Source organism: Vibrio sp. 1CM7H (assembly GCF_023161645.1).
Taxonomy (GTDB): Bacteria; Pseudomonadota; Gammaproteobacteria; order Enterobacterales; family Vibrionaceae; genus Vibrio; species Vibrio diabolicus.
In genome coordinates this window covers 1,451,113-1,507,404 of the sequence record NZ_JALNTV010000001.1, presented here as the reverse complement: position 1 = coordinate 1,507,404, position 56,292 = coordinate 1,451,113, and the positions used below count along the sequence as shown (strand labels likewise).

The window sequence follows — 56,292 nt, the reverse complement described above, 5'->3', positions numbered from 1 at the left end:
TGAGATAGCGTTGAATTAGCTCTCGAACCTGTTGTTTATGGTGGCGGCAATACGTTGCGATCTCGCCGCTGTCGTCACTGAATTCGGCGGACGTGTTGATGAAGAAACAGCCGCGAAACTCGCCCAATTTTTCCTCAGAACCATGAAACCAGCCGTTAAGCGCGGTAAACAACTGGTCGATCACGTCTGTGCTCGATTGTGCTGGTGATAGTTTCTCCTCTAGCCACGCCATGAAGATTTGGTGGCGTTGTTCTAGTGCGGCGAGGATGAGCGCTTCTTTGCTTTCAAAATGGCTGTACAGCGTGCGTTTAGCCACGCCAGATACTTTAAGGACTTCATTGATGCCAATGGAGTTGATGCCCTGTTTGTAAAACAGCGACAACGCGGTATCGATCAATAACTGTTTCTTTTTGTTCATAACTACGTCCTCAAAAAGTTCTACAAACACATATTGACAAAGGTAGACAGATTTGTCTATTTTAATTTGTAGACAATTCGGTCTACTTTGAGGTGTTTATGAATAATTTAATTTTATCGTTGGTCGCGGGGCTTGGTGCGACATTGGCTATTGGTGTGTTGTCTTACGCCGAGGTGTCTCTTACTGAGGTTGTACTTCTCATGGCGCCATTTGGTGCTACGGCGGTGTTGGTGTTTGGGGTGCCTAGCAGCCCTCTCGCTCAACCAAAAAATGTGATCATTGGTCACTTCATTACGGCATCTATCGGTATTGCGTTTAGCCAATATGTTGAGGTCACGCCAATCACCCTCGCGATTGCGACTGGGTTAGGAGTGTCAGCAATGCTGATTACGAAGACAACGCATCCACCTGCGGGCGCAAATCCAATCTTGATCATGGCATCTGGGCAGGGGTGGAGTTTTCTGTTCACGCCCGTATTGATTGGCGCGGTGGTGATTGTGCTGGTTGGTAAGGCGTTGCAGTTGCTACAGAGTCAGTACTTAAACCCTCGTTTGAACGGTCAAAAGACCTAATAGGGTTGCAAGTAAGGCCGCATTAGGGGATGACCTCTTTTGCGGCTTTTTCTTTGCGTGGATGCTTAAAAATAAAATCTGATTCTCTCTTGGTATTCAGTCGTATACATAAAGGTGTTAGTTAAATTGGTATACCACTATGAATAAAATTCATCCCAAGAAGCTATTGCACAGCAAATGGACGGCGACGTCACCTAAAAATAAAGAGAAGCACTTTGTCGTAACAGAAATGGAGCTGGATGAAGAAGGCAATGTTGTGAAATGTGTTATTGAAGCCGTTATGAGTAAACGTGAGCAAGAGATGAACTGGCAAGATCTGAAAGACCCAGAGCTATGGCGGCAGGGCTGGAAGTAATGCACTTTGTTGAATTTTTCCTAGGTTTGAAATCGAAAGATGGTACTTAGCTGATAGGCAACGGTCTGTGTATCTGCTACGTTGAGTTTGTTCGCTATCAACTAAAAAGGAATGACTATGATCGATTTCGACAATTCATCAGTGTTTAAGCTTAAACCCATTGAGGTATCAAAAGTTAGGGAAGATTTTCACAAGTTTCTTATTGATGGCGAGTCGGTATTTGCGGGCTTTAAAACGGTTCGCGACCAAGTGGTGTTTACCAACAAGCGAGTGATTGCGGCGAATGTGCAAGGGATTACGGGCTCAAAAGTGGATTACACGTCGCTGCCTTATAGCAAGATCAATGCATTTTCTATCGAGACGTCTGGTACCTTTGACTTAGACTGTGAAATTGAGTTCTTCATGAGTGAGGTGGGAAGAGTACGTTTTGAAATTAAAGGCTCGTTTGATTTGATTTCTTTCAACCGTATGGTTAGTGAGTATGTACTAGCGTAAGGGAATAGAAATGAGAGCTTCACTGAGAGACAAAATAATAGAGGTCTGTGACAAAAAGATCGAAAGCAAAGGTGAGCAGGTTGGGCTCTCATTTTATGCGTTTTTCGCCAACAAAAATGATGATCCTGAACAGTTGATGGAGGCGGCTACGTGGTGGATTCAGACCCATCGGCTCGACCACTTCGAAAAAGCATTAAAAATCAAATCAATGGTGGAGTCTGGTATCTAAATTAAAAAAAAGAAATAAAGAAAGCAGACGAATGCCAACAACGTCGCGGATAAAACAGGGTAGATAATATAAGAGTCCTGTTTATTGGTTCTTTGAAAGCACAGAGAAACGAGTAAGACGTTGTAGACGACGAGCAGCATACTGATCATGGTCCCATTGTTAAGCGTTAAACTGGACAGCTGAGTTAAGAAAAACGCCAATAAAAGGTAGTCGAAGACAATTAACCATAAAAAGGCTTTCTTCAACAGATCGCGTTTTTTGTTTTCGGAAGGTGTTATGTGCATATAGAACTCAACTAAAAAGTCACAGTAACAGAGGTTTCAGTTAGAAAGGTCACCATCAGGCGAGGTGACCTTTTGAGGTTATAATTGTTGAATATTTACTTCGTTGGTGGCCGTATCACCCGAGTAATTGATGACTTCTTGTCGAATGACTGGTTGGTTAAATTCGGCTTTATCTTTCGCTTTTTGCAGTTCACTTTCTTGGTGGTTACCAAAAAGAGTTTCGAGTACTTTGGCTGCTGGCGTCGTTAAAATGAACAGCTCGATACGGCGGTTTTCGCTTGAATCTGGTTCATCAGGGTTAAGCAGTGCTCTATCCGACATGCCTGTGACCTGCATGACTCGATCATCCGGCATGCCACCTTCAACCAGCGTATTTCTTGCGACATCAGCTCGAGATGCAGATAGCGCCCAGTTTGATTGACGACCAAAGCGTTTTTTAAATGGAATCGCATCCGTATGTCCGCTGATGATCAGTGGGTTGTTCACACGCTGAAATACAGGCGCAAGTGCAAGTAATAAGTCTTCGAAGAAAGGGGTCAGCTCTGCGCCTCCACGACTGAACATATGCTGTTTGTAATCATCTTGAAGGACGATACGTAGGCCTTGTGGGGTCACGGTGACGTTGACATTTCCTTGTGCGTTAATCTGAGCGGTCATTCGTTCAATGACTTTCGCCAGCGCTGCAAGTTGCTCCTGAGTATCGAAGTTACCAGGAATCAACGAGTCGATTTCTGGCCCATCGCCGTCACCTCGAAAGTATGAGCTTACCACGTGGTTGGAATTGTGTTTACTTGGCACAGAAGAGTCCTGTGCCAAGTCAATAGGAGAGATACTTTGTGAAGTATCAAATGGATTACCGTAACTCTTGTCGAATACGCTTGAGCTATGTAAGTGGGCGACAATTGCTTTACGCTCTTCTTTGTCTACCACCTGCATAACCCAAAGCACAAGAAACAGCGCCATTAGGGCGATCATGAAGTCAGCAAACGCGACTTTCCACGCGCCGCCATGAGGTTCATCATGGCTGTGTGCTTTGGCACGTTTGAACACTACATGCTCTTGTTTTTGCATTATCCCTCCTGTTCAGCTAACCACTTCTCCATTTGGTTGAATGTTGGTTTGATGTCTAGCTGAATATGTTTACGACCAGCGTCGATGGCGAGCAATGTCGGCTTCTTCGCTACGTAGGCAACCAAGGTTGCGCGTACGCATTCAAAAGCAGTCATATTACGTTTTACTCGCTGAGCCATGGCGTTACTTAGTGGGTCTAAACCACAGTAACAACCGAAAATACCAATGAATGTACCTACGAGAGCTGCTGCAACGTGATAACCAATCATAGCGATTGAGCCATCAATGGCCTGCATGGTGATAATGATGCCACCAACTGCTGCAAGAATACCGAAGCCAGGTAGTGCTTCTGCTGTACGCTGTAGTGAGCGTGAAGGCAAAAGCATTTCGTTTTGGATAGCTTCAATTTCTTGCTCTAGCAGTCCCTCTAATTCATGAGGCGACATTTGTCCCATTGCCATTAAACGTAAATTATCAGTAATGAAAGAAATTAGGCGATGATCCTCTGCAATCGTCGGGTAAGCGAGAAACATAGAGCTCTGTTCTGGCGACTCAATGTGAGAGTCGAGGAACTTATAACCACGGTTGCGCGCTGTCTCGAGCAAGTTATTGAGCAGCGCCATTAATTCCATGTAGTACTCATGCTCTTCTGTCGGGCCTTTGATGGTCGCAGGCACTTGGCGACGCATTTCTTTCAGTACGTGAGGTGGGTTACCGATGATCAAAGAACCAGCAGCAGCGCCAATGATGATAAGGAATTCGGCTGGTTGCCAGATAGCGCCTAAGTTACCGCCGGCCCACATGTATCCACCGAAGACGCACACCAGGATAGTGAGGACTCCAAAAAACTTTTGCATCTTGTGACTCCTAAGAGGACATTAATTGGTTGAGTTGTTTCAGCGCTTGTTTGTGAAGCTGACATATACGAGGTGGTGTCAGATCCAATACCAGAGCTATTTCGTGTAAGTTGAGTTCATGTTGATAGAACAGAGTAAGCAGCAATTGATCACGCTTCGGCAATTTGCCTAAAGCGCTATCTAAACTGCGACGAATATGCTCATGTTCCATGCCATCATATTGCCCGCCAATATAGCTATCACCACTGCTTTCCATCAGTTGGTCAAGGCTTTGCATCTCTCCCGCAAGGGCGGCATTTTGGCGATTGTAATAGTCCTGCTCATTCGTCCCCAAGGCTTGGATGATTTCTGCATCCGTAGGCATCCGACCTAAAGAGCGTGTGAGATCTCGAGTCACGTCGTTGAGTTCGTGAGCCTGTTGGCGAGTTTTACGTGAGCGCCAATCTAACCGGCGTAATTCGTCTAAAATTGCACCTCGAACGCGACACACGGCAAAGGCAGGGAAATGAGGATCGTCAACATCGCCGTATCGGCGTCCAGCTTCAACTAGAGCGATAAGGCCAATTTGCTGCATATCTTCAATACTACAGTGAGAAGTGGCATGAACACGTAGCTGGTTAACGACGCGTTTCACCATAACTTGATGACGTTGCAGCAGTGCATTTTCGTCAATTGGGCGTGATGGCGTCGTCACTTCCTCTTCTGTGGTATAGGTGTCTTGTATATTCATGTCTAACATGGTTGTGCTCCGTTATTGCACAACATATTTAGTCAACAAAACATCGTCGATTTCGCGAACGATGTCTGTCTTAGCAAAAGCCAGTAAAAGCGTTTGTTTTACTTCGTTTTGCAGAATATCGATGGCACCCGCTTGCTGTAACTCATCAAATGTTTTGTCGCTAAACAATTTTAATAATGAGTTTTGTACCATTGGCATGTACTCATCAATGTCTTTGATACGCTCAGGACGGCGTGTTTCAATTGCTAGTTCTAGCATGACAAAGTGAGTCTGTTTTTTACCTTTCACGGTTAAAACGACTTTGTCTAAAGGATGGAAGCTAGGACCTTTGCTTGTCGGTTCTTCTGTGACTAAAAATGACAATGGAGAATCATCGATCAAGGAACCAGAGTCAGGTGACTCTTGAGCGTGTTTGTTTAAGTACCAGATTCCGCCCATAATCGTGGCGGCCGAAACGAGGGCGCTGGTGATGATCATGGCGATAAACAGGGCGATCATTTGTTGTTTGGTCATAACCTTTTTCCTCGAGGATTAACTAGGCTTGAGTGTTCAGCCAGTGTTCTGAATAGTTTGTTGTTGTGGTTTGGAATGCACCAGATTCTCGTGCTGCGAAAATAGTGGCGTCTTCTTCATTTGTATGTTGGTCATTGCGACTCTGGCTTTGATCAGAGCCCACGTTGACATCGACATGGACGAAGTTCTGCTCTTGCAGTTCTGTGCGCAGACGCTCAGACACTTGCATTAAAGCTTCTCGTGTTGCGGCTGTATTGGCATTGATGTGCACGCTTAGTCGGTCGCCTTCAACACGTACAAGTAAATCCAGCTTACCTAAATCCGGTGGGTCGAGGCGGATTTTGGCTTCTTGTACATTTTGTTGCGCTTGAAGAGTCACACGGTCATGCAGAACTTGCATCATTTGCTCTCCCCATTTTCCAGCACTGGTGTCAACGCGCACAGCCGCCCACTCAGAGCCTTGAGTTTGAATATGACTCGTGGCAACGGCGGTGTTCGGGGCTTGTGGCGTTGGTGTTTGTCCTTGGAGTGGTGAGGCCGTTGGTTGCCCTTGAGCTGGTTGACTCAATAGGGTCTGAAAGTCGGCACTGGAGATTGATAGACGCGAGTTCGATGACATCGGTTGGCTTTGTTGCACCTCTTGTTGCTTTGGAGAGGTGTTTAGTAAGGCGTTATTTGAGTCTTGTGTTGCAGACTTAACGTCGTTAGCTACCGCTAAAGGCGGAGTTTTTCCGAACTGACCCGGCTGCTTTTCGGCCATAGTGAGCATACTCTGGGTTAGAGCCTGAGCTTGCATAGCAAGATCAGGTGATTCTGTTGAACCCAGTGTACTTGTCAGGTGAGCATCTGCTTTAGAAGCCGAGTGTTCGTCAGTATCCGAACCACGATCATACGCCTTTTCTTCGCTGTCCAAAGCTGGAGCGGTAAGATGAAAACTCGGCACGGTTGAAGCTGAGGCGAAACCTTGGCCGTCATACTGGCTATGCTCAGACATAGGATTATGAGAAAAACCGTGTACAGCTCTTGCTTGTTTTATGTTGCCTTCATGGCCAGGTGATGAATTGCCGGATATTTGAGTTGAAGGAGATACGATCATTGAGTTAGCTCCATGGTCATCGCTAATTGATAGGCCATAGCGCGCTCTTGATGGTCATTGACCATATTCATCTCTTTTTCTAACTCGTTCTTCGACTTTTCTAATCTAGCGAATGCATCTGCATGAACGGTTTTGGCACGTTGAATTTCAGGTGCAAGCTTAGGATCCTTCAAAAAAGGTTTGTGACTGATCAATAGCTCTCGCAACTGCAAGTCATAGCGCTTAAGCGCATGCCAATCTGCTGTTTTTGTAGCGAATTGGATGAGCTGAGATAAATGACGAAATCGCTCTGGCGACACTTTATGCTTGTTGTCCAAAATTCATCCAACCTTCACGAATGTTACCCATTACACGCTCGACATTAACCAAGCGATTCGCATCGTTCTGCACGCTGGCGTAATAAAGCTCAACTTGGCAGAAGTCATACAGCTGGCGTAAGTTTTCAGCAATTTCGCCACCATTCTCATCATCTAGAGCGCTTGTGAGCCCAATCAAGATGTTCATGCATTTGTTGATTCCGTTACCTTTCTCAGCCAAGCGATTCGCAGCCAAATGGCCACGAATACGTTCAACTTCATCAAGTAAGCCATCGATCAACATAATGACTAATTGGTGTGGGTTTGCTGCTGCCGCTTGCGCGTTGAGGTCTACTTGCTGGTACGAGTCATAGCCAGAGTCCATAAGCATGAGTTTTTTCTCCTAAAGGCTTAGCCAAACATCGACATGGTTTGGTTCATTTGGGTCATTAACGCGTTCATTTGTGTGAACTGTTTGATGTAGCGTTTGTACGACATATCGTATTTACGCTCTAATGTAGATTGTTTATCTTCTATGCGATCCAAGTTAGCTTGAAGCGCATTTTTACGGGATTTGAATGCGCCTGATGAAAACTTCAGAAATGGATCAATCATCGCGTCCATTGAGTCAAGTAAGGCATCGTCGCCATTAAACATTGCTTCCAAGCCCACGCTGTTATTCTTTTGAACTTCGGCGAATTTTTCGTGGTCGACTTTCATTTTCCCATCACGATCCAAGCTCACTCCGATTTCACTCAGACGCATACCACCGTGTTCCCCTCGAACCAAATTAGTTAATTGGCTCTCAATGGAGCGAAGTGTTGGATCACTTGCTAACACTCCACGTTTTTTGTCTTCACTACCTATTTGGGTGTGCTGGTTCATTGCGCCAATAAGAGTGTTATATGCGTCAACAAACTTATCCAATTGCTCTTTAGTTGCTTCGCTGTCAGAGCCTATATCAAGGCCAACAGGTGTTTCACCAGAAGCTTGAGCTTTGGTTAGAGTAATATCTACACCGTCGATTACACCTTCAAATGTATTGCTTGCGTTCGTCAGTTTGAGACCAGAGTCTTTAGCTCCCAACCACATTACAGCATCTTGCGGGGCGCTAATTTGGTTTAGATTTGTGAATGCATCTTCAAACCAGGCTTGGCCAGTACCAGACGCCGATACGTTGATTTGGTTAGCAACACCAGTTTCAGTGCTTGATAACATAAAGTGAGTTTGACCATTTGAGCGAACTAAGGTGGCGTTTACTCCAGGGTTATCGCTGTTGTTGTTGATTGCTTTTGCTAAGTCACTGACTGTTGCTGTGCCATCACCGTCTGAATCAACAGTCGATAGATCTAGCGTCATTGTTTCGCCATTGATCGTGAACTCGAGAGAGCCAGTTGTTGGGACTTCAGTTGTTGCTTCTAGATCAGCAGGCATCCCTGTAGAGACTTGATGAGACGTGGCAACTTGCTCAACAAAAATTTGGTAGTTGCCTGTGAGGGCCTTAGCATCTGCACTGGCTGTAAAGTAACCTTCCTGAGATAGGGTTGCACTGTTCTTAATGATGGTGTTTGTGCTGCTGTTCATTTCGTTTAACGAATTACGAAAGTCTCGTAATGCCGTTTCAACTTTACCTAGAGCGGAAAGTTGCGCTTGATATTTGCTGGCTTGTAGCTGATAGCGCTGTTGAAACGGTTGAACGTCAAAAGTGGCAAATTTAGTAGCCATTGTAATTGGATCTAATGAACTCATGAGGTTACTCCCTCTCTCATATATACGGCTTAAATAGCTTATCTGCTATGCCTTGGTTTAACAGTTCATCGCAAGATGTGTGCCGTATATAAATGGCTATATATAACAATGCTTTGCGATGTATTATTTCATAGAGAGGAAGCTGTGGTTCCACCTTTTGTGTTCCGCTTTCCTCTAGAAAACAAGTAGCGTTTTCCTATAAGACAAGGCGACTCAAGACTCGTAAATGTTTAATAGAATTTCTAAGTGGAGTTGAAAGGGAGGAAGGGACTCAGAACAGATATTTCGGTGTTTACTTCTAATGAATTAAGATAATTCTTACATCGTATTTATATGCTTCCTGTTATCTTTTCATCAAATTGGAGTATCGGAAAGAAAAACAACAATTATGAACGAATTTGCCTTACGACTAATGAAGTGTGCTCGCGAATATGAGCGCTTTATTCACGCTAAATTACTTAGCAAGCAGAGTCTTAATTCTGACGAGTTGGCAAGTATCCAAAAAGAGGCTATATCAAAATTTCCTGAGTTAAAACGCTATCAGTTCGATAATAGTCCTGAGCCAGTGGAACTAGAGTTATTTAACAAAGTGTTAAGGAATATTATGCTGAAAGTAGGTTTTAGATTGCCAGACTCTCATTGGGATAATAATAGTTCTATTTACATCAGGCGATAAAAAAGCCTCAATGATGAGGCTTTCTAGAGCTAATAGCGTTCACTCAACGCTTTTATGTTAGGCGCAATTTCATACCTTAGAATATCTGCAAGTGCAGTGAAGTCATGAACTTCTCGGGCGGTATTTATTCGCGAAAGTATTTCGAGAACAGACGTGCGCTCTGACTGAACGGTGAATAATTTTGTTAGGAGATTTAGACATCTCCCTAACATTAAGTCGCCTGTCAAGTGGTCACCGTATGAGTAAACCTCTGAAGTTTTAATAAAAGTGTCATAAACAGAGTTAATCTCGGTTGCCATATAGTTCCTCCACATTGAAATATTCAGCACCAATAATTTTTGCACCAATACGGCTCCAATTGTAAAACTTGGTCTGTGGTGATGCTGCTATTAGGTTCTCAACACCGCTTCCAAACATGCGGTAGGCTGGTGAGGTTTTGATCATCTCACCATAACCATTCTCTACTCGTGCTGTCATCGTCGCGTTCGGGTCGTCTGGTCTGTTTTCGCGTCCTGAATGGATGATATCTCCAGGGAAACCAAAATCGCATCCGATTAGTGATACTTGGGTAGCACCTTGTAAAAGGGTGAAGTGGATTAGAGGATGGATTACCGAACCAAACGAGTAAGGGCGATATTTAACCGGTAGTTTGCTTGCAAATCTGTCGTATGTGAAGTCACCCAAGTGTAAGTAATACTTCTCGCCATGCCAGTTTTGGAAAATACGGCTAGGCATATGGCTACCAAACACCAAAATAGTATTTTTGGCGATCTCATATGGAATATGTTCGTCACCTAAATTCAAATCTACAGCAAATACGACATCTGGTTTGATGTTATTTTCAATTAAGCACTTGCATGCAGTTGATGCAGCAATAAGCTTGGGACGATTTGGTCGGTTATAGACTGCTTTTAACTCTTCAATATGATGCTGGAGTGATGGGCCAGCACCAATACAAATAGCGTCGTCTACTTGATACATAAGATAATGATCAGAAGAGTTTAGGCGTTTTAAAAGAGGTTCGTTTTCTTTCTCTCTTGTGAGCAGTTCTTCATCGCTATGTCTATAGCTAGCGTTTGCATAGCCGATCAAAACACGGTTTTCTAAGCGGAAATAAAGCCATTGATGAGTATGACGCGAAATGGCTCTGTCGGCATTTAGAATGATACAATCATCCCAAGTCAGGCTCGCGAGTTTTCTACCTATATCGCTTTGGTCTTCTGAGACGATGATCAACGAAACACGAGGATCGGATATCCATTGTTGTGGAACGAGAGAAAGCACCAATTTTGCTAACGGTAGGTTATAAAGATAAACACGAATTGATCGAGCATTTTTATCTTGTGTTAACAGGGATGGGACATTGCCCATACCGATGCCCCAAATATGATAATCGTCGCTAGACGTTAGGCTTCGGTACTGGAAGGCTTCTTCGACCGGGTCATAAGCACTGCTAAGTTGAACTCCGTTGACTTTTAGAGTCATCGCTGCTTTTTCAACTACTTCAAAGTGTAAGTCGCTAAAGTCTGCACTGTCTAAGGCTTTTGCTACGTCAGGCCAACGAGAGCGAATGATATCAATATGTTGAGAATAAACTGGTGTCATAATATTCAGATAGTAAAAAACCCCACCGGATGGGTGGGGTTATAAGCTTCAATGATTAGCGTAGTAGAGACATTGCCATGCCAGGAAGCTGGTTAGTCTTAGAAAGAACTGTTGTACCTGCTTGCATAAGCATTTGGTTCTTAGTCATGTTTGAAGACTCTGTAGCGAAGTCTGCATCAGTGATACGGCCTTTTGCTGCAGAAGTGTTTTCAGTCATGTTACCAAGGTTAGTCATTGTGTGCTCTAGACGGTTGATGTTAGCACCAAACTGAGCACGTGCTGTACCTAGATCTGCTAGCATACCGCCAGAGCTTGAAAGGTTTGCAAGAGCTGTTGAAGCTGCAGCAGCAGTGCTGATGCTTGTCAGGCCAGCAATTGCTGTCGAGATGTCGTTTAGCTGTGTTTTTGCATTTACAGCTAGTTTCTCTGCACCAGTCGCACCAATTTGGTAAGTAACGCTGCTTGCACCAAAACCGCCGCCTTCAGCTAGAAGTTTTTGACCACCAAATGAAGTGTTTTCCATGATGTTGCCTAGCTCAGATGCTAGCTGTTTGAACTCTGCATCCAAAGCTGCACGGTCTTCTTGACTGTTTGAGCCGTTCAAAGATTGTGTTGCTAGGTCGTTCATGCGGTATGTGATGTTTGTCATCTCATCCATTGCACCTTCAGCAGTCTGCATCATAGAGATGCCGTCCTGTGCGTTACGCATCGCTACATTCATACCACGAGTCTGAGCTTCCAGACGAGTTGCAATTTGTAGACCCGCAGCGTCGTCTGCTGCTGAGTTGATGCGGTAACCCGTGCTTAGACGCTCCATCGCAGTGTTTAGAAGACCGCTTGTGTTGTTCAGAGTGTTTTGAGTTACAAGCGATGCGTAGTTAGTGTGCATTGATAAAGCCATCTTAGTCTCCTTAGTTAGTCACTATATCTTTCAGGCCTCGGGATATTCCCTAGTCACTAACTAGAGGCGGTCGGTCAGCTTTAATGATTAATTTGAAAATTAAAAAATTCCTAAAAAAGATCAAAATTGATGATTTTTAGTGACTTGTATTCCATGAAAATACAGATATAACATCAAATAACCTGAATAAGCCTGACTTAATCAGGGAAGCAGTCATCTATCAATATTGTCGTTCTTCGTTATAAATAAAAAAACAGCGCGAATAATTCGCGCTGTTTTATAAAGATTAATAGTTAGGATTCTGTCATTCCTCACCAAAAGATTGAAAAGAGAGGGAGGTCGGGATGTCACTGAAATAACCAAAGTAATAATTGGCCCCTAACAAGCGATAGCGGTTTAGCTCTGTTTGGCTCGCTACCCGCCCGGCTACCCAAGGGTATTTGTGCTTTCTTAAGAACTTAGCAATCGGTAGGAAAGCATGTCTTTCTTCTTTATCCTCTAATGTGACTGATAGTTTGATCATATCGGGACTAAAGTCAGCGACTCGTTCGAAGTTCACTTGTGATGTCGCGACTTCAAACCAAAGTGAGTAGGCGTTTTCTCTTAACTTCTCTATCAGCGCTGAGACTTTATCATAGGCGCATAGCGTTTTGTCTGCTTGAAGAGAAGGAATCACATGTTGAAAAGCGGAAGAGTGAAACTGAATCATCTGTTCGAGAAAGTATATGCCTGGTTCCCATAGTAATGCGTCAATTCTTATCGGCACGACGACGTTACTGATTAAGTCGGGGTGAAAGGCTTCTAGCTGAAACTGTGTTTGTCGCAATGCGAGATAAAGGCTGAACAAATCTAGGCAGTACTGCATTTGTTCAGAGAGTTCGAATTGATAGACGCTTTGTTCGCCACGCGTGCCAAATCTCAACGTCAGGTGTTGGAATTCTACCTCTCCTGATTGAGTCTCGCGAATGGCTTGGCACGCGTGTTGAATGTCATTGTGCTTTAAAGCATCAAATACTAATTGATCGTCATCCGTGACGATATGTTGTACTGCGAGACCAACCAAATGTTCGTACATCGCATGTGTTGAAATAAGATTAACCAAGGTTTCCTACCACATTGATTTGTTTGTTTTCTGGAATTTCGTTGTAAGACAATACTGCCAGTCCTTGCGTAAATGTGCGTGCGTAACGAGCCAGAAGTGGACGTAACTGAGGCATAACGAGAAGAATCGGAGGTAATCCCTGTTGTTTGAGCTGTTGTCTTATCAGTGGCAAGTTTTGTTGGAACTGACCAAGAATATTTGGCTCAATTGGGAAGCTGTCTAACATTACTGTACCAGAAGATTGTGCTTGTTGTAGCGAAGTCAGTAGCATTTGTTCTAGTTCATCAGAGAGAGCATAGACATTTAATTCGTTTTTCTGTCCCGCAATCAGGTTTACGAGCGTGCGTTTTAGTGCGCAACGCACATCAGATGCCAGTAAAATTGGGTCTTTAGTGTTTTCCGCGGATTCCAACATCGTGTTAGCAATCGTACGAATATCTTTTAGTGGCACTTGGTCTAGTAACAACTGGCGATATACTTTGAGTTGCTGCGCAGGGTTAAGTGCTGCGGCTAAGGCTTCGGCTAACTTCGGTGCTTGCTGTGTCAAACGTTGCGTCATGGCTTCAACATCGTCGTGCGTAAACAACTCAGCAAGGTTTGTTTTCATTATCTTGCTAATATGAGTCGCGATGACCGTGCCATCATCGACCACTTGATAACCCATGTTCAGCGCTTTCGCTTTGTCTTGATGTTCAATCCATACTGCTGGTAATTGGTAGGCAGGATCACTGCCCAAAATACCATCTACCTCACCGTATGTTTCTCCGACTGCAATCGCCATCAAACGTTCTGGTTCGATAAAGCCTTGTTCGATCACTTCGCCATTGAGAGAAATTGTATACTGATTCGGCTTAAGGCTTAGGTTGTCTCGAATACGCACCTCTGGTAATAAAAAGCCGACTTGTTCAGATAGGTTACGGCGCACACCGCGAATACGCTGTGATAAAGGTGCACCTTGTTCTTTGTTGACTAGGTGAACGAGACGGTAACCCAGGGAAAGTGACAACGTTTGAACATGAGGAATATCTTCCCACGTAAGTGGTGTATCGTCCTCTTGCATGGCTTGTGAAAGTGCTTCGACCTCCTCGATTTGGGAGTCTTGCACGGGCTTTTTCGTTTGACGCCAACCCGCGAAAGCTAAAGCACCCGCGAAAGCAAAAAAGGCCAAATGTGGCATGCCTGGTACCATGCCTATCACAGCCATGATGCCTGCGACGGTAAACAGTGTCGCCGGGGTTGCCAGCAATTGTTTTTGCATGGTTTCCGACATGCCATTATCGCTATCATTAATTCGCGTAACGATAATCGCTGCAGCCGTTGCCAATAGAAGTGACGGAATTTGAGCTACTAAGCCATCACCGATTGTAAGTAGTGCGTAGGTTTTAAAGGCGTCAGATGCTGCGAGTCCATGCTCAAAGACGCCGATGCTGATACCACCAATGATGTTGATAAACAGAATCAGCAAACCAGCGATAGCATCGCCTCGCACAAACTTTGAGGCACCGTCCATCGAGCCATGGAAATCGGCTTCGTTAGCGACTTCTTTACGACGCAATCGAGCGGTTTCCTGATCGATAAGACCGGCATTTAAGTCGGCATCAATCGCCATCTGTTTGCCCGGTAAGGCATCCAAAGTAAAGCGCGCTGACACCTCAGAGATACGTTCGCCACCTTTGGTAATTACGACGAAGTTGATGATCATCAAGATAACAAACACCACCATACCAACGACGTAGTTACCGCCAATAACGACTTCACCGAACGCTTGGATGACTTTACCTGCCGCATCCCCCCCATTATGTCCTTCTAGGAGTACGATTCGTGTGGAAGCGACGTTCAGTGTAAGACGCAATAATGTCGCGACTAACAAAATTGTTGGAAAAACTGAGAAGTCTAATGGTCGCTTTGCGGTAGTGCTGACCAGCAATACTAGGATTGCCAAGACGATATTGAAGGTAAACAACGCATCCAATAGCAGGGGAGGCAAAGGTAAAATCACCATTGCCAAAATCATTAGCAAGACAATTGGAATGCCAATGTAGCCTTTGGTTGATGTTTGAAGTTGTTTTAACCGGTTAAGCATACTTTCGTGTCCTTGGATAAACGCGGGTTAATCAGTGCTGCAAATGCTTTGGAATCGAAAAATGAGGCAAAGGAGTTGGCTCTTTTCCTTCACCTTTACGGAAGGCTTTCAATTGCAAAACGTAAGTAAGAATATGTGCCACGGCAATGTACAGTTGGCTTGGGATTGCTTGTTCAATCGCTGTGGTGTGATAGATCGAACGAGTCAACGGTGGTGAGTTGATGATCTCCACCTTGTTTTCTCGGGCGATTCGTTGAATGTGCATGGCTGTTTCGTCTACGCCTTTTGCAACTACAAATGGAGCATCAGAAAGTGAAGGTTCGTACTTCAGAGCGACAGCGTAGTGAGTTGGGTTAGTGATGATCACGTCAGCCGTTGGTACCATCTTATCGATTTTACGGCGTGCAAACTGCTGTTGAATTTGACGGATTCGCTGCTTTACTTCTGGGCGGCCTTCGTTGTTCTTGAATTCCTCCTTCAGCTCTTGTTTGGTCATACGCAGCTCTTTTAGGTGCTCCCAACGTTGGTAGGGAATGTCTACAACACCAAATAACAGCAACGCAAACCCCATCAACAGTAAGCCTTCAAAGAGAATAGACATCACCAGGGAAAAGCCTTGGCTTAAAGGTAAGTTTTGCATACCTAGCAGAGGCTGTAAGTGGTTGTCTAAATAGCCATATAAGATGCCGAAGATCACGGCTACTTTGAACGTGGACTTTAAGAGCTCAACCACTGAGCGTGTCGAAAAAATGCGCTTTATCCCACTTAAAGGATTAATTTTGCTCAGCTTTGGCATCACGTTCGCCGGACGGAACATCCAACCGCCTAGTACAAGGCTGCTACCACAGGTCACGATAATAATGACGGTAAACAACGGTAATAACATGTCGATGATTACCGCTAAACTTTGTCCCAATTGCTCGACAAGCTGTTTCGGGTTTTCTAAGTCGGCTCGCGTCAGCATCATGTTGTAGCGAAAAATACCTGACATACTTTCCCAAATGCTATTGAGCTGAGAGTAAAAGTAGAGCGCCACCGCTAGAAATATCACCGCAGTAGTAAACTCTTTAGCACGAGGAATTTGTCCTTCCTGACGTGCTTTTTTTACTTTCTGCGGCGAGGCTTTTTCAGTTTTGTCCTGAGACGATTGATCGCTCATGCGCCCCCCAACATAAAGTTACTCAAGTGTCTGATGGTGTCGTGTACAAGCGCGGTATAGCGACCCGGCACACCAGATACTGAAATTAATACGCTGAACAGGCCAAGAAGCATCGTCATTGGAAAACCTAACGCATACACGTTGAGTGAGGGAGCGGCGCGATTCATCACACCAAAACTTATGTTGGCTAAGAGCATTGAAACAATAGCAGGCAACGCTAGTGCTAAAGCAGAGGCAAACATCCAGCCGAAAATATTTACAACGCCTTGCAGAGAAAGCGATGTGATGCCAGAACCGACCGGCCACACGACAAAACTTTGAATCACGATATCAATGACGAGCAAGTGTCCTTCTAGCGCGAGAAATAACAAGGTTGAAAATATAAGAAATATTCGGCCCAAAATGGCGACAGAAAGTCCGTTGATAGGATCATTCATCATTGCCATACCCAATCCCATTTGCAGAGAAACGACCTGACCAAGCATGGTGAAAACGTTAAAGAGCATGTGCAAAATTAGCCCAAACATCACGCCCCAAATCGCTTGCTCAAAAGCAAGGAATAGAGACGTCATGGAGAATAATTCGACTTGTGGCATTGGTGGCATCAATGGTGCGGTAATCACGACGATCGAAAGTGCCAGTAAGGTACGGATCCAAACGGGAATGATTGCATCACCAAAGAAGGGCATCGAAATAAATACGGCTCCTACACGAAAAAACGGCCACCAGAGTTGACCGAGTATCGCTGAGAGCTCTGCAAATGTGATGGCCATTAGCCAATCATCCCCGGTATGTTGTGGAATAAGAAATCAAACAGTTCCATGATTTTTCGGAGCATCCAATGACCCGCAAAAATCACCATCAATAGCGTAACGAGCAAACGTGGTAAAAAGCTGAGTGTTTGCTCGTTGATTTGTGTGGCGGCCTGGAAAACGGCGATACACAAACCGACAATTAAGCCAGGAACAACCAGTACCGCAACCATCAAAATGATCAGCCATACTGCATCGGAAAATAACGTTACGGTTAGTTCAGGGGTCATAGCATGCTCCTATTTAACCGAAACTGGCAGATAATGTGCCAACCGTCATTGCCCAGCCATCCACGAGTACAAACACCACCAGTTTAAAAGGGAGTGAAACAATCAAAGGCGATAGCATCATCATACCCATTGCCATGAGCACACTGGCGACAACCAAGTCGATAACCAAGAAGGGGATGAAGAGCATAAAGCCAATTTGAAAGGCGGTTTTTAGTTCACTGATGACAAACGCAGGCAAGACAACCGCAAAAGAAATATCTTCAACGTTTTGGTCGAGTGGTTCATTGGCAATACGCAGCATTTGCTCAAGAGAGCTTTGATGAGTTTGTGCCAGCATGAACTCTCTCACTGGTTTCTCTGCTACAGAGAACGCTTGTATTAGCGTGATTTCACCATTGTCATACGGTTGAAATGCGTTTTCATGAATATCGCTCCAAACAGGTCGCATGATCAGCAAGGTCAATGCCAAAGCAATCCCAACCAATACGCGGTTAGGAGGACTTTGTTGAAGACCAAGGGCTTGGCGCAAAATCGCGAGGACGACGATAATCCGAGTAAAGCTCGTTGCCATCAGAATGAATGCTGGAAGAAAACTGAGCGCCGTCATCAACAACAGAATTTGCAATTTAACGCTGTATTCTTGCTGTGTGTCGCCATCAGAAACGGACAGGATAGTTAAGCCGTTGTCTGCCGCCATGGTTGGGAAAGCAAACAAAAGTGACACCAGTACCAAAAGAGGTAACCAACGGTGCCAAGCGCTCAGATTTTTCATTGTGATGCCTACCTAAGATTATTGACCAACGCCACTCAATGCAGAGTCATGTACATCGATCAGACGAAGTCCGTACTTATCATTTACGACGACGACTTCAGCGTGACCCATTAGAGATCCGTTTACCTTTACGTCTAAAGGCTCACCATTGAGCTTTTCAAGTTCGATAACCGTGCCTTCTCCGGCTTTCATTAAGTCCCCAAGTGGGATTTCTTTGCTTGCAACTTCCAGCGTGACAGTGACGGGAATACTTTTGAAAAAGCTAAGATCACGTTCCGCAGTTGCTGGTTCTTGTTGGAGCGTACTTTCAGCTTCAAAGTCTTCTAATTGAAAGTCGTCAAAGTTCAATTCTTCTGCGTCGAATGCATTCGTTTCTGGCGCTTCGCTCATCGCTGCGGTTCCTTATCAGGGTTAAAGATCAAAACAAGTTGGCCGTCTTGCTCAGCAATACGACCTGTAAATAAAGATTGGTTACCAATGCTGACTGGAACCGTATTAAGAAGCTCAATTGGTAAAATATCGTTAGGTTGTAAGCCAACAACGTCGCTCAACGGCATCTTCTTTTTACTTAAAACAACATTCAGTCGAACAGGCGTTGCCTCTAAAGAGCGACAGAATGGTTGGTACAAATCCGTATCGGGCTGCAGTTCAAGCTGCTCGATCAGTGTTTGAATAAGGTGGCTATCTAGTTTGAGATGAATTGAGCCTTGGTGATCGTCAAACGAGATGTTTAACTGCACGTTAATCCCAATCCCTCGGGGTGCTTCGTACTCACCCATTTCCCACATCTCACCTGGTGCAAGCCAACCAATAATGATACGACTGATTCGCTCTTGTAGGCGGAGGTCACTTGCTGTCAGTGTTGTTGCTGAACGCTCAGTGCTGGCACCATAGAACCGATCCGCCAGTTTTATTAACGTGTGAGCATCTCCATGAACAAATACCATGCCGCCCTCTTGGTGTTGATAGGTTGACGTTTGGTCTTTATCCATTTTTATCGGTGTAAAGCGATGCAAGTCTACAGAGGTTAAGCTAGCTTCCACTTTACTCGTACTGAGCCAATTTTGTAATTCAATCGTAAGGCTGGAACAAGACTCTGAAATCAAGCCTTCAAGCTTTTCACGAATGATATGAATAGGTTTGCCTAATAATTCTACATCAAGTAGTTGAATATCAGAAATAGGCTCGCTAACTCTATTTTCCATTTATATTTTACCGTGCGTTAACAATCGAAACTGTTTTAACTTAATGGCGTGTAGTCTACACAGAAATTTTAATGATCTTTTAGTTTCAAACTCTAAGATTGTGACTTTAGTTCACATGTTGCTTTGAGCATATAGTCTTAATCTTTTAATAAAATTTAAAAAGGGTTAGTTTCCTTTATAAATTGCTTAATAAGAAAATATAAAAATATTAAGCGTTTTTAGTTGTTATTAACTTTTTAAAACCATCTTCATGGTGTAACGGCTAATTTAGATAATTAAAATATAAGACATTGTTTTTAAGGCTTAAATCTTGATTTTAAAGGTTTGGCTATGCTCTTGTGAGTATTTTGTAACCAGTTTCAATATTCAGAATAGGTAATTAACATGATTAGCTATGCCAGTTATCACGGCTTAGTGGCATATTTAATTAAATTGATAAGGTCATGGAATTGTAAGATATACATGAACCCTAACGGTTTAATAAATTGTAAAATATTTATTTTTGTCAGTTTGCTAGTGTCTAAGGTGACATATTCAGGTGAGGTTGTGACCATCCCCATGGACCTTTCAAAGTGGACATATAAAGGAAACAACTTTGAATGCAACTTATTGCACTCAAGCACGCCGTATGGGAAGTTTTATTTCCGTTCGGAACCTAACAATAAAACTTATTTTATTTCCGATATACATTATGAAAATAATAAATGGAAAACGATTGCTCTAATAAGTCAAAGTGCCCCTTGGTCTAGTGAGCTTTATAGAAAAGAGTTTGCCACCCTTGATTTTACTAAGCCATCCCAACGATTTGTCTTCAGCAAAGGTGCTGATGAACTCATGGATTCAATTGCTACTGGTAACTGGGTGACGTTGTCACTAAAGGGAAGTAATGCTTCCTCTTTGTCAGAGATTGTGATTCCGACTATTCAAATTCAAAACGCGCTCAAGTCATTTAATGCCTGTCGAGCGCGTTTGCCTAAGCTTTCGTTTTCAGAGGCACGAAATCTTGTTCTGTCTTTTGACTTTGGTCAGAAGGCGCTAAGTCGTAAGCAGCAAGAAACGCTCGCAGCGTTAAATAGCTATGTATCTGTTGATGATCGCGTGACCAAGATTTTAATTGATGGCCACACCGATAACGTTGGTTCTAGTTTGGCGAACCTTTCAGTATCACGTACTAGAGCAGAGCAAGTTGCCGAGGCCTTAGTTGAACTTGGTATTGATAAATCGATGATCGAAACAAGAGCGCATGGTTCTCGTTACCCAATTGCCAGCAATAATTCGACGAAGGGCCAAGCGAAAAATCGACGTGTAATGTTGCGCCTAGTGAGAGATAACGAGCGAACGGCAGTGAAACACCACCCTGATGTACAACAACAAAATCAACAAACGAAAGTTAAGGTTCAATGATGACGAAAACGAAAATTTTGTTGGTTGAGCCGAATGAAGCTCTTGCTCAACCAGTATTGGATGTGTTGCAAAATGCAGGTTACACCGCAAAACACACTCGTACTGGCCGAGGCGCATTACTTGAAGAGCGAGCAGAAATCACTCTTGTGAGCTCTACTTTACCGGACATGTGTGTCCGCGAGTTTGTTGCTTGCCACCAAAAGCAACGTAACTCTGGTGTTGTTATCGCTATTGTCGATCAAGAGCAGGGAATCTTGGCGGCTGAGACGATGAAATCGGGAGCAACCGATTATCTATTACGCCCATTTGAAGCGAATCAGCTGCTTAATTTACTGAAGCGCGTTGAAGCGTTAGGTAAGCCAATGGCCAACATTGTTGCGGAATCTTGGCGAAGCAAGCAGGTACTGCAATTGGCGCATCGTGCCGCTTGCACTAGCGCCAGTGTGTTAATTACAGGCGAATCGGGAACGGGTAAAGAAGTGCTGGCTCGATATGTGCATGAGCACTCTCCACGTATTGATGGTCCATTTGTGGCGGTTAACTGCGCCGCCATTCCAGAGTCGATGCTAGAAGCGGTTCTATTTGGTCATGTAAAAGGTGCCTTCACAGGAGCGACTAACTCTCAAAGCGGTAAGTTTGAAGAAGCGAATGGCGGGACGATTTTGCTAGATGAAATCGGTGAAATGTCCCCTGCAGTTCAAGCCAAGTTATTACGCGTTCTTCAAGAGCGTGAAGTGGAACGCGTAGGCAGCCACAAGGCGGTGAAGCTTGATATTCGTGTTATTGCGGCAACCAATAAAGACTTACGTGAAGAAGTTCAAAAAGGCACATTCCGTGAAGACCTTTATTACCGATTGGATGTTTTGCCTCTGCACTGGCCGCCTTTGCGTGAAAGAAAAGAAGACATTTTACCGATCAGCCAATTCTTTATTGAAAAGTATCAAGATAGCAGTCGCTGTCATCTATCCCAAGATGCGATCAGTGCGCTGAGTCAGTATCACTGGCCAGGTAATATTCGCGAGTTGGAAAATGTCATTCAGCGTGCATTGGTCATGCGTCATGGTGACTACATTACTGCCCATGATCTGATGCTGCCTATTGAACTTGTTGCGCCAGTTCCATCCGCTGAGCCAGCTTCAAGCTTTGGTCATGTAGAAGCGAAGAAGCAGGCCGAATATCAATTTATTTTAGAAAAATTACGTCAGTTTGGTGGAAACCGAACGAAAACCGCAAACGCGCTTGGAGTCTCTACTCGAGCGCTACGCTACAAACTCGCAGCCATGCGAGAACATGGTATTGATTTACAGTCGGCACTAGGCTCGGCTGCCTAATAGGAGAAAAAATAGATGGCAAGTCAACCTACTCATGCGGTCTCGGCAGAGCAACTTATGTTGTCAAAAATGCAGGCGATGCAGGCACAAGTGCAGCCGCCAGAGTTTATCGTGAGTGCAAATCCTTTAGATCAACAATCACTAAACGCACCATTATCGTTCTCACAAGCGATGACAAATGTGTTGGATACAGTGAATCAACATCAATCAGTGGCTAGTCAAAAAATGACGGCCGTAGAAACAGGAAAAAGTGATGACCTAGTTGGTGCGATGGTCGCTAGCCAAAAAGCCAGCTTATCATTTAATGCTTTGATGCAAGTGCGCAACAAAGTCGTGACCTCATTTGAAGATATTATGAAGATGCCGGTGTAATTCATGTCAGAACTAACCCCCCAAGTCGCCGGAAATACAGCCATGACCTCCGGCTCAGCACAGACATTTTCTACTGCGAATAGCATGGACGATGTAACAACGAAGCTGAAGCAAATCTGGTCGAGTAGCCAGAGAAACCTAGTGTTATCTGCCGTACTCGCTGCGATTGTTGCGGCAATCATTGTGGTCGCTCTTTGGAGTTCCTCACAAAGCTTCCGTCCACTGTATAGCCAACAAGAACGTTTTGATATCGGAGAGATTGTCTCGGTATTAGAAAGTGAAGGTGTGAGCTACCGTATGCAAGAGCAAAATGGCCAAGTTCTTGTGCCAGAAGGCGAAGTTGCGAAAGTTCGCATGTTGCTTGCGTCAAAAGGTGTTAAAGCCAAACTGCCGACAGGTTTGGATTCGCTTAAAGAAGACAGCTCTCTCGGTACAAGCCAATTTATGGAAACGGCGCGTTACCGTCATGGTTTAGAAGGTGAGTTAGTACGCACTATCATGTCTCTGAATTCAGTGGCGAATGCGCGTGTTCACTTAGCTATTCCTCGTCAAACCTTATTTGTTCGTCAAAACAGCGAGAACCCTTCAGCATCAGTGATGCTTGAGCTGAAACCTGGCGAAGACCTCAAGTCTGAGCAAGTTGAAGCAATCATCAACTTAGTGGTTGGTAGCGTGACGGCGATGAAGCCTGAATTTGTATCTGTTATCGACCAATATGGCCGTTTACTCAGTGCAGATGTTGCTTCGGCGGAAGCAGGTAAAGTCAATGCAAAATACCTTGAATATCAAAAGAACGTTGAGAAGCAGATCATTCAACGCGCAGCAGACATGCTTACGCCAATTGTGGGTCCGAGTAACTTCCGTGTGCAAGTCGCTGCTGATATGGACTTTAGCCAAGTTGAAGAAACGCAAGAGATTTTGGATAACGCACCTGTCGTACGTAACGAGCACACCATTCACAACAACTCAGTTGACCAAATTGCGCTAGGCGTACCAGGTTCTCTAAGCAACCAACCGCCGGTAACTGGTGAAGAAGTAGAAACGAACGATAGCCAAAACACCAACGCACGCTCTGAAGTAAACCGTCAGTATGCAGTGGGGAGTAGTGTTCGTCGTACTCAATACCAACAAGGTCAAATTGAGAAAATGAGCGTGTCGGTACTGTTGAACTCGAAAGCCTCTCCGGATGGTGTTGCTTGGAGTGAAGCAGATAAAGAGCAGATTTCAAATATGATCATGGATGCTGTCGGTATTTCTGCGGCACGAGGTGACAGCTTAAGCTTGATGAGTTTCAACTTCACTCCAATTGAAATTGATGCGCCTCCTGCGCTGCCGTGGTGGCAAGACCCTACAGTACAGCAGCCAATACGTTACGTTATCGGTGGTTTGTTAGGCTTGGCGATGATCTTCTTCGTACTACGCCCATTGATCATGCACCTCACTGGCGTTGATAAGCCAGTACCAGAGTTAGACTTTGCAGAGCCGCAAGAAGAGCCTGATTACGACAACCTGCAAACGCGTGAAGAGCGTGAGCATGAAGAAGTGCTTGATCGTCGTCTATCAGAAAAAGGTATCTCAGCCTCTTCCGGTTTAGATGTAAACAGCGACATGCTGCCTCCAGCCGGTTCGCCACTAGAGATTCAACTGAAACACCTACAGCTTATTGCCAATGAAGAGCCAGAGCGCGTAGCCGAAATACTGAAACAATGGGTAAACATCAATGAACACAGTTCCATCAAAGCAGACGCTTAGTTATGTAGAACAAACCGCGCTCGTGCTATTAGGCATGGGCGAGGATGCCGCTGCGAAGGTTTTACAGCACTTTAGCCGTGATGAAACCCAGCGGGTGACTCGTGCAATGGCGAAGTTGAATGGCATTAAGAGCGATTCCGCTCGCGGCGTTATTCAAACTTTCTTTGAAGACTTTCGTGAGCACAGTGGCATTCGTGGAGCTTCTAAAGAATATTTGTCTAATACGCTACGTAAAGCATTGGGTAATGATTTGGCAAAAGGGCTGCTGAATACGCTGTATGGTGATGAAATTCGCAACAATATGCAGCGCTTACAGTGGGTAGAAGCAGAAACGCTTGCTCGTTTCATTGTGAATGAGCACCCGCAAATGCAAGCGATTTTTCTTGCCTATTTGCCAGCCGATAGCTCTTCAGCGGTGTTGAAGCACCTGCCACAAGATTACCATGACGAAATCTTGTTCCGAATTGCTCAGCTGCAAGACATCGATCATCAAGTTGCTATTGATTTGCATGAGCTCGTTGAGCGCTGCATTGAAAAAGTATCTGCAAGCCAAAGCACACCGCTATCTGGTGTCAAGCAAGCTGCTGACATCATTAACCGCTTTGAAGGTGATCGCGGGTCGTTGATGGAAATGCTGAAGTTGCATGATGAAGATGTCGTCAATGCCATTGAAGAGAATATGTTCGACTTTATGGTTCTTGGTCGTCAGCGTGAAGAAACCATGGACATGCTGGTGCAGCAGATCCCACTAGAATTGTGGGCAGTTGCACTCAAAGGTTCAGAAATTACGTTACAGCAAGCCATTAAACGTTCTATGCCTCAGCGTATGGTGAAAGCACTGGAAGACGATATGGAAGCGCGCGGGGCTGTTGCGCTAAGTCGTGTTCAAAAAGCGCGTCAAGACATCATGCAAATGGTGCGTGAGTTGGATGAATCTGGTGAAGTTCAGTTGCTTCTTTATGAAGAGCCAACGGTGGAGTAACGTCATGGTAGAGACAAAATCAAGTACGATGCGACTGCCGCCGAGTGGATACCGTTTGCACCGTTTTCCGCCTTTGGCGCAGCCTAAGGCTATAGAAGACGAATTCGGGCTAGATAACCAGGGTTGGCAAGAGCCGCAAGTTGATATTCAACAACAGCTTGAAGCCGGTTTTCAACAAGGTTTACAGCAAGGGCATGAGGAAGGCTTACGTCAAGGTATCGAGCAGGGTAAGCAACAAGGTCTGCTAGATGGGCAAAAAGAAGGCTTCCAAAAAGGCTTTGTGTCTGGTGAGCAGTCAGGAAAACAGAGTTTTCTAGAGGCGGCGAAACCCGTGAACGAGCTCTTTCATGCGCTGTCTCGCTGGCAAGACGAAAAAGAGCAACAGCAACGCCATATGATTTGTGAGCTGGTACAAAAAGTGGCTCAGCAAGTGATTCGTGCTGAGCTCACTTTAATGCCTCAACAGATCCTTGCTTTGGTGGATGAGACATTGTCTGCCATGCCAGGCAAAGCGGAAACCGTAACCGTGCATTTAAATCCGCAGGATTTAGAACGAATTACTCACATTAATGCTGATCTACCACAGTCTTGGAAACTGGTGGCTAATACGGAACTTCCGATTGGTGGCTGTCAACTAGTGACCGATGATGCAGAGGCGGATGCAAGTTGCGACTCTCGTTTAGAAGCCTGTATGGACAATGTAAAACAACACCTTTTGGATGAAGTTAGTATTCCGCAGGTAGAATCAGAGCATGAGTAATACCTTAAGCCATGAGCTATTGAGTGAGCGTTTGAGCGAAGCATTGGCTTCGCTCGATTCAATCCCTGTTGCTCGCGTGACAGGGCGCTTGATTAAAGTAAACGGCTTAATGTTACAAGCCGTTGGGTGCCGGTTTAAACTGGAGCAGCGCTGTCTCGTAGAAACCGCAGAAGGCGACATGATCGAAGCGCAAGTGGTGGGCTTTGAGCACACTATTGCTTACCTAATGCCTATTCGGCGCTTAGGTGGCTTATTTGCTGGTGCGAAAGTCATTCCTCTGGACGGTGACAGTACCGTGCAGTTAAGTGCTCAGTGGTTAGGGCGAGTGCTGAATGGTTTAGGTGAGCCGTTGGATGACGGGGCACCGCTTAAAGGGGGAGATCGTGTTTCACTTGAACCAAAACCGATTAACCCATTGAAGCGACGTCCTGTTGATACCCCACTCAACGTTGGGGTGCGCGCAATCAATGGGCTCTTGACCGTCGGAAAAGGGCAACGCATTGGCTTAATGGCGGGCAGTGGTGTCGGTAAAAGTGTTTTAATGGGGATGATCACCAAAAACACCGAAGCCGATGTGATTGTGGTCGGTCTTATTGGTGAGCGAGGCCGAGAGGTACGCGAGTTCATCGAACGAAACTTAACCCCAGAGGCGCGCAAGAAGGCGATTATCATCGCAGCTCCTGCTGATGAATCCCCGCTGATGAGGTTAAGAGCGACACTGCTTTGTCATCGCGTTTCCGAGTATTTTCGAGACCAAGGCAAAGATGTTCTGTTGTTGATGGACTCTCTCACTCGATACGCCATGGCACAGCGTGAAATCGCTCTGTCGTTGGGCGAGCCTCCGGCATCTCGCGGTTATCCGCCCTCTGTCTTCAGCGTGTTACCGCAACTCCTCGAGCGTGCGGGCAACAGTGAAAATCAGCACGGCAGCCTAACCGCAATTTATACCGTGTTGGCGGAAGGGGACGACCAGCAAGATCCTGTCGTGGATTCTGCGCGTGCTATCTTAGATGGGCACGTTGTATTATCGCGTCAACTTGCCGAGCAAGGGCACTATCCTGCCATTGATATTAATGCGTCTATCAGCCGTTGTATGAGTACCTGTACACAGGAGGCGCATAGCACGATCGCGAATAATTTCCGCCAGATGTACTCCAACTATCTTCAGGTGAAAGAACTGCTGCCGTTAGGAGGCTATCAACCGGGGCAAGATCCTGAATTAGATCAATCTGTTGCTATGTATCCAAACTTACGTGCGTATTTACAACAAGCCGCCAATGAGTCAGTGGATTACCCAACCAGTTTGACCGAGCTCGCGCAGCTTTTTCAAAGTGCTTAACCAAATGGGAGTGGCATCGTTGAGATGAAATCCAAGTTAAAAGCAGTGGGTAAGCTGCAACAAATGGAAGAAAAGCAACGTGATCGTGTGGGTCAACAACTTGATGCCATGCGTCAACGTCACTCCCATCTTTCAATGCAGTTGGAACAATTGTCAGCATTGAAAGGTCATGCGGGACAATCAACCAGAACTGTTCCAACACTGACAAGCGCAGCACTGATGAACTTTAATCGTGTCGATCAAATGCTGCAAAAAATGCTTCGCCACCATGAGCATGAACAAGCCGTCATGCAAGCGGAATGCGCGTCTGTACAAAAAACGCTGGAGCACAAACATGCTCGTGTTCAAGGGTTAGAAAAAGTGCTTGAACGATGGCGTACTAAGCAAAATTATGAAAAAGCGAAAAAAGAGCAAAAAATAATAGAAGACATCATCAACTCTCGTGTTAAGCGCAAGATATTATGATGTCTTATCGAAGCTATTTGGAGCGCGAATAATTTCTTCGGCGTCTTAGCCAACCAAACCAGCCCCCAAGCATGATCATCCCTGCGCCAAGTGCGCCACCACTACTGCCATTATCCTCAAAGCCAGATGTGTTGGTATCTTCTGGTTCAAAGCCGGAATCACCTTCACTATGATAATCTTCTGTGCTTGCTAAGAGGGCATTGTAACGCGTTTTCACTCCCGAACTGGTTTGGGCTGCAATCCATGTTGTGTAATTTAGAACCTCAGTAAACACACTCGGAATCGCAGCAGATTCACAAACAGAAGAACCATAGCTCACAACACCGATTTGTTGATACATTCCGTTGTTGTCTTGATAGGTGAGAGGGCCACCAGAGTCACCGCTGCAAATACCGGTATAACTGCGCTCAGGAAACCCATTGGCACATAAGCTTTCTTGAGCATTAAACCCCGTCACTAAAGAAGCACATTGCGCATCAGTGATTGGTTTTACTTCCGCCCATCGCAAATAATTTGGTCCATTTTCATCGTTGGTCGAGGTTTGCCCTAAACCGAATATCTGATAAACCGATTTGCTGCTGTAATCACCAAAATCTTGCGGCAACGTAATGGATTGAACGTTGTCGGTGATCGGATGGGTAAGTTCAAGTACGGCGATATCATTAATCCATAAATCACTAGGCTCGTAATTTGGATGAATAGTGATAGAGCGAACATCTTTGAATTCCTCAACAAACACATCGTTCATTGTCGGGTTTTTTACTAAGACTCGCAGATCATTGATTGTCCATCCATCAGAAAAAACACTCGGCTCTACACAATGAGCGGCGGTTAAAATGAAGCGGTCATTAACAATCGTGCCGCCACAGATGTTGGCAAATTGATTCGCGCCAGTTTTGTGTAGAATGAGTCGTGCGAAAAAGGGCAATTGATTTTGAGTGGCTTGCTGGCCGCCTATGATTGCCGTTGAGATGCCTTGCTCTGAATGAGCGTCTTCACTTTCAGCGACTGCACTCATGGGTACTGTGAGGCAGAGTACGCTTAACCATATTTGATACCGCTTCATAAACCATCCTTGGATGAAAAGTGCTCTTTCTAACTTTATACTAATTTTTCAATGAATGTGCTTAACAAAAGGTTTCTTTAATTGAATGATTGTTGCAACCACGAGCGCAGAAGGTGAAACGATTCCAGCTTTAGCTTGTGTGGTGGGCAAACAAAGTAAAACTGTTGGTTAGGATTAATGACGGGTTTACCCAGCTCGATTAACTGGCCATATTTGATGTCATCTTTCACAAACAAGCGATGAGTCACCAATAAGCCTAAACGACGGGTCGTCGCCTGCACGGCTTGTATCGACATATTAAAAGTGATTGGCTTTTTGCTTTTAGGTCGCAGGATGCCAGTCGCATTCTGCCACACGTTCCAGTCATTTTTTCTTCGTTCGTTAGTGACTTCAATGATGGGATACTGCTTTAACAGTTGAGCTATATTTGAGTCATTCGTCTTAGCTATCAATTCAGGGCTACACACCAAAACCAGTTCATCTTCACTGAGCTTTTCACAGTAATAATCTTGCCATTCCTCGGTGTTTCCATGCACGAGGGCAGCGTCGATACCTTCTTGCTCTAGATTAAACCTGCCAGACAGGTTTGATAAACGAACGTCTAATTGCGGAGCAAAGTCCTGCAAACTCGACATTCGCGGAATCCACCAATGCAGCGCCAAGGAATTCACCATATTAAGCGTAATACGTTGCAAGTTTTGGTCTTGGATTAGCGCTTCTGTGGCATCGACAATTTGTTCTAAAGCTGGCGCAACCTTTCGATAATATTTTTTACCGTCAGCATTAAGTTGAACTTGTCTGCCTACGCGATCAAACAGAGGTTTGTTGACCTGAGTCTCCAGTGATTTTATCGCCTGACTCACCGCCGAATGACTCACACTTAATATCTGCGCTGCTTCTGTCATGCTGCCAGATTCCGCCACAGCGACAAATGCATAGATGGATTTTAGAGGGACTAATTTACGCATATTTTAGAAACCGTAACATGATGAGAGATAAGTTAACCTGTAAGTTTTTCTTACATTAATGGTTAATATTACTCGCTATTTACAATAAGTGATATCTCATAAAATACTCCACATATTAAGGAGTATCGAATGAATGCAGTAAATAAATCTATTCTTTTCATGCTGATGTCTACGTTAAGCTTATCTGTTACTGGGTTGTTAGCAAAGCAGTTGACAGGTGAACTTTCCGTCACACTGTTTAGTTTCTTACGCTTTTTGGCTCCTGCACTTATTTTGCTTGTCTTACTTCGTTTCAAAAATCTTACCTTTCCTAAAGCTGGGACGTTAAAACCGATTTTGCTTCGCGCCTTCTGTATCGGCTTATCACAGTTGTGTTTCATCGCGTCACTACAAACGTTAACGCTGGTAGAAGGGGTGGTATTGTTTGCCACTGGCCCATTATTTATTCCTTTGGTTGAAAAGCTGTTTATGGGAGGCCACATTCGCGTTTCAACATTGGCGGCTTTAGCAATGGCGTTTACTGGAGTGGTTATGTTGGCGGGAGTTGGTGGGGAGTTTACTTGGCGCTCGGATTTATTACTCGGTCTAGCTGGTGGACTCTTCAATTCCGGCTCTCAGCTTACGCTATATAAAGTGAGTAAAACTGATATGTCGCCATTAGAAATCAACTTTTGGGCGTTTGGGTTTGCTGCCGTATTTCTGTTACCGCTAACGTTGTTTAACGACATCGATGTTTTCCTCAAAGCCAATGTGATGGAATCTACTGTTTCTTCTAATATGCTGTGGCTCGGTGTGATGTCCCTGATGATCATTAACACCCAAGTTTTCCGCTCCAAAGCGTATCAACTGGCAAGCAGCGGCTCTCAACTTGCACCACTTATTTTTACTAACCTACTGTTCACCGCGGTTTGGCAGAGTGCGTTTTTCGATGACCGAATGAGTCAAAGCCAAATTATCGGGATGAGTTTAATCGTGCTCGCAACCATACTGAACACATGTTGGGTTCGCTTTACGGCGCATCGTGGTGGTAGGTTACAAGCGAGAACTTCTTAGCCTGTCGGAAAATAGAGGATTAAGTAAGGCAAATCAGAGGTGAGGTTTGATTTTTTCTGACAATGAACTAGCGTCAAGAAAGGTTCAGGGAGAGAAATAATGCTTACGCTAAATTATTACGTTGAGATTTCAGCTACACCGCAACGGGTGTGGGAAGTGCTAACCGATGCTGAGTTATACAAACGCTGGGCACAGGCTTTCTCACCCCAGTCTCAATTTGATGGGATATGGGAAGAAGGGCAAGACATCACTTTTTTTGATCCCGATATGGGCGGAACGCGAGCGACTATCGATATCGTGCAACCGCAACAGCGTCTTGAATTTCATCACATTGCTATTTTTAATCCGGATAATAGGCAGCAATTGGATGGGGATTTAGCATCTAAGTGGATTGGATCACGAGAGATCTATCAGATCGACACCAATAGTGATCGTTTGTTACTCAATGTCACCATTCATACGCACAGCGACTTTGTTTCTATGTTTAATCACGGATGGGAAAAAGCGTTGCCCCTAATAAAAGCCATCAGTGAGGAGCAAGCTTAAGTCTGATACTCATCTTGGGCTGACGGTACGTCACGTGTAGGTATACAATAGCACGCAAGATAGCGCACCTAAGAGAGTGGATGATGGAATTTAAAGTTGATACCCATACACATACGTACGCCAGTGGTCATGCGTACAGCACCTTGATTGAAAATGCAAAATTGGCGAAAGAGAACGGCTTGGATATGTTCTGTACGACCGAGCACGCAGAATCAATGCCGGGCGCGCCGCATTACTGGTTTTTCTCCAACCAAAAAATCCTGCCTCGATTTTTGGACGGTATCGCGATCATTCGGGGTGTGGAATCCAACATTCTTAATACCGAAGGCGACATCGATATTCCGCTGAGTGTCGATCGTAACCTAGATTGGGTTATTGCAAGTTTCCATGAACCTGTTTTTCGTCCTGCAAACAAAGAAACTCATACGGAAGCGCTCATTAATGTGATTCAAAACGGTCGTATTGATGCGCTTGGCCATCTTGGGAATCCAAATTTCGACTTTGATTTTCAGGCCGTTTTAACGTGCGCGAAAGAGCATAATGTTGCGATTGAAATCAATAACACCACGCTAAAAGGGAATAGCCGAGTGGGTAGCGTAGACCGTTGCCACGAGATTGCACAAATCGGTAAAGATCTCGGTGTCTTCTTCACAACGGGAAGTGATGCGCATTTCTGTCATGATGTTGGTAATCTGGATTTGGTTGGAGAGCTAATGGATAGAGTGGGTATCGATAGCAAAAAAGTGATTACTCACACCGCTCAGCAGTTTTTGTCTTTCTTAGCTCTGAGAGGCCGTAAGCCAATTCCAGAGTATGACGACATTCGCAACGCATAAACTTGATTACATTTTAGGTATGCACCTGGCGTAAGATTGCTTTACACTGCGACCCGGAAATACTCAACTAAGCTAGTTTGTCGCCTTTTATGGCGTGGGTTACTTGGGTAAATAAAGCCGACAGAGAATTCGGCACTATAAATGGAGAAGTGAAAATGTTACGTCCTTTAGTCCTAGGGTGTGCGATTGCGTTTGGCTCAACATACGCAATGGCAGAAGCGGTTGATTTAAAACAAAACATGAAGCAGATGAAGATGGAATTCAAACAGGCGGCAGAAGCGTCGGATGTTGAAACCATGAAGTCTGCAATTGATAGCTTGCAAGCAATCGTCGAGCAATCTAAGCGCGGCAACTATCCACCAGAGAAATTCGATACCTACTTAGAAGGCTTTAATAAACTAACGGTAACGTTAGACAAGATTGAAGCAGACTTAGACGCTGGTAACCTGCAAGACGCGAAAGCACAATTACGTGAAATTGATAGCCTACGTGAAGAATACCACGACAAGCGTAACCCAAGTATTTGGAGTAAGCTGTTCGGCTAATCGCGATAAAAGCTGACAATAGAATATGAAAATAGCCTGCCGTTTTGGTGGGCTTTTTTGTGTCTGTCAATTGCGTTATTGAAGAAAAGCTGTGAGGTGGTAACCACTTATTGATCCTGTTTTTGAGCTAGCACTCAGAATTAGTTACGCTGAATGAAATTTGTTAAGTCACCGTTATGCGTAGATTAATTCCTTTTTATCGCTCCATGCTATTTGCTAGTACTCTAAGCTGGGTGCTAGTGACGCTGATGCCTGTTATCAATGCTCATGGTAACAGCATGGGCGTGTGGGCGACGCTATGCACGCTTAATGGTTTTGAATTGGTTCAAATTGAAGAAAGTGACAATGCCGTCAGCCATAAAGGCAAACCTTGTCCTTTTAGCCACTTTTCGACTTTTCATCATGATTCACTTCCAACTACACCAATACTTCCACAACTGAGCTTGGTCATTTCTGAAAGCTACACTTTTTTGGCTCTAAGTGTACGATTTGAAACGCCAGTTCCTCGTGCCCCACCAAAGTTAGCGTTGATAAACTTCTAGCGGCAAGCCATCTGGATCTTTGAAAAAGGTAAATGCTTTGCCTGTGAATTCATCGACGCGAATGGGCTCTACCTCAATTTCTCTCGCCTCTAAATATTCTTTAACATGCTCAACATCATCCACTTGAAAAGCAAGGTGGCGTAACCCCTGAGCTTCAGGAAAGCTCGGTCTCTCTGGTGCGTCCGGAAAGCTAAACAATTCAACTTGGCTGCCGTCAGATAAAGCGAGGTCAAGCTTGTAGGAGTCTCTGGCTTCACGATAATTTTCAGCAATGACTTTTAGCCCTAACAATTCGGTGTAAAAGCGTTTTGACCTTGGATAATCACTGCAAATGATCGCAACGTGATGAATGGCATTAAACATGGTTAACCTCTTCAAACATGGCTCGTATCCTCAAGCATGGTTAGTGTCCTCGGAGACTAAATGCTCCTTAACGAAGTCGATAAACACGCGCAGGCGAGCAGGCATATATTTGGTTTGTGCATACTGCATCGCAATAGCGCCGTGGTAGTTACTCTTGATCATCCAATCCGGCAATACCTCCACCACTTCTCCTTGCTCTAACGCGTCTTTGATCACGAAGTCATGGAAGATCCCAATTCCCAAGCCAGACTTAACCCCGTTCAAGCGCATTTGAGAGTGGTTGACGGCGTAGCGTCCACTTACTGCGATCGAATGAAAGGCTTCCTCTTTAAAGAACGACCAGATGTTGTCTTTGTCGTTCTCGGCAAGGTAAATACAATCGTGCTGTTCAAGCTCGGTTGGGTGCTCAGGCATACCGTGTTTGGTGAGGTAATCTGGAGAGGCACACAAAACAAGATTGGTCTTGCTGATCTCTTTGAGTACCAGATTCTCATCGGGTTTGTCGGTGAGCTTAAATGCTACGTCGATACCTTGGCGAAAAAGATCAATCTCACCATCAGCAGCACGTAGCTTGAGCTGAATGTTTGGGTAGCGATCTAGGAATGGCAACACAAATGGTTGAAGCACCGAGTTAAGAAACGCTTCGGGTGCAGCCACTGTGAGTGCACCCGTGGGCTCGGCATGATCTTCAGCCGATAATTCAACCGCTTGCTGCGCCGCATTCACCATGGCGATGCTTTGGTCGTAAACCTTTTGCCCGGCTTGAGTGATGATCAACTTGCGAGTCGTTCGCTCGAACAGTTTCACTGAGAGGGCTTGTTCTAACCGTGTGATCAACTTACTTAAAGCCGATGGCGTCACGCCAAGCTGTTTGGCTGCAGCGGTAAAACTGCCCTCGTTTACCACTAAGATAAACGAAGCAAGATCAGGAAGTAAGGCAATGAGTTTTGGATTAACCATAATTGTTCAGTTCTGCGCAGCGGAATAACGATATTGTCTGGTACGGTTTCACGAGGTTCAAGTGTCACCGTCTCGCTTTAACGATATTTTGCCAAAAATGCATTGAGTGCAGGCAAGCCAGATTCACCAGTATGGTATTGCTGCCAACAGTGATAAATGGCCGTTTCGTGGTCTGCAATCAACTCGATAGCTTCTCGTTCAGCGATTGAATACTGCTGTGAAGCTTTCACTTCTTCATGCCACTCTCGATACTTGACCTCATAAGGTTCTACCCATTTCAGAAGAGTCGCCACCAACTCTTGCCATGGCAAACCAATCCACTTGGTTGCATCCGCCAAGCCTTTATCCAGCATCTCTTGGTGTCGACTTTCGATATCCATGCCATTTGTCAGCAGTACAGGTTTGAGCTTTTCTGCGGTGAGCTTTTCCACTTCAATCAAGGTTTGCCACAGCGTTTGTTGTTCACTTTGGGCGTAATGGTTCAAGTAGTGGTTGAAAAAAGCGATGCCGTAGATTTCGCCATAGTAGGCAGACAGAACGTTATGAATCATGGTGAGAATCGTGATTTAAACAGGGAATACCGCATTGTAGGAGGGGAAAGCGCGAAGTGTAAATAGCTGAATATACTCAAGTGACTTCAAGATACATGGTTCAGAGCGTTGTCACTGATTCAAGTTCAAGGAAAACAACGAAGCGGAATAGCGAGCTCTTTCCAAGTTGTTTGACGAAGAAATTGCTTCAGTGGCACGCTCCCGAAGGGCGAGTTGCCTTGGTTCGCATGCTTCGTTAACAATTTTCGATTTAGAACCACTAGATTTTCAAATTGTTGCCTCGCCTTCAAACCAAGTCATCCTCGCTGAACCAAGCATCTCGAGGTTACTTGAGTATAAATAAAAAATCGCTGCTGACAGAATTCGAACAGAACTTGTGAGAATTTTATGAGAATTCGATGAAGTTGCTGATAGATTTGCTCGTCATTCTTAGAGGCAAGAACGCAAAACGTTCGAAACGTAATGCTTAACCTACTCAAGTGACGAACAAAGAAGTAAAGCCGTACAGATGGGCTTGGGTAGTTCAACCCTCATTAAAGGATGGAATCACAATGAAAAAACGTACCCAACTCGGACTCGTCATGACTTCAGTCGCTATGGCACTAGGCTCTGCATCAGTGAATGCGGCGGAATTGGAAATCACCGTGACAAACGCAACCAAAGGCATCTACTTTACGCCACTTATTGTTGCTGCACATGGCTCCGACCTTCAAATGTTCAGAACGGGTCAAGCAGCAACGCCAGAACTAGAAGCAATGGCAGAAGGCGGTGATATCTCTGGTCTTGCTAGTGTGATTGGTAACGCTGGTGGTGTGGTGGTTGAGAATCCTGCTGGTGGTATTTTGAATCCGGGTGTTGCAACCACCTTCACCTTGGACAGTGGTGAAGGTGGTTATCTTTCTCTGAGCGCAATGTTGCTGCCAACCAATGACGGTTTTGTCGGTCTAGATAGCTGGAAGATTCCAACGGAAGCGGGTACATACCGAGCAACGCTAAGAAGTTACGATGCCGGTACAGAAGCGAACGATGAACTTGCGTCTAGCATGCCAAACCCACCTTTCATTACCTTTGGTACTGGCGGCACAGGCGTTGAAGCAACGGTAACTAACGACAAAGTTCACGTGCATCCGGGTAACCTCGGTGATAGCGATCCAACCGGCGGCATCAGTGATCTAGACAGCAGCAGCCATCGTTGGTTAAACCCAGTTGCAACCATCACAATCGTTGTGAAGTAAGGGGGATGTATGAAAGTCAGAATCTTACTAGTAGCAGCTTCAGTCGGCTTGCTCGCTGGTTGTCCAAGCGATGATGATAATGACGTAGTGAAATCGTACCGCTACACCGTCAACGTGGCGAACTTGACTGCGAATCAACCTATGTCTCCGCTCGCTGTACTCACTCACAATGGTGACTACCAACTGTTTGAAATTGGCCAAGCCGCATCTGTTGAACTTGAGCATCTTGCCGAAGGCGGTAGTAACGCTGAGCTGATTGAGTTGATGAACAGCAATGACAGTGTTTACCAAGGTATTTCGGGCAATGGATTGGTGTTGCCGGGTGTATCGGACGAAGTCACCATCACGGTTGACCCTAGTCGTTACGGGTATTTATCTGTGGCGTCTATGTTTGTAAATACTAATGATGCTTTTGTTGGCGAAACGGGGCTATCGCTCAAATCGCTCGCAGTGGGTGAAAGCTACGAAATGAGCATGAACGTTTGGGATTCAGGTACAGAGCTAAATGATGAGCTTGCTGCAACTATTCCGGGCCCAGCAGGTGGCGGTGAGGGCTTCAATGCCGCTCGTAATGACAGCAATGACGTTGTTGCCTTCCATGCGGGGGTAGTTAGCCAAGATGATGGATTAGCAAACTCAGCACTCTCTGCGAACCATCGTTTCTTGAACCCAGGTGCGAAAGTCACTATCACTCGAGTCGAGTAACACAGGCTCCGATGACGTCTCCTTTCCAAAGCGCTTTTAGCCGAGCGCTGTATCCCTCATGGCCTCATCGGAACCTTTTTTGAAAGAATTTCTAATTTGTTCCGGTCATGTGCAAAGTGAGGATACTCGAAGGCAAGGAAAGGACCATGGAACAACAGGCAATCAATTTAGTCGCTAACATCTTGTTGGTGGAAGATGACGATGATTTGGCAGAACTGGTTCAGATGCATCTTAAGTTTCAAGGACACCAAGTGTCGCGAGCAACAAATGTCGCCGATGCTAAAGCGCAATATCAGCAACACCCCTTTGATTTATTGATCCTTGACCGAGGTTTGCCAGATGGTGATGGCCTAGACATCTGCCATTATTTGCGTCAGCAACAAGATTGGAGCCCAGTGCTTATGTTGACAGCAAGAGACGGTGAAATGGACAAGGTTGACGGTTTAGAAGCGGGCGTTGATGACTACATCACTAAGCCATTTAGCGTATTAGAGTTCCAAGCGCGAGTACGTAACGTGCTGCGCCGAGTCAGTCAAGCCGCAGAGGCAAAAGTAGCAAATGAAGTCCTCGACGAAGCGATGGATTTTGGTCCGCTAAGAATCATTCCGGAGTTGCACCAAGTGTCCTTAAACGATAAAGATGTCACTCTCACCGCGACGGAGTTTACTTTGCTGCAGTTTCTCGCGACTCGTCCGGGCAGAGTGTACAGTAAAGATGAATTGCTCGATCACGTATGGAACACCAGTCATTCTGGTTATCACCACACAGTGTGTAGCACCATTAACCGTTTACGCAGCAAATTGTCTTTGTCTGATTCAGATCATCACTTCATCCAAACCGTGTGGGGTGTTGGGTATAAGTTTCAACCAAGGCACTAATGCAAAAAAGCAAGTCAAAATATCAAGCCAAGACAGTAAGTCGGCAGTTGTTTTCACCGTCATTTTTCAATCATCACGGGTGTTTCAAAAACACCGCTGTTTAAGGAGGCGATAGGATGAGCTTCAAATCTCGCTTAGTGGTATTTACCAGCTTGTGGTTCTGCCTCGCGGCGGTGGTGATTGCACTGACTTACAATTGGCAAAAAGAAACCATTGAGTTACGGACTAAGCAAAGCCTGCACAAAGAGCTAGCCAGCCACATGCGCGATGATAATCCGCTGATGATTGGTACGGATTACAACCCTAAAGCGCTCAAGTCGATCTTTCATACCCTCATGCTGATCGGCCCTGATTTTGAAATCTATTTCCTCGATAGCCAAGGCAATATCACCACCCATGCTGCGCCAGATGGTGCAAAGCTTATGGACTCGGTGGATCTGAATCCCATTCAGCAATTCTTAACCAACGAACCGCTTCCCATATTAGGCGAAGATCCTCGTAATCGCGGTGAACACAAAGTGTTTTCTGTTGCGGCGATAGAGGAATTAGGCTCTACTGTCGGTTATCTCTATGTGGTGATTGGCAGTACCCGACATGACGCCATTGCCAATGCGCAAGTCGATACCCCTTACATCGCGCTGGCAGGATTGGTCTTAGTGTCCATTTTAGGCTTTGCTCTCGGGGCTTATGTGCTGGTCAAACGTAGCCTCTTGAACCCGATTGAGCGTGTGACCAAGCAACTTCAACAGCAAGCCGAACATGATTTTCACCTGCAACCTGACTTTACTGACCAAGTGCCGGAGCTCGTGCCGATTGCGCACTCTTATCAGATGATGGCGAAGCACATTCAGCAGCAGTTTTTACAGTTGGAGTATCAGTCTTCTCATCGCCGTCAAAGCTTATTGCAGCTCAGTCATGATTTAAAAACGCCGTTATCGAGCGTGCTTGGCTATCTGGAAACGTGGCGTTTGCAGCATCCGGGATCCGATCCGCTGATTGATATCGCGTTCCGAAATTGTGAGAAGCTCTCAACTCAATTGCACTCTTTATTAGACGCCGCGCGTAAAGAGGAACCAATGCCAAACTATGAGTACCGCCCCATAGATCTTGGCGCGTTGATGGCAGAATGTGCCGAGACGATGCAGAGCCAGTTTTCTCGTAAAGAAGTGGTGTTGAAAGTGGATATGGATAGCAAGATCCAAACTGTGGGTGACAAAGGACTCTTAGAGCGGTTGGTATTGAACCTGCTTGAAAATGCGTTGCGCCACAGCCCAATCGGCTCGGAAGTGCATTGCCAAGCGCATTTGAGTGAGGATAAGTCGCGAATCCTGTTCACTTTTGTCAATCGAATTGATAAAGATGCCGTCGGGGGCGCATTAGGAATTGGTACAAAGATAGTGCAGTCAATTTTAATGTTGCACCACAGCTACTTAGAGACGTGTGAGACGGACACTGAGTATCAACAAAAATTCGCACTTCTCGCTACTTGAGGAGAAGCGCGAATTTGGCTTATCGAATGACTACTTAATAACGCCACATACAACGCGCGCACCGCCGCCGCCTAATTTAGCAGGATGGTCGGAATGATTGTCACCACCAGCATGAATCATTAATGCTCGACCTTTTAAATCTGATAATTTTAGGCGAGGCGCGACAACGGGCTGATTGGCATTGCCATCCATGTCCACATAGAGTGGAGGCAGGTCGCCTAAATGATTGTCATCGGTCCAAGGGTAGCCATGTTTCCCTGTGTTGCTGGGGTCATAGTGACCACCTGCTGCACCGCCAAGGACGGTTTTGCCATTCTTCTCCGCGCTATCGCACGATGGATTGGTGTGAACATGGAAACCGTGCACCCCTGATGACAAACCTGATAACTGAGGCATAAATACCACGCCATAGTCACTTTGTGAAATCTCAATGGTGCCAGCGCTCTTCTTGCTGTTGAGATCGGTCATCGCTACAGTCTGCGCAAGTACGTTAGGAGCGGCTACGAGAGTGGCAGCAACTGAAATGCATAGCAATCCTTTTAACATGGGACTTCCTTCTTTTTGGTTGTACGCTCAAGCACATATTAGTGAAAACTTCTCTTCCTTATGTCTGTTGAGCGGTGGGTTTATGTCAGAGAGTGATGTGTCTCACTCTATGGTCTTAAACTGGTATCTATCTGCGAAACCAGTTCTCCTTTATTAAGACTTAACATATTGAGATTGTTCAGATATAAAAAGAATAGACGTCAATCAAAAAATAGCCTGAATATTTTTAAATTAACGCAAAGTTAAATTTTTAATGACTTTATAACAAAGCTCATAATTGTTTTATAAAGAAGTTGTCGGAATTGTCTTCTATAAAAAATAATCAATTTAATGAATATTTTAATGTGAATATGGTTGTTTATAGGTTTGTGGTCAAACTGTTGCTTATATCATCAAATAAGATAAAAAATTGGAACTAAAGTCACTTAATGGCAGAGGAAAAAATTAAACTCTGGTTTTAATGGGTAATAATGTTTTAGTAACAGATAGTTACGCACTTAAAATTAATAATATGGCTAATTTCCGACAAGGATTGAAAAAGATGAAAGACAAGGAATCTATTCAGACTAATAGCAGCCGCCGTAATTTTCTGAAAGGCGCAACAGGAGCTGTTGTTGCTGGTGTGAGTGCTTCCGCTTTCTCGGGCGCAGTTCAAGCACGAGAACAGAAAATTGATTGGAGCAGCCGCGGGCTAGGTAGAAAACACGATAAGCGCTTTTGGCGTAAAGTGCAACGACAGTTCGTTTTGGATAAACGTACGACTTACATGAACATTGGCACAACGGGTTCTATGCCAAGACAAGTTCTTCAAGATTACGAGCATAACAACAAGTTGGTGGCTAAATATCCTTGGGATATGAAGGGCAAATTTGGCTCTTGGCCTTATGTCTCTGAGATGGTTCAAGAAGTAGCGCCTGGCTTTGGTGCGAACCCAGAAGAGATCATTCTCAGCCGCAATACTACTGATGGTCTATGTTCGATCATTAACGGCTTACACTTTGAACCAGGCGATGTGATTCTAACGACGCACCATGAGCATATGGCAGCAACATCACCGATGAACGTCGCAAAACATCGTTTTGGCGTCGATGTTGTTGAAATTCAACTACCAGTATTTACCGGTACTGAAGACGTTTCTGAACAAGATTACATCCAAGCTTTCCGCGACGCGCTTGATGCGCATCAAAACGTTCGCCTCATCATGTTCTCTCATATCACCTATAAAACGGGAACGGCGTTACCAGCCAAAGCCATTTGTGCTTTAGCGAAAGAATATGGTGTGCCTACGCTTGTAGATGGAGCGCATACTGTCGGTATGTTTGACCTCGATTTCCATGATATGGATTGTGACTTCTATGCAGGTTCTGGTCACAAATGGCAGTGTGGTCCTGGCGCAACCGGTATTTTGTACGTACGTGATAACGCCAATCGCTTGAATGAGTATTGGAGTGATCGTGAAAACCCGTTGTGGTTGATCAACTCTTCACTTTCTCATGCGGATTACTTAGGCAAGCAGTTACAGATGCAGTACATCGGGAACGACAACTATCCTGCGAAACAAGCGTTAGTTGATAGCTGCAAAATGTGGGATGAGATTGGTCGTGACCGCATTGAGGAACGTGTTCTAAGTCTTGGTAGTTTGTGTAAAACCTTACTACAAGAGTACTTGCCACAAGCCCAAATGTACTCGCCAAACGTGGAAGGTTTAACGAGTGGCTTAACCACAGTTAACCCATTCTCTGATGTGACGAATGAAGACATATTGACTGAATTCAGAGATCGTCTGCGTGAAGAATATGGCTATATCATTCGAACAACCAGCTTTAAGCTGCATAAAGATGATGACTTTGATACTTACGCACTCCGTATCTCCACGCACTTGTTCCATGACGAGCAGGATGTTGAAGGGCTCGTGGTGGCGATGACGAATTTGTATTACTCGTCGTTCTAACATCGTTGTTTATCACTCAAGCGCCCATGATTGGGCGCTTTGTGAAAGGTAAGGATATTATTATGTCAGTCAAAACATTCAAAAGAACTTTAGCGGTGATGGCGCTTATGGCGGCCTCTGTTATGTCCTCTTCCGCTTGGTCAGACGACTTACAACAGATCCGTGATCGCGGAGTGTTGCGCCATATTGGTGTGCCGTACGCTAACTTCGTTTCTTATATTGAACAAGGTGAAGTGGAAACCTTGACTGGCTTAGATGTAGAGATAGTCAAAGGCTTTGCCAAGTCGTTGGGCGTTAAGTACCAATATGTTCCAGCTCAGTGGAGCGATATGGTCGGTAAGCTGACGGGCCAAGATGTTCAATACCATAATAAGCAAGCCGTCGTGGGAGAAAGTGTTCCAATCGAGGGGGACTTGATCGCAAATGGCGTTACCATTCTTGACTGGCGTTCTGAAGTTTTAGACTTTTCACAAGATTACTTCCCGTCGGGCGTTTGGTTAGTTTCCAGAACAGATTCCACGCTGAGTCCGATTAAACCCAGTGGTTCGGTTGATGAAGATGTAAAAACCGTCAAGCAGCTTATTCATGGTCGCGAAGTGTTAGCGTTGGAGCACTCTTGCTTGGACCCTAACCTTTATGACTTATATGACACAGGCGCAAAAGTCATACTGCCTGATGGGGCTCGTCTTCTTAATGAGATGGTGCCAGCGATAATGAAAAATGATGCGGAAAGCACATTACTAGACGTCGCCGATACGTTAATTGCATTAGAAAAATGGCCAGGTGAAATAAAAGTCATTGGTCCAGTATCCGAAAATCAGAAAATGGCTGTTGCATTCCGTAAAAACTCGCCGGAATTACGCAAAGCATTTGATCGTTATTTAGATTCAATAAAGAAAGATGGAACCTACGAAAAATTAGTAAAAAAATACTATCCATCTATTTACTACTTTTATAACGATTACTTCATAGAAGATAGTAAGAAAACCCGATGAAAAAGGCCGTTAAAAAAATATCCAGTAAAAAATTTATTGCAATAAGCGCAATATTAGTCTCTATTTATTTAGCTATGCTTATTGTTGTGACAAGTTTGGGGCAAAATAAATTAAAAGAATCCCAACATAGGGAACTTGGTTTAAAAGTAAAAAGTTACGCAAGCACACTCGATAATTTATTTACCATTGCTAGTGAAGATGTTGATAACTTATCTACAGATAAAACAGTACAAACATTCTTTGCTAATTTAGCCTCTGGCATGTCAATGGAGTACGGATTAGGAGCGAGTTTAATTAACTTGAAGCGTCGTTTCGATGAAAAGATAGATGGTAAGTTAATTAATAGCAGCCAAATCTATAAAAAGCTCACACTGGTAGGCAGTGATGGCACAACGATTGTCACGACGGGCTCTGAAGACAACATAGAGCAGAAGATGGATATCCAAACCTTAATGACTCAACATGGGCATCCCGAAGAGGTTTGTGCAACTCGATATAACGACGACGTGCGTATTCAAGTCATTAAGCAAGTCAAGTTCTCTGGAAAGCCAGTTGCCTTTCTAATTGCAGATCTCAATAAAAACATTGTTATTGATCAGCTCACTAATCAAGAGCACGAAGACAGTTATAGCCGGCTGGTGCTCAAAATAAAAGACGTTGAGATGGTCGTATGGGATACAATAAATAAAACGTCTTCTCATAATAAAGATGAGAATTATTTAATATCTGAAGCCGTTGATGGAAAAATATATTTTGAAGTGCCTGTTGAAAAACATCACTTCAAACTTATGGCTTGGTTTGAGCCTTTGAGTGAGCGAGATATTTTCACATCACGGATCTTCATTCTCGGTTTGAGTATTCTTGCTGTTATGGTTGTTATTGCGCTGTGTTATGCGTTCATCACAAACAATAATAGAATTGAATTGAAAATTAAACTTGAAGAAGAGAAAAAGCGAAAAGACATTCTTTCTCAACAGAACCGAAAACTAACTAACGAAATTGAACGCCGAAAAGCGTCTGAAAAAGAACTCGCCTTCCAAGCTAAATACGATACGTTGACTAACTTGCCTAATCGCAGCTACGGTTCTGAGAGACTGGCTTTGGAGTTGATTAGAGCGTCACGTAGCGGTTCAAAAGTATTGGTCATGTTTATTGATTTAGACCACTTTAAGCAGATTAACGATTCAATGGGTCACTTTGTTGGGGACGAGATCCTTAAACTTAGTGCTCAACGACTGCATCAAGTCGCGAGAAAAACAGACTTACTGGCGAGAATTGGTGGGGATGAGTTTTTATTAGTGATTCCTGACTTACCTGACAACGACACCGCGAAGCGCGTTGCTTCAAGCGTGCTTTCGGCGTTTAACGATCCATTTGTATGGAACAACCATGAATTCTTCTTGAGTAGCAGCGTCGGAATGTCTGTATTTCCGGATGATGGAGATAATGCCGAGCAGCTCCTCGCCTGTGCTGACATGGCGATGTATCGCGTGAAGCAAGATGGACGCGATGCCTTCTGTTTTTATAACCACAATATGAACCAAGACTTGCAACGCTATTTGGATTTGGAAAATCGACTAAGAAATGCCATCTCTAGTCAATTACTAGAGTTGTATTATCAACCTATTATTGAGCTGAGCAGTGGTAAAATTGTTGGCGCAGAAGCGTTAATGCGTTGGAATGATGAGAAGTACGGATTCGTAAATCCTGAAGAGTTTATCTCTATTGCTGAGAAAAATGGCTTGATTCATCAAATTGGTGAATTCGCTATCCAGCAAGCGTGCCGCCAAGCGGCGCAATGGCAAAGTCTGACGCCGCTGTTTGTTTCTGTGAATTTCTCCAGTGTTCAATTTAGGTATTGTGATCGCTTACTTGCGTTTATTAAGAAGAGCCTTGAGGAGTCTGGTCTTCCATCAGATAAGTTCGATATTGAAGTGACTGAGAGCCTTCTCTTTAACCACGACTCAGAGCTATTAGACATGCTCAATAACTTAAGAGCGTTAGGCACTAAGCTTACCATCGATGACTTTGGTACTGGCTATTCTGCGTTGAGTTACTTACAGAAATTTCCGTTCGATCGCCTTAAGATTGATCGCAGCTTTATGCAAAATATGTTCGAAAACGACTCTGATCGTGAGCTCGTCAACGTGATCATTGCAATGGCGAAAGCGCTGAACCTTAAGATTGTTGCTGAAGGCATTGAAGAACAGCGTCATGTCGATTATCTAAAAGACTTAAACTGTGAGTTCGGGCAAGGTTTCCACTATAGCCGCCCGTTACCAGCTAAGGACTTTGAAGCACTACTTAAACAACCAACTGGGCTATAACTCCTTTTATTACAATATTATAGGAAAGCATTAATTGAATTTGTGCCTTGGATTCATTAATGCTTTTCCACCTTAAGGGATAATCCTTCTTCCTTCCTTGAATTACACTACAATTAATTGATGAGTGATAGCCCGTGATGCCCGTCACATAAAGGCTCAACCTAATTCTAAACGAGTAAATACTCGCCAAAATAACCAGGAAGGAATTTCAAATGTCTTCTGCATTCTACCAACAGATTCAGCAGCAAATTGAAGAAGTGAAGGCTGAAGGTCTTTACAAATCAGAGCGCGTAATCACGTCTCAGCAGCAAGCGGCTGTTAAAATCTCTACCGGTGAAGAAGTATTAAACTTCTGTGCAAACAACTACCTTGGTCTTGCTAACCATCCTGCGCTAATTGAAGCGGGTAAAGTGGGTATGGACGAACACGGCTTTGGTATGGCTTCAGTACGTTTCATCTGTGGTACTCAAGACATCCACAAAGAGCTTGAGCAGAAGTTGTCTAAGTTCCTAGGTAAAGAAGATACGATTCTTTACACCTCTTGCTTCGATGCAAACGCAGGTCTGTTTGAAACCATTCTCGGTAAAGAAGACGCAATTATTTCAGACGCACTAAACCACGCGTCAATCATCGACGGTGTTCGTCTATGTAAAGCAATGCGCTTCCGTTACTCAAACAACAACATGGAAGAGCTAGAGCAGCAACTGATTGCTGCGAAAGAAGCAGGCGCACGCCACATTCTTATCGTTACTGACGGTGTGTTCTCAATGGATGGCGTAGTGGCGAACCTTCCGGCTATTTGTGACCTAGCTGAAAAATACGGCGCACTGACCATGGTTGATGACTCTCACGCGGTTGGCTTCATGGGTAAAACGGGTGCAGGTACGCACGAATACCACAACGTGGTTGACCGTATCGACATCATTACAGGTACGCTAGGTAAAGCAATGGGTGGCGCTTCAGGCGGTTACACGTCTGGTAAAGCGGAAGTGATTGACTGGCTACGTCAGCGTTCTCGTCCATACCTATTCTCTAACTCTGTTGCACCAGCAATCGTAAGCGCTTCTATCCGAGTTCTAGATCTACTAGAAGAGAGCGGTGACCTACGTGACCGTCTATGGGAAAACGCAGCACACTTCCGCGCACGTATGGAAGCTGCTGGTTTCACAATGGGCGGCGCTGACCATGCGATCATTCCAATCATGCTAGGTGATGCGAAAGTGGCAGCAGAATTTGCTGAGCGAGCACTAGAGAAAGGCATCTACGTAATCGGCTTCTCATTCCCTGTGGTACCAAAAGGCCAAGCGCGTATCCGTACTCAAATGTCAGCAGCGCATTCTCGTGAGCAGCTAGATCGTGCAATTGATGCGTTCATCGAAGTTGGTAAGGACATGGGTCTTATTTAAGACTCTAGGTCCTAGATAATAGGGCCTTTAATTAAGGTTACATTATGAAAATTAAAGCATTATCAAAGCTAAAGCCTGAAGAAGGCATCTGGATGACTGAGGTTGATAAACCTGAAGTTGGCCATAACGATATTCTGATCAAAATTAAGAAAACCGCTATCTGTGGTACAGACGTACACATCTACAACTGGGACGAATGGTCACAAAAGACAATTCCAGTTCCTATGGTTGTCGGTCACGAATACGTGGGTGAAGTGGTTGCGATTGGTCAGGAAGTTCGTGGCTTTGAAATTGGTGACCGCGTATCTGGTGAAGGTCACATCACTTGTGGTCACTGCCGTAACTGTCGTGGCGGTCGTACTCACTTGTGTCGCAACACGATCGGTGTGGGTGTAAACCGTGAAGGCGCATTTGCAGAATACCTAATGATTCCTGCATTTAACGCGTTTAAGATCCCTGACGAGATTTCTGACGATCTAGCATCGATCTTCGACCCGTTCGGTAACGCGGTACACACTGCGCTTTCTTTCGATCTAGTCGGTGAAGACGTGCTCATCACTGGTGCTGGCCCAATCGGCATCATGGCCGCCGCAGTTGCGAAACACGTCGGCGCTCGTCATGTGGTTATCACAGACGTAAACGAGTACCGTTTAGAGCTAGCTCGTAAAATGGGTGTAACACGCGCAGTAAATGTTGCTGAAGAGAAGCTTGAAGATGTAATGGCTGAACTAGGCATGACAGAAGGCTTTGACGTAGGCCTAGAAATGTCTGGTAACCCAGCGGCATTCAACTCAATGCTAACCACAATGAACCACGGTGGTCGTATTGCATTACTCGGTATTCCACCATCAGATATGGGCATTGATTGGAACCAAGTGATCTTCAAAGGCCTAGTTATCAAAGGCATCTATGGTCGTGAAATGTTCGAAACATGGTACAAGATGGCTTCACTGATTCAATCTGGTTTGGATCTATCACCAATTATCACGCACCACTACAAGATTGATGACTTCCAAGAAGGCTTCGATGTCATGCGTTCAGGCATGTCTGGCAAAGTTATCCTTGATTGGGAATAATCTGCTCAAATAAGAAAGCGCTCCGAAAGGGGCGTTTTTTTTTCGTTTTTTAAACGCTTAGATTTTTTATTATTTAGCTCACACCCTGTCTCTTTTCGTTTCTAAAAGCTGTCTAATTCAGAAAAAACTGCCTTCTTCGTGTTTCAACGTATGCAGAATACACTAAAGACCTTTTATTTAATATGGTTAATTGGTGGTTTTATATTCCAACCTAAAAGAATATCTCGGTTTAAAGCACTGCTTTTCTTTTGACAACTACAATGAACTGACTTCTTTTTATCTTTTTAATCTTGATATGCACTTTGTTTTATTTGTTGAGCTATAACTAATAATACAATCATCTGTATAGAGTTCACAGAGATAGAAATGGAGCTTCATATGAAAATTTTTTGTTTGATTATTCCCTTGTTATTTACAGTGTTGAGCTTACAAACGAGGGCAGAGACAATTAGCGGTACGATAGACGTTTCGATCAATTTAGTGGAAGGCTGTGTCATTAATGGCAACAATGCGGTGAACGGTTCCAGTAATATTGGTTTTGGCTCATTAAATTTTGGTGACGTTCCGGCCATTTTTACTGAGCAAGAAGCAGTCTTGACTGGGGAAGGTGGTACGGGGATCGAAATACTTTGCAGCAATGGAGTCACGCCTACTTTCTCTTTAGTCAGTGGTGCCAACGATCCCAGTTCGACGACAGGTAATCACGCAATGACCAACGGATCCGAGTTTGTGGATTACACTCTCTTCACTGATTCAGATCGTTCTACCCAGTTTACCTCGAGTAACCCTATAGCACTCTCTACATTTAATGGTGTTGATTCAGAGACCATTAATTTGTACGCCACGGCATACGGTACCAGCAGCGTCGCAGGAAATTATGTTGATACACTAAACGTAACTCTGAGTTGGTAAGTGAACTCTATATTACTCAAAGCATTTTTATTCTTCGCCTGTGCCACTTTTTCCTATCCTATTTTTGCAGCGCAGAGTGAAACTTTCCAAGTGTCAGCGACCATTGATACGGGATGTCTGATCAATGGTGCGCTGACAGAAGAGAGTAACACTCAAATTGGAACAATAGGAGAGTTAAACTTTGGTGAACATTCAGCTATTTATGCTGCGGAAGTAGAAGGCAGCATCACCTACAACGGTGGGCTTACGTTAAGTTGTACTCCAGGCATAGCCATGAATATTAAGATTGACGGTGGTTTGAACGCTTCTCTAGGGGTGCGCAAGCTGAAGCACACAGAAAAGTCGAGTACGGTGGATTATTTATTATTTGAAGATGCAGAACACTCTCAAGTATTAGACATTGATACCCCCTATTCTGTTGGAACTAATGAAGACCCTGACAACATTCAGGTGCCAATTTGGGCAAAGGCGATATTAAATGGAAATGAAATCGCTGGTATTTATACAGATACTCTTACCTTAACGCTTGAGTGGTAAGCGCTGTTTCGAAGAAATGATAACCTTCGGAGAAATTAAATGGATTTAATAATAAAAAGACTGGTTTTCATCATTATTTTCTTATCAACGTTAACTTCACAGGCCTATGCTAATTCTCTCCTTATTTGGCCTATTTACCCTAAAATATCTTCTGAATCGAATGCGACATCAATTTGGATGGTTAATCAAGGCACTGAAGATTTTTATTTGCAGGTTCGTATTTTTCAGTGGGGACAGAAGGATGGGCAGGATACATATGCGCAGCAACGACAACTGATAGCTACGCCTCCTTTTGTGAAAATTGCACCTGGTGCCAAGCAACTTATTCGTATATTAAATCAAGATGGGGCGCTTTCAAATAAAGAGTACGCATATCGTATTATCATCGACGAACTCCCGCCAGCTAAAGGGCCTCAAGATGAAAATAAAGAAAATGATCTGGCAGTAAAAGTGAGAATGAGATATTCCATACCATTGTTTATGTACGGTAAAGGGATGAAAAGACAATCCCAAGGAACAAATGAAGTTTGGAACGGACTACAGGCAAAGATTATAAAGAGTAAAGATAAGGACCTTATTCATATAGAAAACACCAGTAATCACTATGTCAGATTAGTCAACCTAGCAGTGACCGCACCAAACCAATCGCCTTTTATCGTTTCGAAAGGGTTAGCAGGGTATATATTACCTGAGCAATATAAAACGTGGCCTATTTCTTACTCCAATATGAAAAATATAAAAGTAAAGGCGGATATTGAAGGTAAGCGTTACGTTATTCCACTCGAACAAAATGAATAAGATTTTATATCTATCTTGTTTATTTACCAGTATGACGCCTGGCGTGGGTTGGTGCGACAACGTAGTGACCCATTTATCGCAGTTACCTAGTCCTGAAAACTTTTCTTATGAGAACTTTGAAAATATTCATTTGTCGTTAGAACTAGTAATTAATCAACGACCGACTGGTTTAATCGCGGATGTTGAACGTAAAGGCGAGCGTTACTTCGTGTATAGAGACGATTTACTGTCTGCTGGCGTGGTCGCGGATGTATTACCTGGGACGCAAGAGAAGTTAGACATAACATCAATATCGGGTGTAGAGGTCGATTATTTGCAATCGTCACTGCAATTATCAATCACAGTGCCTCCGAATTGGTTGCCGATGCAACGCTTTTCTGCGCAGAACAGGAGGCGTTTTTCCCCCGCTAAATTCGGAACTGGTGGGTTATTTAATTACAGTATGTTTGGTGTTTATGATCACGAAAGTAGTCAAAAAGAAGTATCTATTAACCACGAATTGAGAGCCTTTTCCGAATTCGGCGTACTTTCTACGACGGGAATATTTAAATCTAACCTTCATCGAGATGTTCAAGCGCAACAAAGTAATAAATATACGCGCTTCGACACGAGGTACGAATATGTTGATCAAAGTCGTCGATTGCGCTTTGAAGTAGGGGATTACATTGTGAGGCCCCTTGCGTGGAGTCAACCAGTTCGAATGGCTGGTATTCAACTCTCACATGACTTCTCTATGCGTCCAGATGTGGTTACCGCACCTTTACCTGCATTTTATGGCGAAGTAACTGCTCCCACTACGTTAGATTTATTTGTGAACGGATTAAAAACCGATTCAATGTTTGTGGGGCCGGGACCGTTTGTTATCAATGATATTCCAATGGTATCGGGAGCTGGTGAAGCGACAGTGATTGCAACGGATGCCCAGGGAAGGCGGACTGCAATGACCAGTCCATTTTTCCTTTCAGCTAACTTGCTAAAGGCTAACTATACCTCTTACAACGCCAGTTTTGGTGCTTTACGCCGAAACTATGGCAACGCTTCAAATGACTATGGCGATGGTGCTGTTGTCGCAGCTGCGAGGCACGGAATGACAGACTGGCTAACTTTGGAGGCACAAACCGAAGCGAAAGATGACTTAATTGTTGCGGGAGTCGGTTTTGTTACCAACCTATTCAATATGGGAACGATTGATGGGGCGGTAAGGTTTAGCAATTATGAGCAGAGAGCGAGTTCCTATTCAGTTGGTTATAGTTATCAATCTCGAATGTTTAGCTTTTCCGCTCGTACCCAAGTTGAGAGCGAGGGATTTTACACGCTCTCCCAAACACCAGAGAACTTGAGAAGTGACGACACTAACGAGCGAGAGAATTTGTCTCGGCATGTCTCTCAGATAAATGTTGGCGCCCGGCTGAATGAGTTGGGTTCGTTATCAGGGGGATACTTTGATGTTCAGCAAACCGACTCTCGATCGAGAATACTTAATGTAACTTACAGCCGCTCGCTTCCGTTCGATATCAACATGTCATTATCGTTTAATCGAAACATCGGTGGGGAGGCAGTTACGCTAGCACAATTCTCATTACCTTTGAGCGCCTTCTCTGGTAGCGCGGGATTAACCATGAAGCGGGATAGCGATGGTCATATTGGTGGCCGTGCTAGTGTTAGTCGACTTGCGCCGATTCGAGGTGGTTGGGGAATCAACTTAGCGCATGATATTAATGAAAAGCCTGACAATAGAAAGCAGGCCGATGTTACTTACCGAGCCTCTTGGGCGGAGTTCCGAGCGGGCTTAAACGGGACGAGTGGTAATTACGATTATTTTGCCGAAATGTCGGGTTCGGTTGCGTCACTCGATGGTGAAATATTCCCTGCAAATAATGTGTACGATAGTTTCGCTGTTGTCAGTACTAGCGGTTTTGAAGGTGTGCCCGTCAAATATGAGAATCAAGTCGTTGGATTGACTGATGATGACGGTTACTTACTTGTGCCGTGGGCAATGGCATATTACACCGCAAAATATGAAATTGATCCGCTTAGATTACCAGCCAATGCTTTTTTCCCAACAACAGAACAATACGCGTCGATACATTCTGGGTATGGCTATTTGCTCGAGTTCCCAATAGCTTTGCAAGTTGCGTTAAGTATGGAGGTTGTTGATGAAAATGACGCCTACTTGCCGTTAGGAACTTATGGTCAATCAGATACTGGAGTGGTAGGGCAAATTGGTTGGGATGGAGTGACGTATTTTGAGGGTCGTAATGTAGGTGAGTACATTATCTTTTACCCCGAAGGCTTTCCACCATGTAAAGTGTTTATAACGGGACTCTATCAAACACGGAGCGAGAAGATACAGACATTAGGTAAACAAGTCTGCACGAAAGAGCAAAAAGCAGAGGTACAATTATGAGTCGGTATTCTCGTTATCTTTGGTTTTTTCTTCTTTTTATATCGTCCGGTAACATGGCTTGTGAGCTCACTGCGCCGACGCCTTTGATTCAATTTGGAAGCGTTTCCTCGTTTACCGTTTCAACTATTCAGCAACAGAGCTCAGCCCAGCCTCACGCAGGGATAACGTGTGACTTTTCTACACTTGTTTCTTTGTTGAGTGGCGATTATGTGTCTGCAACGTTTAACAGTACTAACGATGGGCGGTTGCTTAATGCGGCGGATATTAGTTCGGAACTTAGCTATCAGATTTTTGGAGACCCAAGCCTTTCACAAGAGTACATTTTTGGCCAAACTTACAATTTTTTTGAAATTGGGCTGCTCGATTTACTAGGTTTATTTGGCACTCAAGCTGAATTTCCGCTTTATGCCCGGACAGGAGCTGGTAGTAATCTCTCAGCAGGGACTTATCGAGACCAAATTACGGTGTCTTGGATTTGGAATTATTGCTCAGGAATTGGAGTTGGAGGCGTATGTCTTGGGCGAGAAACAGGCAATGCACAAAGCTTGATTACGGTAGAGTTGGAAGTCACTCCCGATTGTATGATCACGGCGCCAGATATTAATTTTGGTTCATCACCATTGGTGGCAGGTTTTGACCCTGTCAGTCAGGTTATATCATTAACCTGCACCAAGAATAGTGCTTTTACCATTGGTTTAAACGACGGTGTGAATGCCTCCGGAGGCCAACGACGCATGGCATCTGGCGGTAACTATTTGGAGTATGAAATCTATAAATCCTCATCGACGGAGCGGTGGGGGGGTACTGGTTCTGAACGTCGTGAACAGAGCGATGTGGATACGGGTGACACTATTCCCGATGGCATCACTCCGCAGAACTTCAATTATCGCGCAGAGATAATAACAAGCCAAACCACCCCACCAGCTGGCACTTATACCGACTCGATAATCGTTGATGTTCAATTTTGAGCATCATATCAATTGCATAACTAGAGGCATCTATTCCAAAAAACTTTTGTAATCATAGTTTTCACTCTATTCCCGCTTAATTCTGTGCGATTAGTATGGTTTTGTTTTCACAACATTTAACTTGAAGGAATAAGGAAAACTATGAAGAAGTCACTGGCAGCACTAGGTTTGGCGTTGGTATTTACAGGAACAGCTTACGCAGCAAGCTGGGGTTACGAGGGGAGTCACGGGCCTGAGCATTGGGGCGAGTTTGCGTCTGAATGTTCCAAAGGTCAAAACCAAAGCCCAATTAATATTGTCTCCGCAGCAGAAGCGAAGTTAGACAAATTGCAGTTCGACTACCATGGCAAAGCAATCTCATTGCTCAATAACGGCCACACCCTGCAAACCAGCCTAGAGGGTGACAACACACTGTTGATTGATGGCAATGCATTCACGTTAAAGCAGTTCCACTTCCATACTCCGTCAGAAAACCATGTGGATGGCAAAGAATACCCTTTAGAAGCGCACTTTGTGCATGCTGATACAACTGGCCATTTGGCGGTTGTGGCCGTGTTTTTTCAATCCGGAAAAGCGAACCCAGATTTAGCGAAGTTACTAGCAAACATACCAAGTAAAGATCAAGGTGTAGAGATTAAATTGCCATTTGAAGCGGATGCGTTGCTTCCAAAAGACAAAGCGTATTATCGCTTTAATGGCTCACTAACGACACCGCCATGCTCTGAAGGTGTGCGTTGGTTGGTGATGAAAGAAGCACAAACCATTTCCCCTGAGCAGATTAAAGCGTTTACGAAAGTGATGGGGAAAAACAATCGTCCTATCCAACCATTGAATGCTCGTATGGTGTTGATGCAACACTAACCAATCCAAGCAAATAAAAAATGAAAAAGCCCGCTTAAATAAAGCGGGCTTTGTTATTGGTATTGGTGGAAATTAGAAGCCGTGATCTTCTTGCTCTTCAGCTTTTATCATTTGAACTGGGTCGAGCTTGAGTGTTTGAGTTGGGAAGGCGATATCTGCTTCGTGTTCTTTAATGATGTTAATTACTTGAAGAAGAACATCCTGTTTAACCTCATGGTATCTCACCCAATTCACGGTTTTTGTGAAGGTATAAATGAAGAAATGCAGTGACGATGGACCGAACGTATCGAAGTTGACGATAAGCGTTTGGCGTGCATCAATATCTTTGTGATTCTTAAGCATCTCTTTCACCGCTGTAATGATTTGCGGCATTTTTTCGGCGTCGTCGTAACGAAGTCCAATTTTTTCGTAGATGCGTCGGTTTAGCATGCGAGATGGGTTTTCTACGACTATGTTGCTAAACACAGAGTTTGGCACATAAAGAGGGCGCTTGTCGAAAGTTCGTATGATGGTCATTCTCCAGCCAATTCGCTCTACCGTACCTTCAATTTGGCGATCAGGAGAGCGGATCCAGTCGCCAACTTTAAACGGACGATCGAAGTAGATCATAAGGCCACCAAAGAAGTTCGACAGCAGATCTTTCGCCGCTAAACCAACGATTAAACCACCGACACCACCAAAGGTGAGCAATCCTGACAGTGACAAGCCAAACGCCTGCATCACAGTGAGAATTCCGACGGTAATAAAGAACAAGCGCGCGACTTTAGCTATCGCTTGTACTGTGGTTTCATCTCGGTTTTTTTGTTCTAGGACGTACTCTTCAACATTGGTGATGAGTCGCATAACGGTCCAGACGAAGATACTGATCACCAAAATCAGTTTCAGCGTGCTTAACCAGTTTATTTTATCGTTGAGCTCGCTCTCTAATATGATGCCGATAGAGACGGTTGCTGGCCAACACCAAATGAGTGTACTGACTGGCGCTTTTAGCGCATCAAGCAACATGTCATCCCAGTGGAAAGGGGTTTTCTCTACTAGTACTGCGAGACGAGAGCGGATCAGTCGCCAAGCTATCCAAGCAATAAAGCTGGCGAGTGTAATGAAAAGGACACTCCCACTCCAATCTTGATGAGATGTTTCAATATAGCTTTGCAAATCGGTAAACCACTGTGACATATGTAACTTCTTTCTAGTGAACCATGGAAGGAAAGGTAGCAGATATTACTCCTTCACCCCAGTGATTTCCTTTAAATCATTTACTTATGTTTAAATCGCCTGAAGTAGGCTAGTTCGTGAGGTGAAAAGTGAGTGGTCGAAACTGGGTGATGAGCCGCCGTTCCATTCGTGCGCGGAGCTTCGTCATCTCCGATATGCGTTGATATTTGAACGATCAATTATAACTTCTCTGACTTATCGCTAACATTTATCTTAAGTAAGTGTGAGAGTGTATTGGCTCTTGAATTAGCGGAGGCAGATATGGAATTTACAGAGCTGGATCGAAACGCGCTCTACGACATCTGGATGTCACAAAAAGCCAAAATGCACATCACTCAAATGGAAATGGCGAAGCGCCTTGGTTTGAGTCTACACGAGTTTTCTGGCTTGTTACGTGGTAATTCTCCACTGACGCTAGGTTTTGTAAAACAGCTATGCGAGCAGCTACATGTACGTCCTGGTCAGGTGATTCCGTCTTTGACGGAGCGTGATCTATCTGCATCTGGTACGGTTTATTTACAAAATCGTGTGACGGTGGATGGCGATATCAGTAACGTGTTTATCGACGGAAACCAAGTCGTGATCGAGTACGTTCACCAAGTTAGTTAGCTTGCTCGTCAAATTATCGGGTTGAAGAGCAATAAAAAAACGAGCCAACAGTGGCTCGTTTTTTCGTTTCTGTTTTTAATCGCCTGCAAAGATTATGGGATTTTCACTAGCGAATCGCGAGAAAGATCCGCGATAGACTTCGCGCCAGTAAGCGTCATAGCTACACGCATTTCTTTGTCGTACAGATCCAGTAGGTTTTCAACGCCTGCGCCGCCTTGTGCAGCCAATGCGTACACAAATGAACGACCAAGCAGTGTGCAGTCAGCACCCAGCGCGAGCATACGAACCACATCAAGACCAGTACGGATACCAGAGTCAACAA

The 56,292-nt window shown here is 44.5% G+C and carries 62 protein-coding genes (2 of these 62 cut by a window edge); 34 read left to right on the top strand and 28 right to left on the bottom strand.

What is annotated here, in order from left to right; genetic code table 11:
• On the bottom strand, positions 1–418 hold the 5' portion of the coding sequence (locus tag MSG33_RS06630) for a TetR/AcrR family transcriptional regulator (protein WP_047009615.1). 128 nt of this gene lie to the left of the window's left edge; only the first 418 of its 546 coding nucleotides appear in the window; the start codon lies at positions 416–418; its stop codon lies off the left edge, out of view.
• A 98-nt stretch (positions 419–516) separates the two neighbouring features.
• Between MSG33_RS06630 and MSG33_RS06625 the strand changes: the two genes are divergently transcribed.
• The 4 genes from MSG33_RS06625 to MSG33_RS06610 all read left to right on the top strand — a co-directional run bounded on the left by MSG33_RS06625 (position 517) and on the right by MSG33_RS06610 (position 2,069).
• Positions 517–990 (top strand): HPP family protein, encoded by a 474-nt coding sequence (locus tag MSG33_RS06625; RefSeq protein WP_048625404.1) that lies wholly within the window; start codon positions 517–519, stop codon positions 988–990.
• A 139-nt stretch (positions 991–1,129) separates the two neighbouring features.
• Entirely contained in the window at positions 1,130–1,345 is a 216-nt protein-coding gene (locus tag MSG33_RS06620; RefSeq protein ID WP_047009614.1) for a TIGR02450 family Trp-rich protein, read from the top strand.
• Positions 1,346–1,462: 117 nt separating this feature from the next.
• Complete coding sequence (locus MSG33_RS06615) at positions 1,463–1,840, top strand: PH domain-containing protein (RefSeq protein ID WP_005396583.1); 378 nt, start codon at positions 1,463–1,465, stop codon at positions 1,838–1,840.
• Positions 1,841–1,850: 10 nt separating this feature from the next.
• Positions 1,851–2,069 (top strand): DUF6500 family protein, encoded by a 219-nt coding sequence (locus tag MSG33_RS06610; RefSeq protein WP_085342540.1) that lies wholly within the window; start codon positions 1,851–1,853, stop codon positions 2,067–2,069.
• Here MSG33_RS06610 and MSG33_RS06605 read toward each other — a convergent pair.
• The 9 genes from MSG33_RS06605 to fliD all read right to left on the bottom strand — a co-directional run bounded on the left by MSG33_RS06605 (position 2,066) and on the right by fliD (position 8,674).
• A complete protein-coding gene (locus MSG33_RS06605) occupies positions 2,066–2,353 on the bottom strand; it encodes a hypothetical protein (RefSeq protein ID WP_104972923.1) in 288 nt (95 codons plus the stop codon). The two genes, MSG33_RS06610 and MSG33_RS06605, sit on opposite strands and share 4 nt — an antisense overlap.
• A 78-nt stretch (positions 2,354–2,431) precedes the next feature.
• Entirely contained in the window at positions 2,432–3,424 is a 993-nt protein-coding gene (locus MSG33_RS06600) for a flagellar motor protein MotB (protein WP_104972922.1), read from the bottom strand.
• Positions 3,424–4,281: a flagellar motor stator protein MotA gene (motA, locus tag MSG33_RS06595; RefSeq protein WP_005396580.1), complete on the bottom strand. Its 858-nt coding sequence runs from the start codon at positions 4,279–4,281 to the stop codon at positions 3,424–3,426. Before motA ends, MSG33_RS06600 begins: the two co-directional genes overlap by 1 nt.
• Positions 4,282–4,291: 10 nt before the next feature.
• On the bottom strand, positions 4,292–5,020 hold the full coding sequence (locus MSG33_RS06590) for a FliA/WhiG family RNA polymerase sigma factor (protein WP_005396579.1): 729 nt from the start codon (positions 5,018–5,020) through the stop codon (positions 4,292–4,294).
• A gap of 12 nt (positions 5,021–5,032) precedes the next feature.
• Entirely contained in the window at positions 5,033–5,533 is a 501-nt protein-coding gene (locus MSG33_RS06585) for a flagellar basal body-associated FliL family protein (protein WP_005398533.1), read from the bottom strand.
• A gap of 22 nt (positions 5,534–5,555) precedes the next feature.
• Positions 5,556–6,629 (bottom strand): flagellar hook-length control protein FliK, encoded by a 1,074-nt coding sequence (locus MSG33_RS06580; RefSeq protein WP_248380315.1) that lies wholly within the window; start codon positions 6,627–6,629, stop codon positions 5,556–5,558.
• Positions 6,626–6,946: a hypothetical protein gene (locus MSG33_RS06575; RefSeq protein WP_005398525.1), complete on the bottom strand. Its 321-nt coding sequence runs from the start codon at positions 6,944–6,946 to the stop codon at positions 6,626–6,628. Before MSG33_RS06575 ends, MSG33_RS06580 begins: the two co-directional genes overlap by 4 nt.
• On the bottom strand, positions 6,930–7,316 hold the full coding sequence (gene fliS / locus MSG33_RS06570) for a flagellar export chaperone FliS (protein ID WP_005398523.1): 387 nt from the start codon (positions 7,314–7,316) through the stop codon (positions 6,930–6,932). Before fliS ends, MSG33_RS06575 begins: the two co-directional genes overlap by 17 nt.
• 20 nt (positions 7,317–7,336) lie before the next feature.
• The gene (gene fliD, locus MSG33_RS06565) at positions 7,337–8,674 is read right to left on the bottom strand and encodes a flagellar filament capping protein FliD (protein ID WP_006741986.1); all 1,338 of its coding nucleotides are present in this window, start codon (positions 8,672–8,674) and stop codon (positions 7,337–7,339) included.
• A gap of 388 nt (positions 8,675–9,062) precedes the next feature.
• Between fliD and MSG33_RS06560 the strand changes: the two genes are divergently transcribed.
• On the top strand, positions 9,063–9,350 hold the full coding sequence (locus tag MSG33_RS06560) for a hypothetical protein (protein WP_041853112.1): 288 nt from the start codon (positions 9,063–9,065) through the stop codon (positions 9,348–9,350).
• Between the two features lie 282 nt (positions 9,351–9,632).
• Here the strand turns inward: MSG33_RS06560 and MSG33_RS06555 are convergent, their stop codons facing one another.
• The 10 genes from MSG33_RS06555 to MSG33_RS06510 all read right to left on the bottom strand — a co-directional run bounded on the left by MSG33_RS06555 (position 9,633) and on the right by MSG33_RS06510 (position 19,219).
• Entirely contained in the window at positions 9,633–10,955 is a 1,323-nt protein-coding gene (locus MSG33_RS06555; protein WP_248380313.1) for a 6-hydroxymethylpterin diphosphokinase MptE-like protein, read from the bottom strand.
• 55 nt (positions 10,956–11,010) lie between these two features.
• Positions 11,011–11,856 carry a lateral flagellin LafA gene (gene lafA / locus MSG33_RS06550; protein ID WP_005398051.1) on the bottom strand — a complete coding sequence of 282 codons (846 nt, stop codon included), beginning with the start codon at positions 11,854–11,856 and terminating at the stop codon, positions 11,011–11,013.
• A 304-nt stretch (positions 11,857–12,160) separates the two neighbouring features.
• Positions 12,161–12,931, bottom strand: a complete 771-nt coding sequence (locus MSG33_RS06545) for an EAL domain-containing protein (RefSeq protein ID WP_046875750.1) — start codon at positions 12,929–12,931, stop codon at positions 12,161–12,163.
• Positions 12,932–12,950: 19 nt separating this feature from the next.
• Entirely contained in the window at positions 12,951–15,041 is a 2,091-nt protein-coding gene (gene flhA, locus MSG33_RS06540; RefSeq protein ID WP_006741984.1) for a flagellar biosynthesis protein FlhA, read from the bottom strand.
• 31 nt (positions 15,042–15,072) lie between these two features.
• Complete coding sequence (gene flhB / locus MSG33_RS06535; RefSeq protein WP_006741983.1) at positions 15,073–16,200, bottom strand: flagellar biosynthesis protein FlhB; 1,128 nt, start codon at positions 16,198–16,200, stop codon at positions 15,073–15,075.
• Positions 16,197–16,973 carry a flagellar biosynthetic protein FliR gene (fliR, locus tag MSG33_RS06530; RefSeq protein ID WP_006741982.1) on the bottom strand — a complete coding sequence of 259 codons (777 nt, stop codon included), beginning with the start codon at positions 16,971–16,973 and terminating at the stop codon, positions 16,197–16,199. The genes flhB and fliR overlap by 4 nt, the downstream gene beginning before the upstream one ends.
• Positions 16,973–17,242 carry a flagellar biosynthesis protein FliQ gene (gene fliQ, locus MSG33_RS06525; protein ID WP_005375036.1) on the bottom strand — a complete coding sequence of 90 codons (270 nt, stop codon included), beginning with the start codon at positions 17,240–17,242 and terminating at the stop codon, positions 16,973–16,975. Before fliQ ends, fliR begins: the two co-directional genes overlap by 1 nt.
• Before the next feature lie 13 nt (positions 17,243–17,255).
• The gene (fliP, locus tag MSG33_RS06520) at positions 17,256–18,014 is read right to left on the bottom strand and encodes a flagellar type III secretion system pore protein FliP (RefSeq protein ID WP_005398045.1); all 759 of its coding nucleotides are present in this window, start codon (positions 18,012–18,014) and stop codon (positions 17,256–17,258) included.
• Between the two features lie 18 nt (positions 18,015–18,032).
• Positions 18,033–18,404 (bottom strand): flagellar motor switch protein FliN, encoded by a 372-nt coding sequence (gene fliN, locus MSG33_RS06515; RefSeq protein ID WP_005398044.1) that lies wholly within the window; start codon positions 18,402–18,404, stop codon positions 18,033–18,035.
• Positions 18,401–19,219 (bottom strand): flagellar motor switch protein FliM, encoded by an 819-nt coding sequence (locus MSG33_RS06510; RefSeq protein ID WP_176319795.1) that lies wholly within the window; start codon positions 19,217–19,219, stop codon positions 18,401–18,403. Before MSG33_RS06510 ends, fliN begins: the two co-directional genes overlap by 4 nt.
• A gap of 384 nt (positions 19,220–19,603) precedes the next feature.
• On the opposite strand from MSG33_RS06510, the gene MSG33_RS06505 reads away from it, so the two are divergent.
• From MSG33_RS06505 to fliJ, 8 genes are read left to right on the top strand one after another with little or no spacing between them, the layout of a single operon-like run.
• A complete protein-coding gene (locus MSG33_RS06505) occupies positions 19,604–20,623 on the top strand; it encodes an OmpA family protein (RefSeq protein WP_237311353.1) in 1,020 nt (339 codons plus the stop codon).
• The gene (locus MSG33_RS06500) at positions 20,623–21,954 is read left to right on the top strand and encodes a sigma-54 dependent transcriptional regulator (RefSeq protein ID WP_006741978.1); all 1,332 of its coding nucleotides are present in this window, start codon (positions 20,623–20,625) and stop codon (positions 21,952–21,954) included. The genes MSG33_RS06505 and MSG33_RS06500 overlap by 1 nt, the downstream gene beginning before the upstream one ends.
• 15 nt (positions 21,955–21,969) lie before the next feature.
• A complete protein-coding gene (gene fliE, locus MSG33_RS06495; RefSeq protein WP_005375045.1) occupies positions 21,970–22,326 on the top strand; it encodes a flagellar hook-basal body complex protein FliE in 357 nt (118 codons plus the stop codon).
• 3 nt (positions 22,327–22,329) lie between these two features.
• Positions 22,330–24,078 (top strand): flagellar basal-body MS-ring/collar protein FliF, encoded by a 1,749-nt coding sequence (gene fliF / locus MSG33_RS06490; protein ID WP_031780427.1) that lies wholly within the window; start codon positions 22,330–22,332, stop codon positions 24,076–24,078.
• The gene (locus MSG33_RS06485) at positions 24,047–25,060 is read left to right on the top strand and encodes a flagellar motor switch protein FliG (protein WP_005394839.1); all 1,014 of its coding nucleotides are present in this window, start codon (positions 24,047–24,049) and stop codon (positions 25,058–25,060) included. The genes fliF and MSG33_RS06485 overlap by 32 nt, the downstream gene beginning before the upstream one ends.
• A gap of 4 nt (positions 25,061–25,064) precedes the next feature.
• Positions 25,065–25,820, top strand: a complete 756-nt coding sequence (gene fliH, locus MSG33_RS06480; protein WP_005394841.1) for a flagellar assembly protein FliH — start codon at positions 25,065–25,067, stop codon at positions 25,818–25,820.
• Positions 25,813–27,159, top strand: coding sequence for a flagellar protein export ATPase FliI (gene fliI / locus MSG33_RS06475; RefSeq protein WP_005394843.1), 1,347 nt, complete (start codon positions 25,813–25,815; stop codon positions 27,157–27,159). Before fliH ends, fliI begins: the two co-directional genes overlap by 8 nt.
• 24 nt (positions 27,160–27,183) lie before the next feature.
• Positions 27,184–27,624 (top strand): flagellar export protein FliJ, encoded by a 441-nt coding sequence (gene fliJ, locus MSG33_RS06470; protein WP_005394844.1) that lies wholly within the window; start codon positions 27,184–27,186, stop codon positions 27,622–27,624.
• Between the two features lie 13 nt (positions 27,625–27,637).
• On the opposite strand, the gene MSG33_RS06465 is transcribed toward fliJ, so the two are convergent.
• On the bottom strand, positions 27,638–28,690 hold the full coding sequence (locus MSG33_RS06465; protein ID WP_248380312.1) for a serine protease: 1,053 nt from the start codon (positions 28,688–28,690) through the stop codon (positions 27,638–27,640).
• Positions 28,691–28,767: 77 nt separating this feature from the next.
• A complete protein-coding gene (locus MSG33_RS06460) occupies positions 28,768–29,658 on the bottom strand; it encodes a LysR substrate-binding domain-containing protein (protein ID WP_006741976.1) in 891 nt (296 codons plus the stop codon).
• Positions 29,659–29,787: 129 nt separating this feature from the next.
• Here MSG33_RS06460 and MSG33_RS06455 point away from each other — a divergent pair, with 129 nt between their 5' ends.
• The 5 genes from MSG33_RS06455 (at position 29,788) to MSG33_RS06435 (ending at position 33,180) form a co-directional block, all read left to right on the top strand.
• Positions 29,788–30,711 (top strand): DMT family transporter, encoded by a 924-nt coding sequence (locus MSG33_RS06455; protein WP_005394849.1) that lies wholly within the window; start codon positions 29,788–29,790, stop codon positions 30,709–30,711.
• A 99-nt stretch (positions 30,712–30,810) separates the two neighbouring features.
• Positions 30,811–31,257, top strand: coding sequence for an SRPBCC domain-containing protein (locus MSG33_RS06450; RefSeq protein WP_005394850.1), 447 nt, complete (start codon positions 30,811–30,813; stop codon positions 31,255–31,257).
• Between the two features lie 83 nt (positions 31,258–31,340).
• Positions 31,341–32,093, top strand: coding sequence for a phosphatase (locus tag MSG33_RS06445; protein WP_248380557.1), 753 nt, complete (start codon positions 31,341–31,343; stop codon positions 32,091–32,093).
• Positions 32,094–32,248: 155 nt separating this feature from the next.
• A complete protein-coding gene (locus MSG33_RS06440; protein WP_005394852.1) occupies positions 32,249–32,638 on the top strand; it encodes a cytochrome b562 in 390 nt (129 codons plus the stop codon).
• Positions 32,639–32,814: 176 nt separating this feature from the next.
• A complete protein-coding gene (locus tag MSG33_RS06435; RefSeq protein ID WP_134646102.1) occupies positions 32,815–33,180 on the top strand; it encodes a hypothetical protein in 366 nt (121 codons plus the stop codon).
• Here MSG33_RS06435 and MSG33_RS06430 read toward each other — a convergent pair.
• From MSG33_RS06430 to MSG33_RS06420, 3 genes are all read right to left on the bottom strand, one after another.
• Positions 33,160–33,543, bottom strand: a complete 384-nt coding sequence (locus MSG33_RS06430) for a VOC family protein (protein WP_248380311.1) — start codon at positions 33,541–33,543, stop codon at positions 33,160–33,162. The genes MSG33_RS06435 and MSG33_RS06430 overlap by 21 nt on opposite strands.
• A gap of 30 nt (positions 33,544–33,573) precedes the next feature.
• Entirely contained in the window at positions 33,574–34,503 is a 930-nt protein-coding gene (locus tag MSG33_RS06425) for a LysR family transcriptional regulator (RefSeq protein WP_045416919.1), read from the bottom strand.
• 77 nt (positions 34,504–34,580) lie between these two features.
• Positions 34,581–35,054, bottom strand: a complete 474-nt coding sequence (locus MSG33_RS06420; RefSeq protein ID WP_074190386.1) for a hypothetical protein — start codon at positions 35,052–35,054, stop codon at positions 34,581–34,583.
• A 551-nt stretch (positions 35,055–35,605) separates the two neighbouring features.
• Here MSG33_RS06420 and MSG33_RS06415 point away from each other — a divergent pair.
• The 4 genes from MSG33_RS06415 to MSG33_RS06400 all read left to right on the top strand — a co-directional run bounded on the left by MSG33_RS06415 (position 35,606) and on the right by MSG33_RS06400 (position 39,362).
• On the top strand, positions 35,606–36,289 hold the full coding sequence (locus MSG33_RS06415; RefSeq protein WP_248380310.1) for a spondin domain-containing protein: 684 nt from the start codon (positions 35,606–35,608) through the stop codon (positions 36,287–36,289).
• A gap of 9 nt (positions 36,290–36,298) precedes the next feature.
• The gene (locus tag MSG33_RS06410) at positions 36,299–36,994 is read left to right on the top strand and encodes a spondin domain-containing protein (RefSeq protein ID WP_248380309.1); all 696 of its coding nucleotides are present in this window, start codon (positions 36,299–36,301) and stop codon (positions 36,992–36,994) included.
• A 146-nt stretch (positions 36,995–37,140) separates the two neighbouring features.
• Entirely contained in the window at positions 37,141–37,872 is a 732-nt protein-coding gene (locus MSG33_RS06405; protein ID WP_248380308.1) for a response regulator transcription factor, read from the top strand.
• A 116-nt stretch (positions 37,873–37,988) separates the two neighbouring features.
• Positions 37,989–39,362, top strand: coding sequence for a HAMP domain-containing sensor histidine kinase (locus MSG33_RS06400; protein WP_114322785.1), 1,374 nt, complete (start codon positions 37,989–37,991; stop codon positions 39,360–39,362).
• 30 nt (positions 39,363–39,392) lie between these two features.
• On the opposite strand, the gene MSG33_RS06395 is transcribed toward MSG33_RS06400, so the two are convergent.
• Positions 39,393–39,908, bottom strand: a complete 516-nt coding sequence (locus MSG33_RS06395; protein ID WP_005394862.1) for a superoxide dismutase family protein — start codon at positions 39,906–39,908, stop codon at positions 39,393–39,395.
• A 541-nt stretch (positions 39,909–40,449) separates the two neighbouring features.
• On the opposite strand from MSG33_RS06395, the gene MSG33_RS06390 reads away from it, so the two are divergent.
• The 11 genes from MSG33_RS06390 (at position 40,450) to MSG33_RS06340 (ending at position 54,146) form a co-directional block, all read left to right on the top strand.
• Positions 40,450–41,859, top strand: coding sequence for an aminotransferase class V-fold PLP-dependent enzyme (locus MSG33_RS06390; protein ID WP_006741963.1), 1,410 nt, complete (start codon positions 40,450–40,452; stop codon positions 41,857–41,859).
• Positions 41,860–41,921: 62 nt separating this feature from the next.
• Entirely contained in the window at positions 41,922–42,854 is a 933-nt protein-coding gene (locus MSG33_RS06385; RefSeq protein ID WP_248380307.1) for a transporter substrate-binding domain-containing protein, read from the top strand.
• Positions 42,851–45,181 (top strand): bifunctional diguanylate cyclase/phosphodiesterase, encoded by a 2,331-nt coding sequence (locus tag MSG33_RS06380; RefSeq protein ID WP_248380306.1) that lies wholly within the window; start codon positions 42,851–42,853, stop codon positions 45,179–45,181. The genes MSG33_RS06385 and MSG33_RS06380 overlap by 4 nt, the downstream gene beginning before the upstream one ends.
• Positions 45,182–45,393: 212 nt before the next feature.
• Entirely contained in the window at positions 45,394–46,587 is a 1,194-nt protein-coding gene (locus MSG33_RS06375; RefSeq protein WP_248380304.1) for a glycine C-acetyltransferase, read from the top strand.
• Between the two features lie 44 nt (positions 46,588–46,631).
• A complete protein-coding gene (tdh, locus tag MSG33_RS06370; RefSeq protein WP_248380302.1) occupies positions 46,632–47,663 on the top strand; it encodes an L-threonine 3-dehydrogenase in 1,032 nt (343 codons plus the stop codon).
• 417 nt (positions 47,664–48,080) lie between these two features.
• The gene (locus MSG33_RS06365) at positions 48,081–48,575 is read left to right on the top strand and encodes a spore coat protein U domain-containing protein (RefSeq protein ID WP_225461342.1); all 495 of its coding nucleotides are present in this window, start codon (positions 48,081–48,083) and stop codon (positions 48,573–48,575) included.
• A complete protein-coding gene (locus MSG33_RS06360) occupies positions 48,576–49,112 on the top strand; it encodes a spore coat U domain-containing protein (protein ID WP_248380300.1) in 537 nt (178 codons plus the stop codon).
• Between the two features lie 39 nt (positions 49,113–49,151).
• The gene (locus MSG33_RS06355; protein WP_248380299.1) at positions 49,152–49,910 is read left to right on the top strand and encodes a molecular chaperone; all 759 of its coding nucleotides are present in this window, start codon (positions 49,152–49,154) and stop codon (positions 49,908–49,910) included.
• Positions 49,911–49,941: 31 nt separating this feature from the next.
• Positions 49,942–52,317 carry a fimbria/pilus outer membrane usher protein gene (locus tag MSG33_RS06350; RefSeq protein WP_248380555.1) on the top strand — a complete coding sequence of 792 codons (2,376 nt, stop codon included), beginning with the start codon at positions 49,942–49,944 and terminating at the stop codon, positions 52,315–52,317.
• Positions 52,314–53,285: a spore coat U domain-containing protein gene (locus tag MSG33_RS06345; RefSeq protein WP_046875766.1), complete on the top strand. Its 972-nt coding sequence runs from the start codon at positions 52,314–52,316 to the stop codon at positions 53,283–53,285. Before MSG33_RS06350 ends, MSG33_RS06345 begins: the two co-directional genes overlap by 4 nt.
• Before the next feature lie 141 nt (positions 53,286–53,426).
• A complete protein-coding gene (locus tag MSG33_RS06340) occupies positions 53,427–54,146 on the top strand; it encodes a carbonic anhydrase (protein ID WP_104972908.1) in 720 nt (239 codons plus the stop codon).
• 72 nt (positions 54,147–54,218) lie between these two features.
• Here MSG33_RS06340 and MSG33_RS06335 read toward each other — a convergent pair whose 3' ends face one another.
• Positions 54,219–55,322 (bottom strand): mechanosensitive ion channel family protein, encoded by a 1,104-nt coding sequence (locus MSG33_RS06335; RefSeq protein WP_046875767.1) that lies wholly within the window; start codon positions 55,320–55,322, stop codon positions 54,219–54,221.
• A gap of 300 nt (positions 55,323–55,622) precedes the next feature.
• On the opposite strand from MSG33_RS06335, the gene MSG33_RS06330 reads away from it, so the two are divergent.
• A complete protein-coding gene (locus tag MSG33_RS06330) occupies positions 55,623–55,970 on the top strand; it encodes a helix-turn-helix transcriptional regulator (RefSeq protein WP_005375109.1) in 348 nt (115 codons plus the stop codon).
• A gap of 92 nt (positions 55,971–56,062) precedes the next feature.
• Here MSG33_RS06330 and lldD read toward each other — a convergent pair whose 3' ends face one another.
• Positions 56,063–56,292: the end of an FMN-dependent L-lactate dehydrogenase LldD gene (gene lldD, locus MSG33_RS06325; RefSeq protein ID WP_005383962.1), read on the bottom strand. Its footprint extends 910 nt past the window's final position; 230 of the gene's 1,140 nt are visible here — the last part of the coding sequence; its start codon lies off the right edge, out of view; it ends in the stop codon at positions 56,063–56,065.

Bases quoted from the DNA above. Each gene is read 5' to 3' on its own strand.
- MSG33_RS06625 (WP_048625404.1), top strand. From the start codon at position 517: ATGAATAATTTAATTTTATCGTTGGTCGCGGGGCTTGGTGCGACATTG.
- MSG33_RS06620 (WP_047009614.1), top strand. From the start codon at position 1,130: ATGAATAAAATTCATCCCAAGAAGCTATTGCACAGCAAATGGACGGCG.
- MSG33_RS06615 (WP_005396583.1), top strand. From the start codon at position 1,463: ATGATCGATTTCGACAATTCATCAGTGTTTAAGCTTAAACCCATTGAG.
- MSG33_RS06610 (WP_085342540.1), top strand. From the start codon at position 1,851: ATGAGAGCTTCACTGAGAGACAAAATAATAGAGGTCTGTGACAAAAAG.
- MSG33_RS06605 (WP_104972923.1), bottom strand. From the start codon at position 2,353: ATGCACATAACACCTTCCGAAAACAAAAAACGCGATCTGTTGAAGAAA.
- MSG33_RS06600 (WP_104972922.1), bottom strand. From the start codon at position 3,424: ATGCAAAAACAAGAGCATGTAGTGTTCAAACGTGCCAAAGCACACAGC.
- motA (WP_005396580.1), bottom strand. From the start codon at position 4,281: ATGCAAAAGTTTTTTGGAGTCCTCACTATCCTGGTGTGCGTCTTCGGT.
- MSG33_RS06590 (WP_005396579.1), bottom strand. From the start codon at position 5,020: ATGTTAGACATGAATATACAAGACACCTATACCACAGAAGAGGAAGTG.
- MSG33_RS06585 (WP_005398533.1), bottom strand. From the start codon at position 5,533: ATGACCAAACAACAAATGATCGCCCTGTTTATCGCCATGATCATCACC.
- MSG33_RS06580 (WP_248380315.1), bottom strand. From the start codon at position 6,629: ATGATCGTATCTCCTTCAACTCAAATATCCGGCAATTCATCACCTGGC.
- fliS (WP_005398523.1), bottom strand. From the start codon at position 7,316: ATGCTTATGGACTCTGGCTATGACTCGTACCAGCAAGTAGACCTCAAC.
- fliD (WP_006741986.1), bottom strand. From the start codon at position 8,674: ATGAGTTCATTAGATCCAATTACAATGGCTACTAAATTTGCCACTTTT.
- MSG33_RS06560 (WP_041853112.1), top strand. From the start codon at position 9,063: ATGAACGAATTTGCCTTACGACTAATGAAGTGTGCTCGCGAATATGAG.
- MSG33_RS06555 (WP_248380313.1), bottom strand. From the start codon at position 10,955: ATGACACCAGTTTATTCTCAACATATTGATATCATTCGCTCTCGTTGG.
- lafA (WP_005398051.1), bottom strand. From the start codon at position 11,856: ATGGCTTTATCAATGCACACTAACTACGCATCGCTTGTAACTCAAAAC.
- MSG33_RS06545 (WP_046875750.1), bottom strand. From the start codon at position 12,931: ATGTACGAACATTTGGTTGGTCTCGCAGTACAACATATCGTCACGGAT.
- flhA (WP_006741984.1), bottom strand. From the start codon at position 15,041: ATGCTTAACCGGTTAAAACAACTTCAAACATCAACCAAAGGCTACATT.
- flhB (WP_006741983.1), bottom strand. From the start codon at position 16,200: ATGAGCGATCAATCGTCTCAGGACAAAACTGAAAAAGCCTCGCCGCAG.
- fliR (WP_006741982.1), bottom strand. From the start codon at position 16,973: ATGGCCATCACATTTGCAGAGCTCTCAGCGATACTCGGTCAACTCTGG.
- fliQ (WP_005375036.1), bottom strand. From the start codon at position 17,242: ATGACCCCTGAACTAACCGTAACGTTATTTTCCGATGCAGTATGGCTG.
- fliP (WP_005398045.1), bottom strand. From the start codon at position 18,014: ATGAAAAATCTGAGCGCTTGGCACCGTTGGTTACCTCTTTTGGTACTG.
- fliN (WP_005398044.1), bottom strand. From the start codon at position 18,404: ATGAGCGAAGCGCCAGAAACGAATGCATTCGACGCAGAAGAATTGAAC.
- MSG33_RS06510 (WP_176319795.1), bottom strand. From the start codon at position 19,219: ATGGAAAATAGAGTTAGCGAGCCTATTTCTGATATTCAACTACTTGAT.
- MSG33_RS06505 (WP_237311353.1), top strand. From the start codon at position 19,604: ATGATTAGCTATGCCAGTTATCACGGCTTAGTGGCATATTTAATTAAA.
- MSG33_RS06500 (WP_006741978.1), top strand. From the start codon at position 20,623: ATGACGAAAACGAAAATTTTGTTGGTTGAGCCGAATGAAGCTCTTGCT.
- fliE (WP_005375045.1), top strand. From the start codon at position 21,970: ATGGCAAGTCAACCTACTCATGCGGTCTCGGCAGAGCAACTTATGTTG.
- fliF (WP_031780427.1), top strand. From the start codon at position 22,330: ATGTCAGAACTAACCCCCCAAGTCGCCGGAAATACAGCCATGACCTCC.
- MSG33_RS06485 (WP_005394839.1), top strand. From the start codon at position 24,047: ATGAACACAGTTCCATCAAAGCAGACGCTTAGTTATGTAGAACAAACC.
- fliH (WP_005394841.1), top strand. From the start codon at position 25,065: ATGGTAGAGACAAAATCAAGTACGATGCGACTGCCGCCGAGTGGATAC.
- fliI (WP_005394843.1), top strand. From the start codon at position 25,813: ATGAGTAATACCTTAAGCCATGAGCTATTGAGTGAGCGTTTGAGCGAA.
- fliJ (WP_005394844.1), top strand. From the start codon at position 27,184: ATGAAATCCAAGTTAAAAGCAGTGGGTAAGCTGCAACAAATGGAAGAA.
- MSG33_RS06465 (WP_248380312.1), bottom strand. From the start codon at position 28,690: ATGAAGCGGTATCAAATATGGTTAAGCGTACTCTGCCTCACAGTACCC.
- MSG33_RS06460 (WP_006741976.1), bottom strand. From the start codon at position 29,658: ATGCGTAAATTAGTCCCTCTAAAATCCATCTATGCATTTGTCGCTGTG.
- MSG33_RS06455 (WP_005394849.1), top strand. From the start codon at position 29,788: ATGAATGCAGTAAATAAATCTATTCTTTTCATGCTGATGTCTACGTTA.
- MSG33_RS06450 (WP_005394850.1), top strand. From the start codon at position 30,811: ATGCTTACGCTAAATTATTACGTTGAGATTTCAGCTACACCGCAACGG.
- MSG33_RS06445 (WP_248380557.1), top strand. From the start codon at position 31,341: ATGGAATTTAAAGTTGATACCCATACACATACGTACGCCAGTGGTCAT.
- MSG33_RS06440 (WP_005394852.1), top strand. From the start codon at position 32,249: ATGTTACGTCCTTTAGTCCTAGGGTGTGCGATTGCGTTTGGCTCAACA.
- MSG33_RS06435 (WP_134646102.1), top strand. From the start codon at position 32,815: ATGCGTAGATTAATTCCTTTTTATCGCTCCATGCTATTTGCTAGTACT.
- MSG33_RS06430 (WP_248380311.1), bottom strand. From the start codon at position 33,543: ATGTTTAATGCCATTCATCACGTTGCGATCATTTGCAGTGATTATCCA.
- MSG33_RS06425 (WP_045416919.1), bottom strand. From the start codon at position 34,503: ATGGTTAATCCAAAACTCATTGCCTTACTTCCTGATCTTGCTTCGTTT.
- MSG33_RS06420 (WP_074190386.1), bottom strand. From the start codon at position 35,054: ATGATTCATAACGTTCTGTCTGCCTACTATGGCGAAATCTACGGCATC.
- MSG33_RS06415 (WP_248380310.1), top strand. From the start codon at position 35,606: ATGAAAAAACGTACCCAACTCGGACTCGTCATGACTTCAGTCGCTATG.
- MSG33_RS06410 (WP_248380309.1), top strand. From the start codon at position 36,299: ATGAAAGTCAGAATCTTACTAGTAGCAGCTTCAGTCGGCTTGCTCGCT.
- MSG33_RS06405 (WP_248380308.1), top strand. From the start codon at position 37,141: ATGGAACAACAGGCAATCAATTTAGTCGCTAACATCTTGTTGGTGGAA.
- MSG33_RS06400 (WP_114322785.1), top strand. From the start codon at position 37,989: ATGAGCTTCAAATCTCGCTTAGTGGTATTTACCAGCTTGTGGTTCTGC.
- MSG33_RS06395 (WP_005394862.1), bottom strand. From the start codon at position 39,908: ATGTTAAAAGGATTGCTATGCATTTCAGTTGCTGCCACTCTCGTAGCC.
- MSG33_RS06390 (WP_006741963.1), top strand. From the start codon at position 40,450: ATGAAAGACAAGGAATCTATTCAGACTAATAGCAGCCGCCGTAATTTT.
- MSG33_RS06385 (WP_248380307.1), top strand. From the start codon at position 41,922: ATGTCAGTCAAAACATTCAAAAGAACTTTAGCGGTGATGGCGCTTATG.
- MSG33_RS06380 (WP_248380306.1), top strand. From the start codon at position 42,851: ATGAAAAAGGCCGTTAAAAAAATATCCAGTAAAAAATTTATTGCAATA.
- MSG33_RS06375 (WP_248380304.1), top strand. From the start codon at position 45,394: ATGTCTTCTGCATTCTACCAACAGATTCAGCAGCAAATTGAAGAAGTG.
- tdh (WP_248380302.1), top strand. From the start codon at position 46,632: ATGAAAATTAAAGCATTATCAAAGCTAAAGCCTGAAGAAGGCATCTGG.
- MSG33_RS06355 (WP_248380299.1), top strand. From the start codon at position 49,152: ATGGATTTAATAATAAAAAGACTGGTTTTCATCATTATTTTCTTATCA.
- MSG33_RS06350 (WP_248380555.1), top strand. From the start codon at position 49,942: ATGACGCCTGGCGTGGGTTGGTGCGACAACGTAGTGACCCATTTATCG.
- MSG33_RS06345 (WP_046875766.1), top strand. From the start codon at position 52,314: ATGAGTCGGTATTCTCGTTATCTTTGGTTTTTTCTTCTTTTTATATCG.
- MSG33_RS06340 (WP_104972908.1), top strand. From the start codon at position 53,427: ATGAAGAAGTCACTGGCAGCACTAGGTTTGGCGTTGGTATTTACAGGA.
- MSG33_RS06335 (WP_046875767.1), bottom strand. From the start codon at position 55,322: ATGTCACAGTGGTTTACCGATTTGCAAAGCTATATTGAAACATCTCAT.
- MSG33_RS06330 (WP_005375109.1), top strand. From the start codon at position 55,623: ATGGAATTTACAGAGCTGGATCGAAACGCGCTCTACGACATCTGGATG.